At 71.9% G+C, this 57404-nt stretch carries 50 protein-coding genes and 1 pseudogene (1 of these 51 running past the window's edge); 22 read left to right on the top strand and 29 right to left on the bottom strand.

The window, feature by feature from the left end:
* The 3 genes from ETD85_RS09785 to ETD85_RS09775 all read left to right on the top strand — a co-directional run.
* On the top strand, positions 1-879 hold the 3' portion of the coding sequence (locus ETD85_RS09785) for a DJ-1/PfpI family protein (protein ID WP_138689307.1). The gene continues 885 nt to the left of window position 1, outside the view; 879 of the gene's 1764 nt are visible here — the last part of the coding sequence; its start codon lies beyond the left edge, outside the window; it ends in the stop codon at positions 877-879.
* Between the two features lie 274 nt (positions 880-1153).
* Positions 1154-2167: an iron-containing redox enzyme family protein gene (locus ETD85_RS09780; RefSeq protein WP_138689306.1), complete on the top strand. Its 1014-nt coding sequence runs from the start codon at positions 1154-1156 to the stop codon at positions 2165-2167.
* Positions 2167-3132 (top strand): glycosyltransferase family 2 protein, encoded by a 966-nt coding sequence (locus ETD85_RS09775; RefSeq protein WP_138689305.1) that lies wholly within the window; start codon positions 2167-2169, stop codon positions 3130-3132. The genes ETD85_RS09780 and ETD85_RS09775 overlap by 1 nt, the downstream gene beginning before the upstream one ends.
* Here the strand turns inward: ETD85_RS09775 and ETD85_RS65610 are convergent.
* From ETD85_RS65610 to ETD85_RS09755, 3 genes are all read right to left on the bottom strand, one after another.
* The gene (locus ETD85_RS65610; RefSeq protein WP_138689304.1) at positions 3129-3344 is read right to left on the bottom strand and encodes a CDGSH iron-sulfur domain-containing protein; all 216 of its coding nucleotides are present in this window, start codon (positions 3342-3344) and stop codon (positions 3129-3131) included. The genes ETD85_RS09775 and ETD85_RS65610 overlap by 4 nt on opposite strands.
* Before the next feature lie 67 nt (positions 3345-3411).
* Positions 3412-4323, bottom strand: coding sequence for a cation diffusion facilitator family transporter (locus ETD85_RS09765; protein ID WP_138689303.1), 912 nt, complete (start codon positions 4321-4323; stop codon positions 3412-3414).
* Between the two features lie 579 nt (positions 4324-4902).
* Positions 4903-6426, bottom strand: a complete 1524-nt coding sequence (locus ETD85_RS09755) for a serine/threonine protein kinase (RefSeq protein ID WP_138689302.1) — start codon at positions 6424-6426, stop codon at positions 4903-4905.
* A 159-nt stretch (positions 6427-6585) separates the two neighbouring features.
* On the opposite strand from ETD85_RS09755, the gene ETD85_RS09750 reads away from it, so the two are divergent.
* Positions 6586-7245 carry an HNH endonuclease family protein gene (locus ETD85_RS09750; RefSeq protein ID WP_138689301.1) on the top strand — a complete coding sequence of 220 codons (660 nt, stop codon included), beginning with the start codon at positions 6586-6588 and terminating at the stop codon, positions 7243-7245.
* Positions 7246-7316: 71 nt separating this feature from the next.
* Entirely contained in the window at positions 7317-8450 is a 1134-nt protein-coding gene (locus tag ETD85_RS09745; protein WP_138689300.1) for an amidohydrolase family protein, read from the top strand.
* A 191-nt stretch (positions 8451-8641) separates the two neighbouring features.
* Here the strand turns inward: ETD85_RS09745 and ETD85_RS09740 are convergent, their stop codons facing one another.
* The gene (locus tag ETD85_RS09740; RefSeq protein ID WP_170246605.1) at positions 8642-9208 is read right to left on the bottom strand and encodes a TetR/AcrR family transcriptional regulator; all 567 of its coding nucleotides are present in this window, start codon (positions 9206-9208) and stop codon (positions 8642-8644) included.
* 83 nt (positions 9209-9291) lie between these two features.
* Between ETD85_RS09740 and ETD85_RS09735 the strand changes: the two genes are divergently transcribed.
* From ETD85_RS09735 to ETD85_RS09715, 5 genes are all read left to right on the top strand, one after another.
* The gene (locus ETD85_RS09735; protein WP_138689299.1) at positions 9292-9681 is read left to right on the top strand and encodes a pyridoxamine 5'-phosphate oxidase family protein; all 390 of its coding nucleotides are present in this window, start codon (positions 9292-9294) and stop codon (positions 9679-9681) included.
* A gap of 11 nt (positions 9682-9692) precedes the next feature.
* Positions 9693-10550, top strand: coding sequence for a haloalkane dehalogenase (locus ETD85_RS09730; RefSeq protein ID WP_138689298.1), 858 nt, complete (start codon positions 9693-9695; stop codon positions 10548-10550).
* 188 nt (positions 10551-10738) lie between these two features.
* A complete protein-coding gene (locus ETD85_RS09725; protein WP_170246604.1) occupies positions 10739-11128 on the top strand; it encodes an ATP-binding protein in 390 nt (129 codons plus the stop codon).
* 317 nt (positions 11129-11445) lie between these two features.
* Positions 11446-12699 carry a pectate lyase gene (locus ETD85_RS09720; RefSeq protein WP_240779058.1) on the top strand — a complete coding sequence of 418 codons (1254 nt, stop codon included), beginning with the start codon at positions 11446-11448 and terminating at the stop codon, positions 12697-12699.
* A gap of 236 nt (positions 12700-12935) precedes the next feature.
* Positions 12936-14123, top strand: a complete 1188-nt coding sequence (locus tag ETD85_RS09715) for an aminotransferase class I/II-fold pyridoxal phosphate-dependent enzyme (protein WP_138689295.1) — start codon at positions 12936-12938, stop codon at positions 14121-14123.
* Positions 14124-14132: 9 nt separating this feature from the next.
* Here the strand turns inward: ETD85_RS09715 and atpB are convergent, their stop codons facing one another.
* The gene (atpB, locus tag ETD85_RS09710; protein WP_138689294.1) at positions 14133-14912 is read right to left on the bottom strand and encodes a F0F1 ATP synthase subunit A; all 780 of its coding nucleotides are present in this window, start codon (positions 14910-14912) and stop codon (positions 14133-14135) included.
* Between the two features lie 70 nt (positions 14913-14982).
* On the opposite strand from atpB, the gene ETD85_RS09705 reads away from it, so the two are divergent.
* Both ETD85_RS09705 and ETD85_RS66730 read left to right on the top strand, forming a co-directional pair.
* Entirely contained in the window at positions 14983-15711 is a 729-nt protein-coding gene (locus tag ETD85_RS09705; RefSeq protein WP_138689293.1) for a TetR/AcrR family transcriptional regulator, read from the top strand.
* A 91-nt stretch (positions 15712-15802) separates the two neighbouring features.
* A complete protein-coding gene (locus ETD85_RS66730) occupies positions 15803-15934 on the top strand; it encodes a hypothetical protein (protein WP_276617206.1) in 132 nt (43 codons plus the stop codon).
* A 42-nt stretch (positions 15935-15976) separates the two neighbouring features.
* On the opposite strand, the gene ETD85_RS09700 is transcribed toward ETD85_RS66730, so the two are convergent.
* From ETD85_RS09700 to ETD85_RS09690, 3 genes are all read right to left on the bottom strand, one after another.
* Positions 15977-17035, bottom strand: a complete 1059-nt coding sequence (locus tag ETD85_RS09700) for a cobalamin B12-binding domain-containing protein (protein ID WP_240779057.1) — start codon at positions 17033-17035, stop codon at positions 15977-15979.
* Positions 17032-18642: a PP2C family protein-serine/threonine phosphatase gene (locus ETD85_RS09695; RefSeq protein WP_138689291.1), complete on the bottom strand. Its 1611-nt coding sequence runs from the start codon at positions 18640-18642 to the stop codon at positions 17032-17034. Before ETD85_RS09695 ends, ETD85_RS09700 begins: the two co-directional genes overlap by 4 nt.
* Positions 18643-18758: 116 nt before the next feature.
* A complete protein-coding gene (locus ETD85_RS09690) occupies positions 18759-19718 on the bottom strand; it encodes a quinone oxidoreductase family protein (RefSeq protein WP_138689290.1) in 960 nt (319 codons plus the stop codon).
* Positions 19719-19804: 86 nt separating this feature from the next.
* Here ETD85_RS09690 and ETD85_RS09685 point away from each other — a divergent pair, with 86 nt between their 5' ends.
* Positions 19805-20440, top strand: coding sequence for a TetR/AcrR family transcriptional regulator C-terminal domain-containing protein (locus ETD85_RS09685; RefSeq protein WP_138689289.1), 636 nt, complete (start codon positions 19805-19807; stop codon positions 20438-20440).
* Between the two features lie 49 nt (positions 20441-20489).
* Here the strand turns inward: ETD85_RS09685 and ETD85_RS09680 are convergent, their stop codons facing one another.
* From ETD85_RS09680 to ETD85_RS09670, 3 genes are read right to left on the bottom strand one after another with little or no spacing between them, the layout of a single operon-like run.
* Positions 20490-21053 carry a DAK2 domain-containing protein gene (locus ETD85_RS09680; protein WP_138689288.1) on the bottom strand — a complete coding sequence of 188 codons (564 nt, stop codon included), beginning with the start codon at positions 21051-21053 and terminating at the stop codon, positions 20490-20492.
* Positions 21050-22051 (bottom strand): dihydroxyacetone kinase subunit DhaK, encoded by a 1002-nt coding sequence (locus tag ETD85_RS09675; protein ID WP_138689287.1) that lies wholly within the window; start codon positions 22049-22051, stop codon positions 21050-21052. Before ETD85_RS09675 ends, ETD85_RS09680 begins: the two co-directional genes overlap by 4 nt.
* Positions 22048-23364 carry an MFS transporter gene (locus ETD85_RS09670; protein WP_138689286.1) on the bottom strand — a complete coding sequence of 439 codons (1317 nt, stop codon included), beginning with the start codon at positions 23362-23364 and terminating at the stop codon, positions 22048-22050. Before ETD85_RS09670 ends, ETD85_RS09675 begins: the two co-directional genes overlap by 4 nt.
* 76 nt (positions 23365-23440) lie before the next feature.
* On the opposite strand from ETD85_RS09670, the gene ETD85_RS09665 reads away from it, so the two are divergent.
* From ETD85_RS09665 to ETD85_RS09655, 3 genes are all read left to right on the top strand, one after another.
* On the top strand, positions 23441-24322 hold the full coding sequence (locus tag ETD85_RS09665) for a dihydrodipicolinate synthase family protein (RefSeq protein ID WP_138689285.1): 882 nt from the start codon (positions 23441-23443) through the stop codon (positions 24320-24322).
* Positions 24323-24386: 64 nt separating this feature from the next.
* Positions 24387-25037, top strand: coding sequence for a GntR family transcriptional regulator (locus ETD85_RS09660; protein ID WP_138689284.1), 651 nt, complete (start codon positions 24387-24389; stop codon positions 25035-25037).
* A gap of 82 nt (positions 25038-25119) precedes the next feature.
* Entirely contained in the window at positions 25120-28134 is a 3015-nt protein-coding gene (locus ETD85_RS09655; protein WP_170246603.1) for a protein kinase domain-containing protein, read from the top strand.
* Between the two features lie 14 nt (positions 28135-28148).
* Here the strand turns inward: ETD85_RS09655 and ETD85_RS09650 are convergent, their stop codons facing one another.
* Both ETD85_RS09650 and ETD85_RS09645 read right to left on the bottom strand, forming a co-directional pair.
* Positions 28149-29159: an LCP family protein gene (locus tag ETD85_RS09650; RefSeq protein WP_138689282.1), complete on the bottom strand. Its 1011-nt coding sequence runs from the start codon at positions 29157-29159 to the stop codon at positions 28149-28151.
* A gap of 39 nt (positions 29160-29198) precedes the next feature.
* A complete protein-coding gene (locus ETD85_RS09645) occupies positions 29199-30311 on the bottom strand; it encodes a D-glucuronyl C5-epimerase family protein (protein ID WP_138689281.1) in 1113 nt (370 codons plus the stop codon).
* Between the two features lie 130 nt (positions 30312-30441).
* On the opposite strand from ETD85_RS09645, the gene ETD85_RS09640 reads away from it, so the two are divergent.
* Both ETD85_RS09640 and ETD85_RS09635 read left to right on the top strand, forming a co-directional pair.
* Positions 30442-33219 carry a methyltransferase domain-containing protein gene (locus tag ETD85_RS09640; RefSeq protein ID WP_170246602.1) on the top strand — a complete coding sequence of 926 codons (2778 nt, stop codon included), beginning with the start codon at positions 30442-30444 and terminating at the stop codon, positions 33217-33219.
* On the top strand, positions 33216-34256 hold the full coding sequence (locus ETD85_RS09635; RefSeq protein ID WP_170246601.1) for a glycosyltransferase family 4 protein: 1041 nt from the start codon (positions 33216-33218) through the stop codon (positions 34254-34256). The genes ETD85_RS09640 and ETD85_RS09635 overlap by 4 nt, the downstream gene beginning before the upstream one ends.
* A 37-nt stretch (positions 34257-34293) precedes the next feature.
* Here the strand turns inward: ETD85_RS09635 and ETD85_RS09630 are convergent, their stop codons facing one another.
* On the bottom strand, positions 34294-35535 hold the full coding sequence (locus ETD85_RS09630; RefSeq protein ID WP_170246600.1) for a polysaccharide deacetylase family protein: 1242 nt from the start codon (positions 35533-35535) through the stop codon (positions 34294-34296).
* Positions 35536-36063: 528 nt separating this feature from the next.
* Between ETD85_RS09630 and ETD85_RS09625 the strand changes: the two genes are divergently transcribed.
* The gene (locus ETD85_RS09625) at positions 36064-36954 is read left to right on the top strand and encodes an ABC transporter ATP-binding protein (RefSeq protein WP_170246599.1); all 891 of its coding nucleotides are present in this window, start codon (positions 36064-36066) and stop codon (positions 36952-36954) included.
* Between the two features lie 31 nt (positions 36955-36985).
* On the opposite strand, the gene ETD85_RS09620 is transcribed toward ETD85_RS09625, so the two are convergent.
* From ETD85_RS09620 to lxmK, 14 genes are all read right to left on the bottom strand, one after another.
* Entirely contained in the window at positions 36986-39763 is a 2778-nt protein-coding gene (locus tag ETD85_RS09620; RefSeq protein WP_138689276.1) for an AfsR/SARP family transcriptional regulator, read from the bottom strand.
* A 238-nt stretch (positions 39764-40001) separates the two neighbouring features.
* Complete coding sequence (locus tag ETD85_RS09615) at positions 40002-40742, bottom strand: ABC-2 transporter permease (RefSeq protein ID WP_138689275.1); 741 nt, start codon at positions 40740-40742, stop codon at positions 40002-40004.
* Positions 40743-41654 (bottom strand): ABC transporter ATP-binding protein, encoded by a 912-nt coding sequence (locus ETD85_RS09610; protein ID WP_138689274.1) that lies wholly within the window; start codon positions 41652-41654, stop codon positions 40743-40745. It lies immediately after the preceding gene.
* Between the two features lie 61 nt (positions 41655-41715).
* On the bottom strand, positions 41716-43281 hold the full coding sequence (locus ETD85_RS09605; RefSeq protein WP_240779062.1) for a PH domain-containing protein: 1566 nt from the start codon (positions 43279-43281) through the stop codon (positions 41716-41718).
* Positions 43282-43283: 2 nt separating this feature from the next.
* A complete protein-coding gene (locus tag ETD85_RS09600; protein ID WP_240779056.1) occupies positions 43284-43811 on the bottom strand; it encodes a PH domain-containing protein in 528 nt (175 codons plus the stop codon).
* Positions 43808-46372: a M16 family metallopeptidase gene (locus tag ETD85_RS09595; RefSeq protein ID WP_170246597.1), complete on the bottom strand. Its 2565-nt coding sequence runs from the start codon at positions 46370-46372 to the stop codon at positions 43808-43810. The genes ETD85_RS09600 and ETD85_RS09595 overlap by 4 nt, the downstream gene beginning before the upstream one ends.
* Complete coding sequence (locus ETD85_RS09590) at positions 46356-47969, bottom strand: flavoprotein (RefSeq protein WP_138689271.1); 1614 nt, start codon at positions 47967-47969, stop codon at positions 46356-46358. The genes ETD85_RS09595 and ETD85_RS09590 overlap by 17 nt, the downstream gene beginning before the upstream one ends.
* Complete coding sequence (locus ETD85_RS09585) at positions 47966-48901, bottom strand: LLM class flavin-dependent oxidoreductase (RefSeq protein ID WP_240779061.1); 936 nt, start codon at positions 48899-48901, stop codon at positions 47966-47968. Before ETD85_RS09585 ends, ETD85_RS09590 begins: the two co-directional genes overlap by 4 nt.
* A 54-nt stretch (positions 48902-48955) precedes the next feature.
* Complete coding sequence (locus ETD85_RS09580; RefSeq protein WP_206058207.1) at positions 48956-50779, bottom strand: ABC transporter ATP-binding protein; 1824 nt, start codon at positions 50777-50779, stop codon at positions 48956-48958.
* 26 nt (positions 50780-50805) lie between these two features.
* The gene (locus ETD85_RS09575) at positions 50806-51813 is read right to left on the bottom strand and encodes a methyltransferase (RefSeq protein ID WP_138689270.1); all 1008 of its coding nucleotides are present in this window, start codon (positions 51811-51813) and stop codon (positions 50806-50808) included.
* Positions 51814-51904: 91 nt separating this feature from the next.
* On the bottom strand, positions 51905-52126 hold the full coding sequence (locus ETD85_RS09570; RefSeq protein WP_138689269.1) for an LxmA leader domain family RiPP: 222 nt from the start codon (positions 52124-52126) through the stop codon (positions 51905-51907).
* 47 nt (positions 52127-52173) lie between these two features.
* Positions 52174-52386 (bottom strand): hypothetical protein, encoded by a 213-nt coding sequence (locus ETD85_RS63010; protein ID WP_170246596.1) that lies wholly within the window; start codon positions 52384-52386, stop codon positions 52174-52176.
* A gap of 5 nt (positions 52387-52391) precedes the next feature.
* Positions 52392-53423 carry a T3SS effector HopA1 family protein gene (locus tag ETD85_RS09565; RefSeq protein WP_138689268.1) on the bottom strand — a complete coding sequence of 344 codons (1032 nt, stop codon included), beginning with the start codon at positions 53421-53423 and terminating at the stop codon, positions 52392-52394.
* Positions 53420-54556 (bottom strand): class V lanthionine synthetase subunit LxmK, encoded by a 1137-nt coding sequence (gene lxmK, locus ETD85_RS09560; protein WP_138689267.1) that lies wholly within the window; start codon positions 54554-54556, stop codon positions 53420-53422. The genes ETD85_RS09565 and lxmK overlap by 4 nt, the downstream gene beginning before the upstream one ends.
* A gap of 258 nt (positions 54557-54814) precedes the next feature.
* Between lxmK and ETD85_RS09555 the strand changes: the two genes are divergently transcribed.
* Together ETD85_RS09555 and ETD85_RS09550 are read left to right on the top strand one after the other, a co-directional pair.
* Entirely contained in the window at positions 54815-55474 is a 660-nt protein-coding gene (locus ETD85_RS09555; RefSeq protein ID WP_138689266.1) for a GOLPH3/VPS74 family protein, read from the top strand.
* 75 nt (positions 55475-55549) lie between these two features.
* On the top strand, positions 55550-56155 hold the full coding sequence (locus ETD85_RS09550) for a response regulator transcription factor (RefSeq protein WP_138689265.1): 606 nt from the start codon (positions 55550-55552) through the stop codon (positions 56153-56155).
* Positions 56156-56224: 69 nt separating this feature from the next.
* On the opposite strand, the gene ETD85_RS09545 is transcribed toward ETD85_RS09550, so the two are convergent.
* Entirely contained in the window at positions 56225-56602 is a 378-nt protein-coding gene (locus ETD85_RS09545) for a hypothetical protein (protein ID WP_138689264.1), read from the bottom strand.
* A gap of 469 nt (positions 56603-57071) precedes the next feature.
* Here ETD85_RS09545 and ETD85_RS09540 point away from each other — a divergent pair.
* Positions 57072-57404 (top strand): annotated as a pseudogene (locus ETD85_RS09540) (hypothetical protein); the annotation flags it as partial.

The following is a 57404-nucleotide window of genomic DNA, read 5'->3' as shown; positions in this document are numbered from 1 at the left end:
CTGGTCATGAGCGTCTGCAACGGGGCCCGCACGTTCGCGGCGAGCGGGCTGCTGGACGGCAGGACCGCGACCTCCCACTGGCTGCGGCTGTCCGGGCTGCGCGCGGACTTCGGCAAGGTCGGCTGGGTGAGCGGCCGGCGCTACGTCGACGACGGGAACGTGATCACCACCGCCGGCGTGCTGTCCGGAGTCGAGGGCGGCCTGCGGCTCATCGAGCGGCTGATCGGCACGGACGCGGCCCGCGAGGCGGCCGGCCGGGTCCACTGGCGCCACTACGTCCCCGGCGGCTCCACCCGGATCCCCGAGAACTCCCTGGAGCCGGGTGACGCGGTCGTCGCGCTCAACGCCTCCTACCAGCCCGGCCCCTCCGCCATCGGCGTGCAGGTCGGCGATGGCGTCGGCGAGATAGAGCTGGCCTCGGCGTTCATCTCCTACACCGAGCAGGCCATGGTGGGCCGCACCGTCGCGGTCGGCGACGGCCCGGTCCGCTCCAGGAACGGCCTGACGTTCGTGCCCCGCTCCACGCTCGCGGCGGCCGCGGACGACCTCGACCGCCTGCTCGTGCCCGGACTGGAGGCGGCGCGACGGCACAGCCTGGGCACCGGGCCGAGCGCGGCCACCGGAGGGCTGCGGCCCGAGTACCTCCACACCGGTACGGAGTTCGCCTTCGATCCGGTGCTGCGCGACATCGCCCGTACCTACGACGTGCGCACCGCGCAATGGACCGCCAAGACGCTGGAATATCCGGTGTTCGACATCGAGCTGACCGGCAGCGCCTGGCCGTGGCCGGCGACCGCCATCCCCGTGGTGCTGGCGCTGCTGGCCGGCGGCGCGGCCGTCGCCGCCGGCATCGTCTTCCGCCGGCTGCGAACGGCCTAGCCTGCCGGGCTCGCGCGTGCAAGCGGACGGCGTCGCCGCCCGCTTGCACGACTGCAACCAGACGGAAGCGGGCCGTGACCTTTACGCTGCGCCGCGCCCTGGCACCGTTTGGGCGCCTCCCCCACGGGCACCTGATACCGGCGAGCTGGGGGAACGGGGGGCACACGGTGCGCGATTCCAATGCCACGGCCTGCGGTGGGCACATCACCGCGGGTCTCGACGCGACGGCTCACAGCGGATGCGTCACCAGGGCGCGCGATCCCCGGGAGGGCTGATGAGGCTCCCTGCCGCCCGCGGCCCCATCACCGCCGCCCTCTTCGACCGGCTCAGCGGCCCGCCCGCGGACATCCCTCCGCCACCCGTGCCCCTCGGCGGGCTCGCGCTGGCGGACGACGATCTCCAGCTCGCGCTCTTCGCCTGTTACGAGCTGCACTACCGGGGCTTCGACGACGTGGACGACCGCTGGGAGTGGCAGCCCGCGCTGCTGACCGCCCGCGCGACGCTCGAACGCCGCCTGGAGGACGCGCTGGCACGTACGGTGCCCCGGCCGGCCGCCGTGCCGCCGGGGAGAATGCGCGGCGCGCTGGCCGAGCTCGCCGCCGCCGAGGAGGAGACGGGCCCGTCGCTGTCGGCGTACCTGCAGCGTGAGAGCACCCTGGAGCAGTTCCGCGAGTTCGTCGTGCACCGGTCGATCTACCACCTCAAGGAGGCCGACCCGCACACCTGGACGATCCCGCGCCTGCACGGCGGCCCCAAGGCTGCCCTGGTCGAGATCCAGGCCGACGAGTACGGCGGCGGCCGGCCGGAGCGGATCCACGCGGAGCTGTTCCGGGCCACGATGACCGGCCTCGGCCTGGACGACTCCTACGGCGCCTACCTCGGCCGGGTGCCCGCGATCACCCTGGCCATCTCCAACACCATGTCGCTCTTCGGGCTGCACCGCCGCCTGCGCGGCGCATCGGCCGGGCACCTGGCGGCTCTGGAGCTGACCTCGTCCCAGCCCAACCGCCGCTACGCCATGGCGCTACGCCGGCTCGGCGGCGACTCCGCCGCCACGTGCTTCTACGAGGAGCACGTGCAGGCCGACGCCGTGCACGAGCAGATCGCCGCGCACGACCTGTGCGCCGGGCTCGCCGCGCAGGACCCGTCGCTGAGCGGCGACATCCTGTACGGCGCCGCCTGCGCCCTGGCGCTCGAACGGCGCTGGGCCGAGCACGTCATGACCCGCTGGCAGCGCGGCACCACCTCGCTGGAGGACGACCTGGTGGCAGGGATGAGCCCGGCCTGATGGAGCTCGACTACGTGCTGCCGCTGCGCTGGGCGGACGATTCGGGCATCGAGGAGCTGACCTCGTACCTGCGCCGGCTGGCCCGCCACGCCCGCGTCATCGTGGTCGACGGCAGCGACGCCGAGCTGTTCGCCGGGCACGCCCGCCGGTGGCGCGGCCTGGTGACCCACGTACGCCCCGCCGCGGACCTCGGCCACGCCAACGGCAAGGTCGCCGGCGTGACCACCGGGCTGCGGCTGGCCCGCGCCGAACACGTCGTGATCGCCGACGACGACGTCCGCTACGACGCCCGCACACTGGGCGCGGTCCACCGGCTGCTCGACCGCGCCGACCTGGTCAGGCCGCAGAACTACTTCAGCCCGCTGCCCTGGCACGCCCGCTGGGACACCGCCCGCACGCTGCTCAACCGCAGCCTCGGCGCGGACTATCCCGGCACGTTCGGCATCCGCCGCTCCTTCTTCGAGCGGATGGGCGGCTACGACGGCGACGTCCTGTTCGAGAACCTGGAGCTCATCCGCACGGTCCGCGCGCACGGCGGCACCGAGTGCCGTCCGCCCGGCCTCTACGTCCGGCGGCTGCCGCCTGACCCGTCGCGGTTCTGGTCGCAGCGGATCCGGCAGGCCTACGACGATCTGGCTCAGCCTGCCCGGCTGGCGCTCTTCCTGGCGGTGTTGCCCGCCGCGGCCGCCGGGCTGCTGCGCCGCAAGGTGGGCCTGGTGGCGGCCGGAGCCGGGCTGGCGGCGGGCGTGTCGGTCGGGCTGGCCGAGGCCGGCCGGCGCCGGGCGGGAGGCTGCCGGGTGTTCCCGTGGAGCGCGTCCCTGTTCGCACCGGTCTGGGTTCTGGAGCGGGCCGCGTGCAGCTGGCTCGCCGTGGCCGCCGCGCTGCGCGGTGGCGTGCCGTACGCGGGAGCCCGGCTGAGGCTGGCCGCCCACTCGATGCGATGGCTACGGCGGCATTACGGCTAGAGCGGCGGATCGGGGCGGGTGCCGGCGCGGAAGCCGATCGCCTTGTGCGAGCCGTCGCAGAACGGCTTGGACGAGGAGCGGCCGCAGCGGCAGAGCGCCACCGTGGCGCGCCCGGGAGCGATCGTCTGCCCGTCCTGGGTCACCAGCTCGAAGCGGCCCCTGACCAGCAGCGGACCGTCCTCGCAGAGCGTCACCGTCACCGATTCGTCCATCGCCTGCTTCTGCCCCGGGCGCAACAGCGGAAACAACCGCCGGCCGTCCCGGCACGTCGGTTGAGCGTCATTCGGGCGGGGTGGGCTGGAGGTAGACCGACGACGCGATCGGCACCCGCTGCCGGATCTCCCGCTCCGTCCGGGCCAGCGCCTCGGCCGCGTCGCCGTCCGCTGACTGCGCCGCCGGCATCATCACCCGGGCGGCCACCAGCAGGTCCTCCGGCCCGAGATGCAACGTGCGCAGCTGCGTGAACCCGCCGATCGACGGATCTTTGTCCAGGACGTCCCTGATCGCGTCCTGGACGGAGGGCGCGGCGGCCTCTCCGATGATCATGCTCTTGGTCTCCTTGGCCAGCGTCACGGCCACGGCCACCAGCAGCACCCCGATGGCCAGCGACCCGATGCCGTCGAAGGCGGCGTTGCCCGTGAGCACCGCCGCCGTCACACCGGCCAGCGCGAAGCCCAGCCCGGCCAGCGCCGCCGTGTCCTCCAGCAGCACCACGGGCAGCTCAGGCGCCTTGGCCTCGCGGATGTACCTGGCCCACGACCGCCGCCCGCGTACGCGATCGGCGTTGCGCACGGCGGTCCTGAGCGAAAGACCTTCCATGACGATGGCCACCACCAGCACCCCGACCGCCCATGGCCAGCTCTTCAGCGGATGCGGGTGGGCGATCTTCTCGTATCCCTCGTACAACGCGAACAACCCGCCGCCGAAGAACAGCACCACCGACACGAGAAAGCCGTAGAAATACCGCTCGCTCCCGTACCCGAAGGGGTGGTCCTTGCTCGGCTGCTTCCTGGCCCGCCTGCGGCCGAGCATCAGCAGCCCCTGGTTCCCGGAGTCGGCGACCGAGTGGATGCCCTCCGCCAGCATGGCCGAGGACCCGGTGAAGAAGAACGCCACGAACTTGGTCGCGGCGATCCCCACATTCGCGGCCAATGCCGCGAGTGTCGCCTCCTGTGATCCGTCGCCGCTCACGCCGCCTCCCCGCGTACACCGATGAAAGGGTGCCTTTACCCTGCGGAAGCGGAAGTATCAGCTTTTCTGCCGCGCACCCCGGCGATACCGGGTCGTAGCCCCGGCCGGCGAAAAGCCCTGGCGACCGCGCGGCGACTGACGCGAAGATCGGTTCGAGCGCGCGCACTGCCGCATGCGGGGAGGATTTCGCCTTGAGTCACACCATCCGTGAGTACCGGCCTCCGGACGAGATCTCGTGGCTGCGCTGCCGGGTCCTGTCCTTCCTCGGCACCGCGTATTTCGATGACGTCGTGAAGAGCAAGCCCGTGATCCCCTCCCCAGGCGTCGAACTGGTCGCGACCGACGAGGATGGGACCCTCACCGGCATCATCGACGTCACCGTCAAAGGCGAACTGGCCACCATCGACACCATCGCGGTGCATCACCCGGCCGGGCCGTCGGCGCGCGGTGGCCGGGGTTACGGCCGGTGGCGGCCTTCCTGCATGGCGAGGTGCAGGACGAGCTGGAGATGCGCGAACAGTTCGCCCGCGTGCATGTCTGCCGGCGTTTCACGTCGGAGCTCTGAGCCGCGGCCGGCGATCAGGAGTCGCGGGAGAGCTTGCCCGCGTAGGTGACCTCAACCGTGCCCTCACGGGTCACCTCGATGGCGATCTGGTTGGGGTCGGCGGACTGGACGATCCGCAGCGTGCCCGGATAGCACGCCTCTCCCTTGACCTGGTCCAGCGTGAACTCCAGGGCGTGCTTCGCCGGCCCGAGACGCCCCGAGCAGTGCAGGTCGGCGCCCCATCGCATGAGGGACGCACCCTCGGGGTGCAGGCGCAGCTCCACCGGGAAGACCCGCTTGGCCGTGGGGTGCTCGGCCGATCCCGCCCAGGTGCCGTCCATGCTCGGCACCGGTGTCCGCTCCGCAGGCGAAGGCTGAACGGTGGCCTGCCCGGTCGCCGGCAACGCCCGCTCGGGCTGCTGGGCACCGTACGGCCACAGGATGAACGCGGTGACGCCCACGGCGACGGTGGCCAGCGCGACCCCCGCGTGCCAGGACCGCAATCGCCGCACGACGCGAGCCGCCCCGGCAGGCGCGGTCGCGTGCTCGGACCGGCCGATCTCGTTCTCCGTCGGCGAGGTCGGGGCCTCCGCCGCCCCCGCGCCCTGGTCCCTCGTCGGCGCGGTCGCCGCGCGGAGGCCGGCTTCCCTGGCCGCGCGCAGGTCCGTGGTCGGCGGCAGGTCGGGCTGCGGGCTCCCCTTCGCCGCCCGTACCCCGGTGCTCAGCACGTCGTCCGCCCCGGCGCCCGGATCCAGACCGGGGTCCTGGCCGAGCAGCCGGCGCAGGACCTCCTCGGCGTCCGGCCGGTCGCCCGGCTCGTGGGCCAGGCAGGCGTCCACGATCTCCCGCAGCCGCCCCGACAGCCCGCTCAGGTCCGGCTTGCCGTACAGGATCCTGGCCAGGATCTCCTGGTAGGTGTCCCCTATGTACGCGTGCCTGCCGGTGGCCGTGTACGCGACGGTCAGCGCCCAGGCCCACAGGTCGGAGGGCGCCCCGGCGGACTCTCCATGGATGCGCTCGGGCGCGAGGTAGGCCGGGGTGCCGATGGGGAAGCGGGTGGTGGTGGCCGCGGCGTCCATCAGGCGCGACACCCCGAAGTCGATCACCCGGGGCCCGTCGAGGCTGAGCAGGACGTTGCCCGGCTTGAAGTCGCGGTGGATGACGCCGGCCCGGTGGATCGCGCCCAGGGCGGTGGCGGTGCCGATGGCGAGCCGGTCGAGCGACCCGCCGAGGCGCGGCCCCTTGGCGATCACGTGCTCGCCGAGCGAGGGGCCGTCGACGTACTCGCTGACCAGGTATGGACGGTCACCGTCGAGGTCGGCGTCGAGGAGCTGAGCGGTGCAGAAGGCCGCCACCCTGCGCACGGCGTCGGCCTCGCCCAGGAACCTGCGCCGCACGTCGGGATCGCCGGAGAGGCTGGCGTGCAGCAGCTTGACGGCCACCTGCGCCCCGCCTGGCGAGGAGGCGAGGAAGACCACGCCCTGACCGCCCTGGCCGAGCCTGCGCGAGAGCCGGTACTCCCCCAGCGTCACGGGGTCATCAGCGCGAAGCTCCGACATGGGTCGCCATTATTCCAGTGAAGCGCTGACGCCCCACATAACCATCGAATACCGACCGTCCCGAAAAACACCCCGGCGACCAGGGGACAGTCTTGCCTCACCCTCCCGTCCACCGAGTATTCCTGCCGCCGACCGTCAATCGCTGGTAAGGGTGGAGCCATGATCCTCCTGAGGCGGACGGTCCACGCCGCGACGCTGGCGCTACTGGTCATCCCGATCACCGCGGCCATCACCCCGCACGCGGCGGCCGACGTACGCAAGCGGCCGAAGGCCGACTCCGGCACGTCGGCCCGTCGCATGCTGGCCCAGCTCGAAGTAGCCAAGCCGCTGTCCATCCGCGGCTACAGCCATCGGCGCTTCCAGCCGCGCTGGGCCCACCACCGGGGCACCTGCGACGCCCGCGAGGTGGTCCTGGCCCGCGACGGGCACCGGGTCCGCAAGAACGCGGCCTGCCACCCGGTCAAGGGGACCTGGTACAGCCCGTACGACGGCAAACGGCTGAAGAGCGAGCGGCTGGTCGACGTGGACCACGTGGTGCCGCTCGCCTACGCCTGGCGTTCGGGGGCCAGCAGGTGGAGCCAGGCGCGACGGCGCGCGTTCGCCAACGACCTGACCAGGCCCGAGCTGATCACGGTCAGCCACTCGGCCAACCTCGCCAAGGGTGGCCAGGGCCCGCAGAGCTGGCGTCCGCAGCGCCGCGGCCACTGGTGCCGGTACGCGGCCTCCTGGATCACCGTCAAACACCACTACCGGCTCTTCGTGACCAAGAGCGAGAAACGGGCGCTGCTCAACATGCTCCGCACCTGCGGGGGCCGCTGACCGCCGCCGGCGACGACACTTGAGTAGGCCATACTCAGGCGGATCCGGCACAACGCCGTCATCGTGGCCACATGCTCGCCATCCGCGCTCGCCGCCTCTTCGACGGCCGGGAGCTCCAGCACGACCGCGTGGTGCTCGTCGAGGGCGGCCGGGTCTCCGCCGTCGTCCCCGCCTCCGGCGGCGACCGGCCCGGCACCGTCGACCTGGGCGACGCCACGCTGCTGCCCGGCCTGATCGACTGCCACGTACACCTGGCCTTCGACGCGAGCCCCGACGCGGTGGCCGGGCTGGAGCCCCCGGGGCTGGTCGACAGGATGCGCGCCGCCGCCAGGCAGCACCTCGCCGCCGGTGTGACCACGGTCCGCGACCTGGGCGACCGCGACTACCTGGCGCTCCGGCTCGGGCTGGGGCACGACGGGCCTGAGGTGCTGGCCTCCGGGCCGCCGATCACCACGCCCAAGGGCCACTGCTGGTTCCTCGGCGGCGAGGCGGCCGGCGAGGAGGCGGTGCGCGCGGCCGTACGCGAGCGGGCCAGGCGCGGCGCCCACGTGGTCAAGATGATGGTGACGGGCGGCGAGCTGACCCCGGGCACGCACGCGCACCTGCTCCAGTACGGTCCGGGCGAGCTGGCGGCGGCCGCCGATGAGGCCCACGCCCACGGGCTGCCCATCGCCGGGCACGCCCACAGCGCTGAGGGGATCAGGCACGCGCTGGAGGCCGGGTTCGACTCGATCGAGCACTGCACGTTCTTCACCGAGGATTCGGTGGCGGTGGACCACGGGCTGGTCGAGCGCCTGGCGGCGGCCGGCGTCGTCGTCTCGCTCACCGCCGGGATCAGGCCGGCTCCCGGGCCCCTGCCGCCGGCGATCGCCCGCCGCCTGCCCCTCATGCGCGAGACGCTGCGCACCCTGCGCGCCGCGGGAGTGACGTACGTGATCGGCAGCGACGCGGGGATCGGGCCGCCCAAGCCGCACGGCGTGCTTCCCTACGGCATGGAGATGCTGGTGGAGGCCGGGTACGCCCCCATCGACGTGCTGCGCGCCGTCACCTCGGTCGCGGCCCGCGCCTGCCGGCTGGACGGGCGCAAGGGCTCGGTCGCGCCCGGGTTCGACGCCGACCTGGTGGCGGTGGAGGGCGACCCGCTGGCGGACATGAGCGCCGTGCGGCGGCCGGTGGCGGTCTACCGCATGGGCGAGCGCGTCTGAGCGCTCACCAGAGCCAGTTCACGAGGACGGTCAGCAGGATCGACAGCACGACCGAGATCACGATCATCATCAGGCACCCGGCCCAGCCACCGAGCGGCCGGACCTCCCAGTCACCGAAGCGCATGACCTGCGGATACCCGCCGCCGCACCGCACAAGCGTGAGCGGCCTCTCCCGGGTGCCCCGCGCGCGCTCAGGCCAGCGAGTCGATCCAGCGTTCGAGCCTGCGCCCTTCCGTCTCCATGAGGGCGGGGTCGCGGAACGTGTTCGTCAGCAGGGAGATGCCCTGGTAGGCGGCCATCAGGGCGACCGCGAGCTCGCGCGCGTCCGCGCGCCCCATGGCCTGGAACTGCCGCTCCACCCAGTCGATCAGCGCGCCCATGACCTTGGCGACCGCCCGGTCCAGGCCGTCGTCGCGCTTGTCGAGCTCGGAGGCCAGGGTCCCGGTGGGGCAGCCGTACTGGGCGGTCAGGTCGCGTTGCCCGATCCAGCCGTGCAGCAGGGCCTTGAGCCGCTCCTGCGGGGTGCCGAGCTGCTCCAAGGCGCCGATCATGGACTCCAGCTCCCGGCCGTGGGCGTCGATGGCCGCCTCGATGAGCTGGTCCTTGGTCTTGAAGTAGTAATAGACGTTGCCCACGGGAACGTCGGCCGCCCGCGCGATGTCCGCGAGCGTGGTCTTCTCGACGCCCTGCTCGTGGAGCACCCGCACGGCGGCGCCGGTCAGCCGCTCCCGCTTTCCCAGCCGCGTTGAGTCAGTCACCTGACTAACTATAGACAGATCCCTCCGGTGGCCGCTATCGTCCTTCAAGTCAGTCAGCTAACTAACTAACTCGGGGAGGCCACATGACCACCGGCCGAGCAGGCACGGCGCGGGCCTTTCTGGCCGAGCCGCGCGTGGCCACGCTGACCACGTTGCGGCGCGACGGCTCGCCGCACGTCGTGGCCGTGCGCTTCACCTGGGACGAAGCCGCGGGGCTGGCGCGCGTACTGACCGTCGGCACGTCCCGCAAGGCGCGCAACCTGGCGGCCGGCGGCGGTCGCGCGGCCCTCTGCCAGGTCGACGGATTCCGCTGGGTCACCCTCGAAGGCGCCGCCACGGTGTCCGGCGACCCCAGGCGCGTGGCCGAGGCCGCCCGCCGCTACGCCAAGCGTTACGCGTCCCCGCCGCCCGATCCGCCCGGCCGGGTCGTGATCGAGATCGCGGTGGACCACATCATGCAACTCAACGTCTGAACGGAACCGACATGCCCATCCAGCACGTACTCGACTCCACGATGTCCTACCGGGAGGCCGGCGCGGGCGCGCCGATCGTCTTCCTGCACGGCAATCCGACCTCCTCCTACCTGTGGCGGAACGTCATGCCCGCCGCCGGGCCCGGCCGCCACCTGGCTCCCGACCTGATCGGCATGGGCGAGTCGGGCAAGCCCGCGATCGGCTACACCTTCGACGACCACGCCCGCTATCTGGACGCCTGGTTCGACGCGCTCGGCCTCGACGACGTGGTGCTCGTCGGCCACGACTGGGGCGGCGCGCTCGCCTTCGACTGGGCCGCCCGCCATCCCGGCCGGGTGCGGGGCGTCGCCTTCACCGAGGCCATCGTCAAGCCGATGAGCTGGGAGGAGTTCCCGGAAGGCGGCCGGGAGCTGTTCCAGGCGATCAAGACGGATGGGGTCGGGGAGTCCATGATCCTCGACGACAACGTCTTCCTCCACCAGGGCCTGCCCAGCACCGTCGCCACCCCGCTCACCGAGGAGGACATGGCGGCGTATCTGCGGCCGTATCCGACAAGGGAGAGCCGGCTGCCGCTGCTGCGCTGGCCGCGCTCGATGCCGCTGGGCGGCGAGCCCGCCGACGTCGTGGCCAGGATCGAGGCGTTCGGCGAGTGGGCGGCCACCAGCGTGGAGGTGCCGAAGCTGCTGATCGGCTTCCAGCCGGGCCCCGGCTCGATGTGGCGGCCGGAGACCGTCGCCTGGTGCGCGGCGAACATGGCGTCCCTGGAGATCGCGCAGCACGACGCGGCGGCCGGGCACCACACGCCCGAGGATCAGCCGCTGGCCATCGCCGGCTCCGTCCGGGACTGGATCGCGAAGCACCGCGGCTAGTACTTCAGGGGGGCCTGCGTCGCAGGCTCCCCTGGCGTCCCTTCGGTCACAGCAGCACCCGCGGGGACACGCAAGAGCAACAATCTTCTCCGTGCCGGATTCCCAAGAGTGAACGCGAGAGATTATCGTGTGATTGGGAGCGCTCCCAATCGAGAGATGAGATGCACATGCCCCTCCATCCGGCCCCCTTGACCACTGCGCCGATCCGTACGGTGGAGTGCCTGCTGCCCTCGGTGCCGGCTGTTGTCGGCGAGGCGCGTTCCCTGGTCCGCGCGAAGCTGATCGACTGGGGTCTCGACCGGAGCCTCGACGACTGCCTGCTCATCGTCAGCGAGCTGGTCACCAACGCCGTCCGGCACGGCGGCTCCGCCTACGCGCTGCGCCTGGAGCACCGCGAGGACCGGCTGTACGGCGAGGTCTTCGACCCGGGCGACGGCCGGCCGCGCGCATGCCTGCCGGACCTCGACGCGCTGTCGGGACGCGGGCTGCAGATCGTGGCGGCGATCGCCGACGACTGGGGAGTGGCTGCGGCGGACGGCGGCAAGATCGTGTGGTTCTCGGTAAGGGTCGATCAATAGGCCCCGGTGCCCCGGCATGAAACTTTCATCACTCGAAGCGCTTCTCACCGCGATTCCCCGCTCGGCATGACCTCGGGATATCCAGGAACCCCTGCAACACGCAACGCGGATGCGCACTCCGTTTGCAGCGGATGACCATCGAGACTTCACTCGCGAATCTGGCTGTGCTTGACTCACCCCATCCGGGAAAGCGCTTACCCAACAAGTCGGTCCAGCTCTTTGTGCGGCTCTCGAAAGGGGCCCGGCTTTCCCCGGCCCGCGCCAGGACGGGCCCGGCTCGGCACTCACCTGACTCACCTGCGAATTGGAGTTTCGACGTGCGCGAAAAGGAACGTTTCGGCCGGAGGCTGGCAATCGTGCTGGCCGCGGGCCTCATCACGACCGGAGGGCTGGTGGCCGTGCTCAACACGCCCGCGTCGGCCGCCCCATCCAACGGGAACTACACGCTGGTCAACGCCGGCAGCGGGCTGTGCGCGGCCGTACCGGGACAGAGCACCAGTGACGGCGTGCAGCTCGTGCAGAACGCGTGCGCCGGCCAGGTCTTCACGCTCACCGCCTCCGGGAGCAACTTCCAGCTCAAGGCCCAGCACAGCGGCAAGTGCCTGGGCGTGCGCGACGCCTCCACCTCGGCGGGCAAAGCGGTCCAGCAGGAGACCTGCACCGGAGCGGCCTCGCAGACCTGGCAGCTGACCGTCTCCGGCTCCAACTACCGGGTGGTCAACGCCAACGGCGGCAAGTGCCTCAACGTCAAGGACAACTCCACCGCGTCCGGCGCGCTCCTGCAGCAGAACTCGTGCGACTCGGCGGCCACCAAGCAGTGGACGCTGCGGCCCGCCGACGGTTCCACGCCCAGCCCCGACCCCACCCCGACGGTCACCCCGACCAGCGGGGGCGGCGACGGCAGCGGCTCGTGGCCGAGCGCCACCGGCAGCGTCCACATCACCTCGACCCAGGTGCTCGGGAGCTTCTTCGACGGCGGCCTGAAGAGCTACTACGGCATCGGCGACGGCGGCCAGAGCGAGAGCCAGGACCCGATGTTCGAGGTGCCGAACGGCGGCACGATCCAGAACGTCATCATCGACGCTCCGGCCGGCGACGGCATCCACTGCCTGGGCTCGTGCACCATCCGCAACGTGTGGTGGAACGACGTCGGCGAGGACGCCGCCACGTTCATGAGCTCCAGCTCCTCGGCCACCTACCTGGTCGACGGCGGCGGCGCCAAGTCCGGCTCCGACAAGGTCTTCCAGCACAACGGCGCCGGCACGGTGACCATCAAGAACTTCCAGGTGCACAGCTCCGGCAAGCTCTACCGCGCCTGCGGCAACTGCTCCAGCTCCTACCAGCGCCACGTCGTGATGAACGGCGTGACCGCCCGCTCCACCAAGGTGCTGGCCGGGATCAACACCAACTGGGGCGACACCGCCCGCTTCAGCCGGATCACCATCTACGGCAGCGCCACCGTCTGCGAGAAGTACAAGGGCGTGCCCAAGGGCAGCGAGCCCACCAAGATCGGTGAAGGCGCCGACGGCGTGAACTGCATCTACTCCTCCTCCGACATCACCTACAAGTAGCGGACCGGCACGGCCCGGCTCCGGGACCGGGCCGTGCCCCGCTCCGGACCCGGTGGCGCGGCAGCACCCGCTGCCGCGCCACCCGCGTCCCACCCGGCCGGTGTGATCCACTCGCCGGGCGGGCCGGTCGCGCGGGCGAGCTCGCGCTCGACGCCGGGTCGCTCCCCAGCGCGGCAGACTCTCTGGCAAGGGGGCCCCGCAGCGCCCTCCCACGAGTCAGAGAGGGCAGTGACGCGATGCTCGACGTGTTCGACAGGTGCCGGCTCCACGACGACTTCCAGCCCGTCGCCGACCTGGGTGCCTATCCCTATTACCGGGCGGTCCAGGACCGGCTCCCGACGGGTGAGGTGATCATCGACGGGCGGGTGCTCGTCACCGCCGGATCCAACGACTACCTCGGCCTCTCCGCCGACCCCCGGCTGAAGGAGGCGGCCTGCCGGGCCACGCTCCGGCTGGGCACCGGCACCGCCGGCTCGCGCCTGGTCAACGGGTCCTTATCGCTGCACGAGGAGCTGGAGACCCGGCTCGCGGCGTTTCTCGGGCAGGAGGCGGCCATGGTCACCTCGACCGGCTTCCTGGCCAACATGGCCCTCGGCGCGCTGGCCGGCCCGCGCGACACCGTGCTCGCCGACCTCCTCATCCACGCCTCCCTCATCGACTCCGTCCGGGCCGGTGGCGCCCGCCTGCGCCGCTACCGGCACAACGACATGGACCACCTGGGACGGCTGCTGGACGCCTGCGATCCCGCCGCCGCCGGGCTGATCGTCAGCGAGGGCATGTTCTCCACCACCGGTACGCTCTGCGACCTGCCCGGGATCGCCAAGCTGGCCCGGCGGCACGGCGTACGCGTGGTGCTGGACGGCGCCCACGACGTCGGGCTGCTGGGCGCGGGCGGGCGCGGGGCGGCCGAGCACTATGGCCTGGAGTCCGCGGTGGACCTGCACACCGTGGCGTTCTCCAAGTGCTTCGGCACCACCGGCGGCGCCGTGGCCGGGCCCGAGCAGATCATCCTCTACCTGCGGCACCACGCGCGCTCGATGGTCTTCTCCGCCGCGCTGTCCCCGGCCTGCACCGCCGCCGCGCTGGCGGCGCTCGACGTCATCGAGACCGAGCCTGAGCGCCGTCACCGCGCGCTGGCCGCCGCCGCGCGCCTGCGCGCCGACCTGAGCGGCCTGGGTTTTCAGACGGGTACGTCGGAGACCCCGATCATCCCCGTCCACGCCGGCGACATAGTGCTGTGCTGCCGCCTGTGGGCCGAGCTGTTCCACGAGGGCGTCTTCACCACGGCGATGGTGCCGCCGAGCGTCCCCGAAGGCCGGGCCCTGATCCGCGTCAGCACCACGGCCCTGCACACCGACGCCCAGCTGGACCGGATCGCCACCGCCTTCGCCGCCGCCGGCCGCCGGCTCGGGCTGATCCCCTGACCGGCCGCCTCAGTGCTCGGGGTGCACGGACTGGCCGATGTACATCGCGGCGAGCATGGTGAACAGGTATGCCTGCAGGAACATGATGAACATCTCGAAGGCCGTCATCAGGATCGTCATCAGCACCCCGAGCACCCCCACCCCGAACCCGGGGACCGTGGGCTGCTCGATCATGAACCAGTAGCCGACCGCGCTGAAGAACGCGAGCAGCATGTGACCGGCGAACATGTTCGCGAACAGCCGGACCCCGTGCGTGAACGGCGCGGTGACGAAGATGTAGAGCAGCTCCAGCGGCGCGTACACGGTGATGGCCAGCGCCCTCGGCAGGCCGGGCGGGAACATCGCGCGCCGGAAGAAGCCGGCGAAGCCCTGGTGCTTGAAGCCCTGGTGGAGCTTCACCACGTAGACGACGCCCGCGAGCACCCAGGGGAAGTCGCTGTGGGAGTTCACCGGGAACTGCAGGAGTGGGACGACCCCCATGAAGTTCCACACCAGGATCAGCAGGAAGAGGCTGAACAGCAGCGGCATCCAGCGGTCGGCGTCCTTGCCCAGGAAGGGCCGGGCGACCTGGTCGCGGACGAAGACGTAGCCGTACTCGACGGCGTTCTGCAGCCCGCGCGGCACGAGCCGGGGGCGGGCGAAGGCGCGCCACACCACCGCGCACACCAGCAGCGCGCCCCCGACGGCCAGGAGCGCCGGCTTGTTCAGCCACTCCGGTGCGCCGTCCCACAGCGGCGGTAAATCGAACAGCTCCGTTCCGGGAGCCTTGAACCTTTCCTCCGGCGCCATCCCTTACCTCCTCGAAGAAAAACTGAGTACAGCGTACTTGGTTTTTCGGCGGCCGGTACGGTGGGGTTTCATGGCGCCGAAATCCACCGAGAGCATCTGGACGCGGCCCGAGCAGCCCGCCCGCGGTCCCCGGCCGAGCTTCAGCCGGGCGCAGCTCACCGAGGCCGCCATCCGGGTCGCCGACGCCGAGGGGCTGGACGCCATCTCGATGCGCCGGATGGCCGCCGAGATCGGCTCGGGGACCATGTCGCTCTATCGCTACGTCTCCAGCAAGGACGACCTGATCGACCTGATGTCCGACGCCGTCGCGCCCGAATACTTCCCGCCCGATGTCACCGTGACCGGCGACTGGCGGGCCGACGTCCGCGCGCTGGCCGTACGCACCAGGCAGACGATGCACCGGCACCCGTGGCTGGCCGTGCTGTCGGTGACGAGGCAGTCGGCCGGGCCCAACCGCGTCAGGCTGATGGAGTCCTCACTGAGCCTGGTGGCGGACATCGGGCTGAGCATCGACGGCATGCTCAACGTGGTCGGGTCGGTCGCCGCCTACATCAACGGCTTCGTCTCGGCGGAGCTGGCCGAGGCGGAGGCGCTCCGGCGTACCGGGCTCGACCTGGGCCAGTGGATGGCCAGGCAGGGGCCGTTCCTCCAGTCGCTGCTGCAGAGCGGGGACTATCCGCTGTTCACCCGGATGACCGTGGAGGGCGGTCGCGAGCTGACCGACCCGGACGAGCGGTTCGCGTTCGGGCTCGACCGGCTGCTCGACGGCATCGCCGCGGCCCTGCCCCCGGCGCCCTGACCGCGCGGCCCGGCCCCGGCCGGGCCATCCAGTGCCCGCGCCACGTCGAAGAGAGGGTAGAACCCGCCGATCGTCGCCGAAGGGAATCCACATGCGTGCCGCCATCAGGGTCGTCATCATGCTCGCCGTCGCACTGATCGCCGTCGTGGCCGTGCAGGCCGCGGCCTCCGCCGCCACCGCCATCGAGTACGGGCTCATCGCCGGGCTCATCGCCGTGGCCTGAACCCCGCCTGAACCCCGCCAGAACCCCGGGAAGATCCTGGACTCAGCGCCAGGGCCCGCCCGATCGCAGCACGTCCTGCGCCTGCGCCAGCGCGCTGAGCGCCTTGGGCATGCCCGTGAGACGGCGGGCCAGGGCGTCCAGGGCGGAGAGCAGCACGCGTTCAGGGACGTCCCGCGCGGCGAGGATGTTCGCCAGCCAGCCGGTGAAGGAGGCGAAGAGCTCGGGGTCGTCCACGTACACGGCCGCCCGCAGGAAGTCGACGAGGTAGGCGACGTTCTCGACGTAGGGCCTTCTCGCTTCCTCCCCGCCGCCGCTCTCCGGGAAGCCGCCCGTCTCCGGCCGGTCCTCCTGGCCCAGCTCGCCCATGACGCCTCTCACCAGGTCCGCGGCCGAGCGGGTCAGCGACGTGTACTCGTGGCAGGCCACGTACGGCGCGCGCCCGGCGGGCTGACGCGGCACCGGCCCGGCCGCCAGCAGGCCGGCGGCGGAACGCGCGTCCGGGGCCCAGGCGTCGGCGCCGAGCAGGCGGGCGTACCGGCCGTCAGGGCCGAAGGCGGCGCCGCCGGCCAGCACCGGCGTGCCCGCCGCCTGGCAGGCGGTGATCGCCGCGTGCGCGGCGGGCAGCCGGATGCCGAGCGAGCTGGACAGGGCCACCGCGTGCGGGTTCGTCCGGTGCAGGTGCGCGACCAGGTGGGGGGTGGGCACCTGCGCGCCCAGGAAGTCGATCTGCCAGCCGCGCACCCGCAGCACCTCGGCCAGCAGCCGCGCGGGGAAGGCGTGCCACTCGCCGTCGATGCACGCCACCGTGATCCGTCCCCTGCCCGGCGCCGGGTGCTCCTGCCAGGACGGGTGGTGGGCCAGGGCGGCCAGCACGCGCTCGTTGACGGCGGTCGCGGTGTGCTCCTGGGCGACCGAGATGCGGTTGGCCGCCCACTCGCGGCCGACGCGCGCCTGCACGGGGGCGACGACGTCCAGCAGCAGGGTCTCCATGGGGACGCCGTCGTCGATGGCGGCCATCGCCGCGGCGGCCGCGGCGTACTCGTCGCCGGCCGTGGCCGCCGCCCACAGCGCCTCGATGCGCTCCTCGATGTCGTCCGTCACCTGAGCCAATCTCCCTCTGCGACGTGCGGGAGATTGCGCGGGGCCGTGATGGCGACCACCGCCATGTCGTCGTGATCGCCGTCGCCCACCCATTGGGAGGCCAGCATCTGGACGCGCTCGGCGAGTGCCTCCGGCGGCATGCCCGCGCACTCCTTGAGCTGCTCGGCCAGCCGCTCCTCGCCGAAGAACTCATCGCCGAGCGGACCGCCTCTGGCCTCGATGATGCCGTCGCTGTAGAGCAGGCACGTCTCGCCGGACTCCAGCACCACGTCCTCGGTGACGCTGGTGATGTCCTCCAGCACGCCGATCAGCGTGCCGGCGGACCCGGCCTCCTCGACTCGGCCGTCATTGCGCATGATCAGCGGGGGCGGGTGCCCGGCGCTGGTCAGCCGCAACGCGACCCGCGTGCCGTGCCGCTGGAACGAGGCCAGCACGAGGGTGACGTACCGCGTCGCGCCCGCGTCGGTGAGCAGCACGCCGTTCAGCAGCTCCAGCACGCGATGGTGGTCGTCGGCCATGGGCAGCAGGGCCCGCAGGGTGTTGCGGATCCGCCCGGTGAGGACGGCGGCCTCCAGCCCCTTGCCCGACACGTCGCCGAGCACCACCAGCGACTCCCGGCCCGAGCCGGCCGCGGGATGCACGTCGTAGAAGTCGCCGCCGACCTGCTCGCTGGGGCCGGCCGGGCGGTAGAGCGCCGCGATCTCCACGCCGTCCAGCCGCGGGGTGGCGGGCGGCAGCAGCTCCGCCATCAGGGTCTCGGTGATGACGGCCTGCTCGGCGTACAGGCGGGCGGCGGAGATCGCCGCACCGGCCCACACGGCGAAGAGCCGGACGAACACCTCCTCGGCCTCGGGGAAGCCGGGCCTGCGGGCGCGGCGCAGCAGCACCAGCGCGCCCGCGGGCAGGCCGTGGCCGGGCAGCGCGGTCACCTCCACGGACCCGACCTCGCCGAACTCGTCGCGGAGCACCCAGGCAGGGGCATCCACCGGGTCGATCCAGCGGGCCGGCACCGGCGGGAAGCCCTGCAACGCCTCGTCGAGGCCGGGCAGCGCGCGCGGGTCGACGGTCGCGTGCTCGCAGGACACCCTGCCCCGCGGGTCGCAGGAGGCGATCGTGTACCGGCGGCCGGCCATCGGCAGGACGACGAGCGCCGCGTCGGCCAGCCGCCGGGCGGCCAGGCGCGCGGTCGCCTCCAGGCAGCGGTCGGGGTTCAGGGACGACAGCAGCTCGTTGGACGCCTCGGCCAGGAACCCGGTCCACTCCCGGTGGGCGCGCAGCGCCTCGACGGCCTGCTCGTGCCCGGTGACGTCGATCAGCCACCACAGGACGCTGTCGCCGCTCCGCGCGGGGTACGCCTGGAACACCCGCTCGCCGATCGAGCCGCTCGCCGGTTCGTACCCGGCGACGCCCCCGCCGGCGCCGGCCGGGGACGGGAGCCCGATGGGCAGCAGGTGGTGCGCGTGCGACAACCACTGCGGAACCGCGCGGGCCAGCGGCACGCCCGCGACCGCGTCGGGGATCAGCGTGCGCGCCGCCCTGTTCGCCTCTTCTATGACGCCGGCGGCGTTGACCGCCAGCATCGGGTACGGCGCGTCTTCCCACACCATCCCGATCGTGCCCCGTCCAGACGACTCTCCAGACTCGTCACACTACCGACAGTGGCCGCGGCCTTCTTCACGCCATATCACTCCTTTGCAGTAACTTTCGTCAGCAGGAGTGACCGTCACGGCAGCACGACGAGCCGCCGGCCCTTGAGATCGGTCCGCCGCCAGGCGGTCTCGATGTCGCTCAGCGGGACCCGCTCCAGGTCGAACGTGAGCTCGCCGGACTGCGCCCACTTCACGATCTGCCCGTACGCCTCGCCCATGACCTCGGGGCCGAGCCCCTTGGCCGCGCCGTAGATCTCGACCCCGGAGGTACGCAGGCTCCCCGCGGCGAGGCCGAGCTCCGCCCCGGCCGACTCGCCGATCTGGATCACCCTGGTCGGCTTCGGGAACGCGAACGACTCCGGGACCAGCGAGCGCAGCAGGATCTCGGTGGGCCGGCCCCAGAGGAAGTCCACGACGACGTCGTAGCCGTCGCCCTTGGCCTCGGCGAACGCCCCCGCCAGCGCCTCGTCGGGGACCACGGTGTTGATCACCGTGTCGGCGCCGAGGGCGAGCACCTCGCGAAGCTGCTCGTCGTCACGGCCGGTCGCGACGATCCGCCCCGCGCCGAGCAGCCTGGCCACCTTGACCGCGAGCCGCCCGGCGACCCCGGTGGCACCCTGCACCAGCACCGTCTCGCCGGGCACGAAACCCGCGGCGGTCTTGATGGACATGCCGGTGATGGCCGTGCCGAGCACGGTCGCGACGGCCGGATCGACGCCCTCGGGGATCGGGACGAACGCGCCGGCGGGCACCACGGTCCTCTCGGCGAGCGCGCCGTAGGGCAGGCGCGGGTTGCCGAACCCGACGAGCGTGCCGTCAGGCAGCGCGCCGATGCCGTCGAAGGCGGGGATCACCGGCAAATGGGCGATGAACTCGCCGCTCGCGTAGTGGGTGCCGGCCGCGAACGCCTTGTCGACGTTCTCGACGGCGACCGCCCGCACGTCGATGAGCACCTCCCCCTCCCCCGCCACCGGGTCGGGATAGTCCTCATAGCGCGGAACGCCGCCGACCTCGTGTAAGACCGCTGCTTTCATTGTGGCTCCCTGCCCTCTCGACGATCTTCTCTATCACCGATAGAGAGACTCTAACACTGATAGAGTACGCAGGGAGGTAGCGGAAATTGACCCTCGACAGACAGCGAATCGTCACCGAGGCCGTGGCCCTGCTGGACGCCGAGGGCCTCAACGGCGTGACCCTGCGGAAGCTGGCCACCAGGCTCGGCGTGCGATCGCCGACCCTCTACTGGCATCTGCCGAACAAAGCGGCCCTGGTCACCGCCATCGCCGAGGCGATCCTTGAGCAGGAGTTCCCCGAGCTGGCGGGCCCCGAGCCCGGGGAGCGCTGGCAGGACTGGCTGATGGGCCTCGCCGAGCGGCTGCGCCGGGCGCTGCTCGCGCACCCTGACGGCGCCCGCGTCATCTCGGCCTCCCAGCTCTCGCTCAAGATGGCCGCGATCTCCGAGCTGGCGATGAGCGCCCTGGTGGCGCGCGGCATCGCGTTGCGGGAGGCCCGCCTGATCGTCCTGACGGTCGAGCGCTTCACCGTCGGCCACGTCCTGGAGGAGCAGGCCCCCCGGCCGGGCGAGGAGGAGCTGGAGGGCTTCGACATGGCCGCCTTCGCCGCGGCCCACCCCACCGTGATGGCGGGGGTGAGCGAATACTTCGCGCCCGGCCGCACCGTGGACGACCTGTTCCGCGAGTGCCTGGAGCTGATCGTCGAAGGCGCCGCGGCGAAGATCCGCCCTCCCACGCAGTGACGGCGGGGCCAGTGGCGCACCGCGAGCGCCGCACGTCGTGACGGCGGGGTCAGGAGCTCTCCGCGAGCGCCTGGAACAGCAGGGCCACCCCCACCGCCCCCGGGTCGGGCACGCCGCGCGCCCGGTCCCCGACGTAGCTGGCCCGGCCCCGGCGGGCGACCAGCTCCGCCGTGCCGCGCGCCCCCTCCGCGGCGGCGCGGGCGGCCTGCTCGAACGTGCCGCCCCGCACCAGCTCGGCCACCGCCGGCGCGAGCGCGTCCACCAGGGTACGGTCGCCGACCTCGGCCTCGCCCACCCGCTGGATCGCGGCCAGCCCGGCCTGCGCCCCCGCCGCCCAGCCGGCGCGCGGATCCTCCTCCAGAGCCCGGCCGAGCTCGCTGAACAGCAGCCCGAACAGCGGCCCGCTGGTCCCCCCGACCTCGTCGAGGAAGATCCGGCCCGCCACGTCGAACCCGTGCTCCTCCCCCGGCTCGGCCAGCACCCGTTCCAGCCCGGACCGCAGGTTGTCGCCGAAGTCGCCATCGCCGCTGACCTGGTCCAGCCTGGTCAGCTCGGCGTGGGCGTCCGCCACGGCGGCGGCGTAGCGGCGCAGCACCTCTGAGCCGGTCATCATGCCTCCTGAACGGGGAACGCGGGCGTCGACACGGGTGCCCGCCACCAGCGGCGCCACCCCTCGTCGAGCCGGGTCAAGGTGATGGAGAAGCCCGCCATGTCCAGCGCGGGCACGAACGTGCCGACGAGCGACTCGGCGACGCCGAGCCCGCGCCCGCCGAGGTCCTCCGCCACGTGCTCGAAGATCCCGTACAGCTCCAGCTGGGTGGTCGCGCCCAGCCCGTTGACCAGGACCAGCAGGTCGTCGGAGCCGGCCGGGAGCCCGGCGAGCAGCTCGTCCAGCATGCGCGCGAGCAGTCGCGGCAGCGGGGGCCGCTCGATCGTCCTGGCCGCCCGCTCGCCGTGGATGCCGACGCCGTACTCCAGCTCGCCCGTACCCAGCTCGAAGGCCGGGGCGGCGGTGTGCGGCGAGGTCTGCGCCCGGGAGGCGACGGCGAGGCTGCGCGAGGCCGCCGCGACGGCGGCGCCCAGCCCGGCCAGCTCCTCCAGCCCGCGCCCCTCGTCGGCGGCGGCGCCGAGCAGCTTCTCCACCACGACGGTGGCGCCGGTGCCGCGCCGGCCGGTCGCCGTCTGCGCGCTGTCGGTGGCCAGGTCGTCGTCGACCAGCACCCGGCGGACCTCGATGCCTTCGAGCCGCAGGCGCTCGGCGGCGATGCCGAAGTTGATCCGGTCGCCGGTGTAGTTCTTGACGATGTGCAGGACGCCGCCCGGACCGGCGGCGGCCCGGCTGGCGTACAGCACCTGCCGGTTGTGCGGGGAGGCGAACACCTGCCCGGGCGCAACCGCGTCGAGCATGCCGCGGCCCAGGAAGCCCGCGTGCAGCGGCTCGTGTCCCGAGCCGCCGCCGGAGACCAGGCCGACGGCGCGGCGCGGGTCACGGTCGCGGGCGCGCAGGAAGGCCGGGTCCTCGCTCAGCTCCACCAGGCCCGCGTGGGCGCGGGCGAAACCGCGCAGCGCCGGGGTGACCGCGTCGTCCTCAGGAAGGAACAGGCCGCTCACGGGCGCACCTCCCCGCTGCCGAGCCGGCCGGCCGCCACGCTGGACACCAGGGCGATCCCGATCATGTACGCGACCAGCCAGGTCCAGTGCCCGCCCCCGGCCGCCAGCAGCGCGGTGCCCGCCAGCGGCGCGAGCCCGCCGCCCAGGGTCGCGCCCACCTGCTGGGTGACCGACAGCCCCGTGTAGCGGACCTGCACCGGGTAGAGGTTGGCGAACAGGGCCGCCTGCGCCCCGTACATCGAGCCGTGCCCCACCGCCAGCCCGAGCACCATGGCGATCGTGGTCAGCGCGAAGTCGCCGGTCTGCACGAGCAGGAAGAACGGCACCGCCAGCACGGCCTGGAACACCGCGCCCGCGATGTAGACCGGACGCCGTCCCACCCGGTCCGACAGTGCGCCGAACAGCGGCAGCGTGAAGCACTCCGCGAGGCAGGCGATGAGCACCGCGAGCAGCACGGGCCCGCGCGGCAGGCCCAGCTCGGTGGTGACGAACGCGATGGCGACGACGTAGTAGACGTTGAACAGCCCGCTCTCGGCGATCTTGGCCAGGATGGACAGCGCCACGTTGCCGACGTGCCGGCCGAACAGCTCCTTGACCGGCACCGTCCGCACCTCGCGCTCGGCGCGCATCTTGACGAACTCGGGGCTCTCGCTCAGGTGCAGCCTGATGTAGAAGCCGACCGCGATCAGGACGATGCTCAGCAGGAACGGCAGCCGCCAGGCCCACGACTCGTACGCGCCGTCGGGCAGCGCGACGTCGAGCAGCGTCACCAGGCCGACCGGCAGCAGCACTCCGGCCGGGGTGCCGATGTGCACCAGGGACGTGGACAGGCCCTGCCGCTCGCGCGGGCTGTACTCCAGCGCCATCAGCACGCCGCCGCCGTACTCGCCGCCCATGCCGAGCCCCTGGACCAGCCGGATCAGCACCAGCAGCAGCGGCGCGACGACGCCGATGGAGTCGTAGGACGGGATGAGGCCGATGGCGAACGTGCCCGCGCCCATCATCAGCATCGTGATGATCAGCACGTTCTTGCGGCCCAGCTTGTCGCCGAAGTGCCCGAAGATCAGGCCGCCGAGCGGCCGGGCGAGATAGCCGACGAAGAACGTGGCGAACGCGGCCAGCGTCCCGACCAGCGGCGTCTCGGCCGGGAAGAAGACGTCGTTGAAGACGAGGGCCGCGGTGGTGGCGTAGAGGGTGAAGTCGTAGTACTCCACCGTCGTGCCCAGCGCGCTGGCCCACACGACGCGCCTCAACGGCGTCTGACCGGCAGCGGGCCTGGGTGGTGCGGTGGCGCTGTCTATCGAGCTGTCCATCGGCATCCCTTCTGGTAGTCTGATATATCAGACACTAGATTTAACGAGACCGCAACATCCGGGACGAGGAGTCTTAATGCTGGATCTGCACGGGATGATCTCCACCGTCGTCACGCCCTTCGACGACAACGACGAAGTGGACCTCGAGCTGCTTCGCGCGGAGGTCAAATATCTGCTCGACGCGGGAGTGACCGCCATCTGCGCGTGCGGCAGCACCGGCGAGGGCCAGACCCTGTCGCTGGAGGAGAGCACGGCGATCTGCCGCGTGGTCGTCGAGGAGGTGGCCGGTCGTGTGCCCGTGATCGCCGGCGTGATCCAGAACTCCACGGCCCAGGTGATCCGCTACTCCCTCGCGCTGAAGGAGGTGGGCGTGGACGCGTTGCAGATCACCCCCGTCCACTACGTCTTCGCCCCGTCGGCGGAGGAGACCGTCGCGTACTACCGCGAGATCGGCCAGGCCGTGGACCTGCCGATCGTGCTCTACAACGTGGTCCCGTGGGCGCTCGTGCCGGTGGACGTGATCGAGCGGCTCGCCGAGGTGCCGCAGCTCGTCGCCGTCAAGCAGAGCGGTGGCGACATGCACCTGCTCGTCGATCTGCTCGCCCGGGTGCGCGACCGGTTCACCATCCTGGCCGCGCTCGACGACCTGCACTACCCGGCCTTCATGCTCGGCGCGCACGGCGCCCTGGCCGCCATCCCCACCGTCACCCCGCGGCTCAGCGTCGAGCTCTGGGACGCCGTACAGGCCGGCGACCACGCCCTTGCCCGCGAGCTGCACGAGCGTATCCTCACGGTGTGGCGGGCGATCGACGGCCCCAACCTCCCCGCGACCCTCAAGGCCGCGCTCCAGCTGCAGGGCCGCGACGGCGGGCTGCCCCGCAAGCCGTTCGCCCCCGCGAGCCCGGCCGAGCGCGAGCGCATCGCCACGGCGCTCCGCGCGGCTAATCTGATCGCCTAGCCGCCCCACACTCGCATAAAGGGAGACATAAGTGCCGCCTCTGGCGAAGGGCTCATCCCTAGTCGTGGACTCGATCGCGGACCAGCTCTACGGGATACTCAGCGACCGGATCACCACCGGGGCCTACGCGCCCGGAGCACGGCTCGACCCGCAGGCGGTCGCGGCAGAGTTCGGCGTCTCCAGGACCCCCGTCCGCGAGGCGCTGGCCCGTCTCGAACACGACCAGCTCATCGTCACGCGACCCCGGTCGGGCACCTTCGTCGCCCGGCCGGGCGTCGCCGACGTCCACGAGGTCTGCCAGCTCCGCAAGGGCATCGAGTGGGTCGCCACCGGGATCGCCGCCGCCGCCATGCCCCTGGAGCAGATCGCCGACCTGCGCGCGGAGGCCGTCGAGGCGCTCCAGCGGGCCGAGCGCGGCGACTACGAGCCGTTCTTCGCCAGCGACAGCCGCCTGCACAACGAGATCGTCGCCGCCACCGGCAACGCCCGGCTCATCAAGGCCCGCACCTCCACCGAGCCCTTCGTCCAGTGGCTGCGCGTGCTCGGCGCCACCGGCCCGCACCGCATCGCCGGCTCCACCCGCCGCCACCTGGAGATCCTCGACGCCATGGCGGCCAGAGACGCCACCACGGCCCAGCAGGCCGCCGCCGTCCATCTGGACGAGGTGGAGGAGTGGACGATCGCCGACATGGAGTCCGAGGCCATCACCACCTGAGCACGCGCTGCGCCATCTCTGCCGGGTGGACCTTGTGGCCCCTATGATCGGATTAGCCATATTCCCCCCCGCCAGGAGTCTCGTGCCGGACATCCAGCCTCTCAAGCCTGGAGATCCCAGGTCCGTGGACCGGTACCGGATCACGGGCCGTATCGGCGAGGGCGGCCAGGGGACGGTGCTGCTCGGAGTCGACGACGACGGCGGCCAGGTGGCGATCAAGATCATGACGTCCGTCAACGCCGACGACGTGGAGTCCAGGCTCCGCTTCCAGCGCGAGATCGAGGTCGCGTCCAAGGTCGCCTCGTTCTGCACGGTCCGCGTGCTGGGTCACGGGATCTGCGACGACCGCCTCTACATGGTGAGCGAATACATCCCTGGAGAGTCGCTCCAGCAGCACGTGCTGGCCCGGGGGCCGCTGGACGCCTCCGCGCTCACCCGGCTCGCCGTCAACACCTCCACCGCGCTGCTGTCCATCCACAACACGGGGATCGTCCACCGGGACTTCAAGCCCAGCAACGTCCTGCTCGGCCCGGACGGGCCCTACGTGATCGACTTCGGCGTGGCCCGCGGGTTCGACGACAAGACCGTGACCATCACGGGCGTCCTGGGCACGCCGGCGTACATGTCTCCTGAGCAGCTCGCCGGTGACCGGGTCACCCCGGCCTCCGACCTGTTCAGCTGGGGCCTGACGATGATCTTCGCGGCGCTGGGCCGGCCGCTCTTCAGCGGCAACACCATCGCCGCGATGGCGATCACGCTGCGCCAGGATGAGATCGACCTCAGCGGGATCACCGAGCCGCTGCGCTCGATCATCGCCTCCTGCCTGGTGCGCACGCCCGAACGGCGGCCGACCGCGCGCCAGGTGCTCAACTCCCTGATCGGCCCGCCGTCCGTGCCCGACCCCGCCGATCTGCCGCGTCCTGGGCCGCGCCCGGCGCCGTTCACGCCCTCCGTCGTGCAGTTCGTGCCGCCGGACTCCCCGATCGTGCCCTTCGCGCCGCCCGACTCGGTTCCGGTCTCGATCCCCGTCACCGTCCCGCCGGCGGACCCCGTGACGCCCGACCCGCTCTCGCAGCCCACCGGCGCGACGCCCCTCTCGCCGCCCCCGGGCCGCCGGGCGCGGCGGCTCGCGGCCGCGGCGGCGGTGCTGGTGGCGCTGGGCGGGGCGGGCGCGGTGGTGGTGCCGCAGCTGGTCTCGGCGCCGGCGATCTCCCCGGCCTCCGCGCCGGTCACCGGTTTCGGCGCCCCCATCGGCTGGCGGCCCGCGGGCCACTTCGCGGCGGTCACCGCCGTCGCCACCGCCACGGTCGCCGGGCGCCCGGTGATGGTGACCGGCAGCGAGGACGGCACGCTCCGGCAGTGGGACGCGCGTACGGCCAAGCCCGTCGGAGGGCCGATGACGGGCCACGGCGACTGGGTGCGGGCCGTGGCGACCACCACGGTGAACGGCAAGCCCGTCGCGGTCACCGGCAGCGACGACAAGACCGTACGCCTGTGGGACCTCACCACCGGCCATCCCGTCGGCGCCCCGCTCACCGGCCACACCGGCGCCGTCCTCGCCGTCGCCACCACCACGCTGGACGGCAAGCCCGTCGCGATCACCGGCAGCGACGACAAGACCGTACGCCTGTGGGACCTCACCACCGGCCGCCCCGTCGGCGCCCCGCTCACCGGCCACACCGGCGCCGTCCTCGCCGTCGCCACCACCACGCTGAAGGGCAAGCCCGTCGTGGTGAGCGCCGGCAAGGAGCGGGTGCTGCGGCTCTGGGACCCGCAGACCGGCCGGCCCGCGGCCCCGGCCAGGGCCGGGCACACCGACTGGGTGCGGGCGCTGGCCGCCATGCCGGACACGGTCGTCTCCGCCTCCGACGACAAGACGGTCCGGGTGTGGGATCTCGCCTCCGACCGGGTCAGCACGATCAAGCACCTGCCCGACGTCGTGATCTCGCTCGCGGTGATCAAATCGGGGACGGGCTGGACGCTGCTGGGCGCGGGCCGTGACGGCGTAATCCGCGGCTGGGACACGACCGGCAAGCCGGTGGGCACCCCGCTCACCGGGCACACCGGTTTCGTCATGGCCGTCACCGCGGCCGTGGTCAACGGGGCGCCGTTCGCGTTCTCCGGCGGCGCGGACAAATCCGTGCGTGCGTGGGACCTCGGCAGGTGGACCGCGTCCGCCACGGCCGCGGGCCAGCCGGGTCATTCCGGCGGGGTCAAGGCGGTCGCGCTGGCGAGCGTGGGCGGAAAGCCGGTCGCCGTCTCGGGCGGGGCGGACAAGACCGTCAGGATGTCCGACCCCTCGACGGGCGCGGCCATCGGCACGCCGCTGCTCGGGCACACCGACCAGGTCATGTCGATGACCGCCGGCACCGTGGCGGGCAAGCCGGTCGCCGTCAGCGGTGACGCCGGGGGCGTCCTGCGGATGTGGCGGCTGGACACGGGGGCCGCGCTGGGCAAGCCGCTGGCCGGCCACCGCGGCAGCGTCAACGCCGTCACGATGATCAAAGACGTCATCGTCTCCGGCGGCGCGGACGGCAGCCTGCACAGGTGGAACGCGGTCACGGGAGCGCCGCTCGGCGCGCCGATCCCCGGGCACCGCAAGCCGATCAGGGCGCTGGCCTCCGCGCTCGTCGACGGCCGCCCCGTGGCGATCTCCGCGAGCGAGGACCACGAGCTGCGGCTCTGGGACGTCACCGCGGGCAAGCAGATCGGCGCCCCGCTCACCGGCCACGACGGCGTCGTCCTCGCGGTGGCCACCACCGTGGTCGGCGGCCGTCCCGTCGCGGTGTCGGCGGGCGAGGACCGCACGCTGCGCCGCTGGGACCTGATCACCGGTACGGCCATCGGCGCCCCGCTCGCCGGTCACACCGACTGGGTGCGGGCGCTGGCGGCGGACGGCGAGCGGGTGGTCTCGGCCGGCGACGACCGGTCGCTGCGCGTCTGGAACCTGGCCACGGGCGCGGCCGTCGGCAAGCCGATCGCCGGTCACGCCGGCCCCGTGTACGCGCTGGCCGCCGGTCCCGCCGGCGGGACCACGATCGCGGTCTCCGCCGGCACGGACTGGACCGTACGCGCCTGGAACATCGGCGGCGAGTGACCGCCTGACCGCGGTTATCTGACCTCGTCCACCGAGTTGCCGGGGCCGGTCTGTTTGACGTATTCGCGCGCCCGGTCGGTCTTGATCGCCTCGCTCAGCGCCCGGGTCTTGCGCTCGTCCAGGTAGACGACGCTCTGCCGGCCCTCCATGCCGGTGCCGCGGGTGGGCATCGTGAAGAAGCCGGACTCGCCCAGCCCGGCCAGGTCGATGAGGCGGCTCCTGAGCATCGCCAGGGTCACCCCGTCGTCCACGGTGACCGACTTGGTGATCGCGCGCAGCAGCCCGTCGACCTTCGCCGGGTTGGTCAGGGTGCCGGCGCTCAGCACCCGGTCCGACAGGGCCTTCAGCAGCGCCTGCTGGCGCTTGATCCGGTCGAAGTCGCCGCCCGGCAGGTTGTAGCGCTGCCGGACGAACAGCAGCGCCTGCTCGCCGTTGAGATGGTGGCGTCCCGCCGTCCAGGTGGTGCCGGTGTTGGTGTCGCGCACGGTCTTGGCGACCTCGACGTCCACCCCGTCCACCGCGTCCACCGCCGTGGCGAACCCCTTGAAGTCGATCGCGGCGTAGTGGTCGACGCGGATGCCGGTGAGCGACTCGATGGTCTTGATCAGCAGCGCGGGCCCGCCCCAGGAGAAGGCCGCGTTGATCTTGGCTCGGCCCCGGCCGGGGATGGACACCCAGGAGTCACGCGGGATCGACACGACGGTGGCGTGCTCGCTGTCCTCGGAGAGGTGCGCCAGCATGATCGTGTCGGTTCGCTGCGAGCCGGGCTGCCAGAGCGCCGCCTTGGCGTCGTCGCCGGTGGTGGTGCCGTCGGCCCTGCGGTCGGTGCCCACGAGGAGCCAGGTCTCGCCGAGCCCCGGCTTCGGCTGCGGGCGCTGCTTCTCCTCCTCCTTGGAGGTGGGCAGAGCCGCGGGCAGCCGGACGATGTCGCTGTCGAGGCTGGCCTGATAGACGAAGAACCCGCCGGTCGCGAGCGCACCCAGCAGCGCCAGGGAGGCCAGGGACACCCACAGGAACCGACGCATCCCTCGTTACCTCCCAAGAGCTGTTAGTGGACTTTATAGCTAATTGCCGGGAAGCGCCTTGCCGTCGAGGTATCCGAGCCAGCGCTTCTCGATCGCGCTGTAGCGTCCGCCGGTGATCGCGTCCAGTGCCGAGAGCTGGGTGACGTGCAGGGAGTGATAGCTCCAGCGGGCGGGGTTGGGCGCCGTCGCCGGCGTCCGCGTGTAGTGGAGAAGGTCGTAGGTGGTCCGGTACGACAGGTCATAGAGAGGCAGGACCCGGTCCAGGGTCCGCAGCCCGCGCTGGAACATCTCCTTGGCCGTCGCGTCACCCAGGAGCTCGCCGACGTCGTACACGCCGATCAGGGCGAACAGGTAGCCGTTGAGCACGTGGGTCGCGGTCGGCGTGGGGTACTCCTCGTACCAGTCCAGGCGGTCCTCGAAGCGGCGCAGCACGCCGCCCTGCTCCACCTTGGTGCGCAGGGGCACGAGCGCGCGCAGCGCGGCGGCGCCGTAGCGCGACTCGCCCGTCTTGTCGCGCATCTTGGCCAGGAACGCGGCCCCGATCCCCTGGGCCATCCCCGAGTACCAGCCGGCGCGCAGCTCGCCCGCCAGCCCTTCCCGGTAGGAGTAGTCGAAAGGCACCGGCCAGCCGCCCTTGGCGTCCTGGTGTTCCAGCAGCCAGCGGGCCACCGTCTCCGCCTTGGCACGGTATTTCTGGTCGCCCGTGACGACCCACTTGCTGTAGTTCTCCATCCCGTATTGGACGACTTCAACGGGATATTGGAACGTGCCGAAATCGTAGGTGCTCACCGGGATTCCGTCCGAGCCGATCGAGATGCGCCGCCAGGTGGTCACGTCCACGCCGGCGAAGTGCAGCCAGGGCCCGCGCGGATCGTGCTTCGCGATCAACGGGGTCTCGTCCTCGAAGTACTCGGCCCGTACGACGCCGTCGGAGCCCGTGGACACCACTAGGCCCAGGCGCTTCTCCAGCGCGTCGAGCGGCACGTAGAGCTCGTCGTCGACGCGCAGACCCGGCACCGTCTCGCGCAGGAGGCTGACGGGGGCCTGCACCGCCGGGACCGAGGACGGCTTGCGCGGGCCCGCGGGCTCCGCCGAGGTGCAACCGCCCAGGAGACACAGGGCGATCCCGTGGATGAGGAACTTACGAAACACCAGCACCTTGCCTACCGCCCTTAACGGCTTTTTCAAGAAATGGTAATGTCGGGCCCTCACTGATCATTCCCCAGGGGTTCCTGCCCATATGAACCATGATCGCGTCCATTGTGCCTATAACGGGATAGATGTGGATCCCGAGACTCAGGCGCTGACCAGGAACAGGCTGCACTGGCTGCTGGATCACCTCCCGTCGGGACGGATCCTCGACTTGGGCTGCTCGCAGGGAACCCTGTCCATCCTCGCCGCTCGCCGCGGCGAGCGGGTGACGGGCGTCGACGTCGAGGAGGAGGCCATCGCCTTCGCCGCGGGCCTGGCCGCCGAGCTGCCCGCCGACGTGGCCGCGCGGCTCGCCTTCGTCCGGGGCGACGGCGGCCGGCTGGCCTTCGCCGACGGCTGCTTCGACGCGGCGGTCGCCGGGGAGCTGCTGGAGCACGTGGCGGACCCCGGGGCGGTCCTGACCGAGCTCCATCGGGTCCTGGCACCGGGCGGGACGCTCCTGGTCTCCGTGCCGCACGGGCTGATGCCGCACCACGACCACCGGCGTACGTTCTACCGCGCCGGCTTCCGCCGGCTGATCGAGCCTCTCTTCGAGATCCGCGAGCTGACCGCGCTGGACCGGCACATCGCCGCGGTGGTCGTCCGCAGGGAGACGCCGCTCGGCGCCCCGGCGTTCCTGCTCAGCCAGGAGGAGGCGGATTTCCTCGAACGCGAGGAACGCCTGGAGCAGCAGCTGCAAGGGCTGCGCGAGAAGCTGACGCGGGCCAACCGCCTCTACCGGGACGTCACCGAGTCCAACGCCGAGCTGAAGGCGCAGCTCGGCGAGAGCAGGGCCGGACAGCACGTGCTCGACCAGCTCTCGGCGCTCCAGGACACCGTCGGGCGGCTGTCCACCAGCATCGCGGACGGCGCGGTCACGGAGCGGAACGACCTGCAGGAGCGGTTCGGCGCGCTGAGCGAGGACCGCGACCGGCTGCGGGCGGACCTCCGCGCGGCGGAGGTCGAGATCGGCCTGCTCCGCGACTCTGCCGGCGCCGCGGAGGCGGAGCGGAGCAGGCTCCTCGAGTCGGTTCACGGGCTGACCGCCGGCCTGGAGACGATCCGCGAGACGGCCGACGCCGTGACGGCACAGCGGGACGAGCTGCGTGCGCTCCTCCGGGCCCAGACCGAGGAGCTGCGTACCGCGGAGGCCGCCCACGCCGAGGAGCTGCGTACCGCGGCGGCCGCCCACGCCGAGGAGCTGAGCACCGCGGCGGCCGCGCACGACGAAGAGCTGCGCGCCGGGGCCGCGGCCCACGGCGAGGCCCTGAGCAGGACCGAGGCCGCGCACGCTGAGGCGCTGCGCGGCCTGCGCGATCGGATCGCCGAGCTGGGCGACGAGCTGCGGAACCAGCAGGCCGCCCTGGACCGCCTCCGTACGGTCTACAACGGCGAGCGTCACCGGCACGCGCTCACCCAGCAGCGGCTGGACAAGCTCGTCGCGCTCGAACCCAAGCTCAGGCAGGAGAACGACCGGCTGCGGGCCAAGCTGGAGACGGTGACCGGCCGGCTGGCCGACTACCGCGACCAGGTCACCAGGATCCGCTCCTCGCGGGCCTGGCGCATGCTGTCGGTCTACCGTCAGTTACGCCGCCCTGGCCGCCCGGAGCCGGCGCAACAGCGCCTGGAGATCAGGCCCGCGACCTCCTCCCCCGGCGCCCCGGCCCGCACGGTCGTCCTGCGCCCGTCGACGCCGCCCGCGCCCGCGCCGCAGCCCGTGCCGGCCGCGCCGGTGCCGCTGGAGGAGTTCAGGATCGGCCTGCACGAGTGGATCGAACGGGCCAAGGCGGCCGAGGGTGACGAGGTCGTGCTGATGTTCTCCGGCACCACCTTCGTGCAGGAGGCCAGGGGCAACAGGCCCATCCGCCTCACGCGCGTCTACCTCGGCCGCGACTGCCCGGTCTTCTTCAACTACTACCGCTGGCGCGACACGGACCCGCGGCCGTCGCACCCCGACCCGCTGCTGTTCCAGAGCCCGATCGACATGACGCCACGGCTGCTCGACGAGGTGCTGAGCGCCGACTTCGGCGGCAAGCGGAAGCTGCTGTTCGCCTCCTTCCCGCACGAGACGATGGTGCGGACGCTCACCCACGCCGCCTCGCTCGGCTGGGTGACGATCTACGACGCGCGCGACGACTGGGAGGAGTTCGCCAAGATCGGGATGGCGAAGTGGTACCACCCCGGCTACGAGCGCTACGTCGTCGCGCACGCCGACGCGGTCACCGCGGTCTCCGCGCCGCTGGCCAGGAAGATGGAGCTGCTGGGCGGCCGCAAGGTGAGCGTCAACGCCAACGCGCTCGACCCGGCCTTCCCCGCCCCCACGACCCCGCGCGCTCCCGACGCCACCAGGATCGGCTACTTCGGGCACCTGACCGACAAGTGGTTCGACTGGGACCTGGTGATCCGCGCGGCCAAGACCTATCCGCACTACATCTTCGAGCTGGCCGGTCACCAGAACCCGGACCTGCGGCTGCCGGAGAACGTGCACCTGCTCGGGCTGCTCGGCCATCGAGAGCTGGCCGAGCTCAGCGCCGGATGGGCGCTGGCGCTGATCCCGTTCAAGAACGGCGCGCTGGCCGACGCCGTGGACCCGATCAAGGTCTACGAGTACCTCCATCTCGGCCTGCCGGTGCTGACCACGTACTTCCCGCAGTGCGCCGACTATCCGGGGGTGCGCGTCACCGAGTCCGCGGCCGAGTTCGTCGCCGCCATACCCGAGCTCATGGACTCCGCCCTGGACGTGGACGAGGTCCGTTCCTGGCTCGCGCGCAACACCTGGGAGTGCCGGGTGGACGCGTACTCCGAGATGGCCGAGCAGGTCGTGCGCAAGGGCCGGGAAGGTCTGCTGACGCTGCTGGAGTGCCGATGAAGGTGCTGTTCTGCTACCGCTACGGTGTGATCGGCGGGGTGTCCACCCAGCTGCTCAACCGCTACACCCATTTCTCGGCCGAGTTCGAGGTCGGCGTGCTCTACGAGTCCGACCACGGCATGGTGGCCCACTTCCCGCCGGGCGTGGCCAGGGTGGCGGCCACCGACGACGCCCGCGAGGCCGCCATCCGCGAGGCCGAGCCGGACGTCCTCGTCGTGATCGACAGCCCCAGCTTCCTGTCGGCGTGGCAGCGCGCGGGCTCGCCCGGGTCCTTGATCCTGGAAGTGCACACGACCACGGCCAACCTGTCGTATCTGGGCGACCTCGCGGTCCGGCCCGACCACATCGTGACCGTCAGCGAGTACATGCGCGGCAAACTGGGCGCGCTCGGGCTCTCCCCGATCAGCGTGGTGCCCAACTGCCTGGACGAGCGCTGGTACGCCGAGACCGTCCCGCCCGCGCTCGGCTCCTCCCCGGTGGCCTGGATCGGCAAGCTGGACGGGCACAAGCGCTGGCGGGCCGCCGCCGACCTGCTCGACCGGATCGCGGCGGCGCGCCCAGGCGTCACGCCGCTGCTCGTCGGCGGGTACACCGCCCCGGCAAGCGAGGTGTCCGCGCTGACCACCAAGCTCGCCACCTCGCCCGCGCTCGGCTCGGCGCGCTGGCTGCCGCGCGTCGACTACGACATGATGCCCGCCCTCTACTCCGCCATCGGGACGAACGGCGGGCTGACCGTCTCGACCACGACCGACGAGTCGTTCGGCATGTCGGTCGCCGAGGCGCTGGTGCGCGGGTGCCCCGTGATCGCGCCCGCGGTGGGCGCGCTGCCCGAGATCCTCCCCGAGGAGGCGCTCTACCCGCCGGGCGCCTACGCGGAGGCGGCGGACAAGGCGCTCAGGGCGCTGTCGGACGCCGGCTTCCGCGCCGCCCTGCTGAGCACCGCGCAGCTCGTCAGGGAGCGCACGCACACCGAGTACGCGCTGGCCGCCTTCCGCAACGTGCTCCAGCGCAGCGCGAAGTCGGCGAAGGTCGCCTGACCCCGGGCGGCTTCGGCCCAACGCGAAGCCGGCGGCTTCAGCGCAGCGCGAAGTCGTCGAAAGTGGCCTGGCCCGGCGCGGTCAGGACCAGGCCGAAGCTGACCCCCGCGGCCCGCGCCGCCGGGGGCTTCCAGGTGGCCTGCCGCCAGGACGTCGTGGCGGGGAAGACGGGGCCGTCCGCCCAGGGCGTCCACACCCCGTCGCCCGTCCGCCTGCTGACGGTGAACCGCACCGGCGCGGTCGAGGTGTACCAGACCGACAGGGCGCCCGCCCGGGGCGCGCAGTCGCCGTCGTCCTGCTTGATCGCGAGCCTGAGCTGCTTCGGATCGCCGCCGGTCACCTGGATCCGGCCGGCCCAGCGCCCGGTGTGCGCGCCCGCCACCCGGCCGAACGTCGCCGTCTTGGACCGCCCGTCGAGCTGCCAGCAGTCGGGGATGCCCTCCTTGCCGAAGTAGTTCTCGAGCGAGGCGTTCAGCACGATCGACGGGGCCTTGATCTGCGGCACGGGCCGCACGTCGCCGCCGATGACGTCACCGACGGTCCGAACGGGGATCTCGCGCCCCTTCAGCCAGTCGAGGAACCCGGTGAAGACCGCCGGCTTGACCCCCAGCGGCCCGCAGTCGTCGCAGTAGTCGTGGAAGACGAGGATCGCCCAGGTCTTGCGCTGCTCGGCCGCGATCACGTACTGCTGGATCTCGGCGGGCGTGGTGCTCGCGCCGACCGCGAGCGGCGTGTTGAGGTTGTACGGGTCCCGCGGCTTGATCCGCTCCGCGGCGGCCCCGGCCCGGCCCCTGCCGCTGTTGTAACCGCACTCCCGCACCACGGACTCGGCCGCCGCGCTGACCGCGTGGAAGGGATAGGCGAAGGACCTCGGGGTGAAGCCCATGGCCTCCAGCCCCGACCGGTCGGCGCACACCTCCCGGCGCTGCTCGTCGGGATGGAGCTCCGGCAGCCTGGCATGGGTACGGGTGTGCCCGCCGATCTCGTGCCCCGCCTGCGCCAGCCGCGCCAGCTTGGGCTGGTCGAGATAGCCGGAAGCCTTGGTCCTGGTGCTGTGGACGTAGAACGTGCCGGTCAGCCCGCGTTCGGTCAGCTCCTGCGCCATCTGCTCCTGTCGGGCCAGCCCGTCGTCGAAGGTGAGGGAGACCACGCCCCCGTCACCCGGCACAGCAGTCGGTACCGTGGTCCGCGCGGCGGTCGGGGCCGGGGACGGGCTCAGCCCGCCGCAGCCGGTCGCCAGCACGGCGATCGCCACTCCCACCGTCACCACATGACGCACTGGTCTCTCCTCCCGCACCTCGGCGGCGGACATCTTCCCATGTACGCCAGATCCGCGAAATGGGGAATCTGTCCTGACACGTCAACAGCAGCGAGCTAAATGAGCAAAAGTCAGATGTTCGGGCACACAAAGATACGATCGATCCACAAGTGGGTAATGCTCACCGCTCAACGCACGTGACCGACCGTACTGGCTGGCCTCGTCTCCATCACGACATCTGGGCCAGATCCCGTGTACACCCCACGTGAGGAGGCCTCGCCCATGTCGAGATCCACGCTGGCGACCCGCGAGTCCCGATCCCCCGCCGTCGAGCCCCCTGCCGTCCGGGCCGTGGACCAGGACGTTCGCCCGCCCGCCGCTCGTCGCATTCCTACAGTATTGACACGCTGTGTAGCCCGGTGTTTACATTTGGCCCCAATGGCAAGATCTACCACACAGCTACTGCGAAAACGGGTGAATCGTGCGCATGTTACCCCGGCGTTCAGCACGCGGGCTCAGCGAGCGAGAGCTGCGCTGAGCATGCGGCCGATGCTGGAGGCAGTGAGCCTGACGAAGCGATTCGGCTCGGTCGCGGCGATCAACGATGCCAGCTTCGCGATCAGGCCGGGCGCCATCACCGGCTTCCTCGGACCGAACGGCGCCGGCAAGTCGACCATGCTGCGACTTTTCCTCGGCCTCACGCACCCCACCTCGGGCGCCGCGCTCATCGACGGCAAGCCGCTGCGCGAGTGGCCCGTCCCCAGCCGCAAGGTCGGCGCCGTCCTCGACACCCAGTGCGTGCATCCCTCCCGCCGGGCGATCGACAGCGTGCGGTGGGCGGCCTGGCTGGCGGGGGTGCCCGCGTACCACGCCGAGGAGCTCCTCGACCGGGTCGGGCTCGGCGCGGTGGCGGGCCAGCGTACCGGGAAGTTCTCCGTCGGCATGCGGCAGCGCCTCGCGCTGGCGATCGCGCTGGTCGGCGACCCCGAGATCGTGGTGCTCGACGAGCCGATGAACGGGCTCGATCCCGAGGGCATCGCGTGGCTGAAGGAGCTGCTGCGCGGCTTCCGTGACCAGGGCCGTACGGTGCTCATCTCCAGCCACCTGCTGGCCGAGCTGGAGGACCTGGTGGACGACCTGGTGGTGATCGCCCGCGGCAAGATCATCGGGAGCGGGTCCGCCACGGCGTTCATCGACCGCTTCCAGACGCAGACGATCAGCGTCCTGTCGGACAAGCCCGAGCCGCTGTGCGCCGCGGTGATCGACGCGGGCGGCGAGGTCATGGAGATGCAGGGCCAGCGCATGGAGATCAGCGGGCTGACCTCCATCCAGCTCGGCGAGATCGCGCGTGACGCCGGGATCGCGCTCCTGGGGCTCACGGAGGAGCGCAGCCTGAAGCGGGCCTTCTCCGAGGCGACCGCCAACATGACCGACCTCTGACGATCTCCCCCAGGGCCGCCGGCCGGCCGCTCTAGTGGTTGCGCGCCACCGCGTGCCGGGTGGCCTCGCCGTTGCCGTTGAGGAAGGCCCGGGCCCTGCGCGCCCTGAGCGCGGTCCGCTTCACGCCGGCGACCTTCGCGATCTCCTCGGCGGTGACCAGGCTGTCGTAAGCCGCCCTCGGGTCGCCGAGCAGGATCCGCGTGGTGCCGAGGTCGAGCAGAATGTCCGACAGCACGACCCGGTCGCCGATGAACGTGGCGATCTCCAGCGCCTGCAACAGCTCGGGATAGGCCTCCTCCGGCGTGCCCGCCCTGGCGGCGTACATGGCCACGCCCCGCCGGATCTGGGCCTCGCTGCGCAGGCTGCCGCCCTCGCGGCACAGGGCCAGCGCCCGCTCCAGGCACTCCTGGGACGCCTGCCCCTCCCCCGTGCTGTGCAGCACCATCGCCAGCCCGCCCAGCGCGTCGGCCTCGCCCACCGGGTCGCCGCTCCTGCGTAAGACCTCGGCGGCCTCCTCGTACGTCTTGCGCGCCTTGCCCAGGTCCTGACGGATCCGGTCGAGATCGGCGAGCAGGCGCAGCGCCAGCCCGCGGCCGTGGTCGTCGGCCAGGCGCTGGAAGAGCTCCAGCGCCTCCTCCAGCCGGCGGGCCGCGCCCGCGTAGTCGCCGACCAGCATCGAGCGGTGACCGAGCGAGTAGAGCAGGGCGGCCTGGCCACGGATGTTCCCCGCGCCGCGCACGCTGGACAGCGCCAGCTCGTGGGAGTCGAGCCACACGTCGAAGCGCGAGCCCGCCTCGTAGAGGGCGAGCGGCGCGATGGCCAGCTCCCAGCACGTCTCGGGGAAGGAGACCGCCCGGCGCACGGCCGTCAGGATCGCGTCCAGGTTGGCGTCGAACCACTCCGTGCCCTGGCCCGACCAGGCCGCCGCGCCCTGGGGGCGGTAGCGGGGAGCCGTGCCTCGGGGGATGGAGTTGCCCAGCCCGCGCATCGAGGCGTGCGCGTCGTCCGTCAGGGCCAGCCAGCCGCCCAGCGCGCGCTGCGCGGCCATGCGCAGGTCCTGCTCCCGGTCCTCGGCGAGCGCCCGTACGCCGCCGAAGCTGAGCAGCAGCTCGTGGCAGCGGAAGCGCTCGCCGTCCCGCAGGGTGACCATGAAATGGGTCTCGGCCAGCTCTTCCAGCAGGTTCTCCGCCACGTCCATGGGGACGTCGGCGAGCGCCGCGGTGGTCCTGGCGGTGACCTCCGCGCTGCCGTAGAAGCCGATCCGGCGGATCAGCGAGCGCGGGCCCGCGGGCAGCGTCTCGTAGCCGTGCATCAACGTCGGCAGGACGCTCTCGCCGTCGTGGCGCAGCTCGCCGAGGATCTTCGCCGGGTCGGCGAGGCGGTCGGCCAGGCGCGCGAGGCTCCAGTGCGGCCGGGTGGCGAGCCTGGCCGCGGCGATGCGCAGGGCCACCGGCAACCGGGCGCACAGGTCGATGATCCGGTCGGCCGCCGCCGGCTCGGCCGCCATGCGCTCCTCGCCCGCGCCCGTGGCCAGCAGCGCCAGCGCGTCGGCCCGGTCCAGGGCGGAGACGCGTACCCGCACGGCCGCGTGCAGCAGGGCCAGGGGCGAGCGGCTGGTCACGATGACGGCGCAGCCCGGATGCCCGAGCAGGAAGGGGTCGAGCTGGCCGGCGCCGATCACGTCGTCCAGCACGATCAGGACGCGGCGGCCGGCCAGCAGGCTGCGCAGCAGCCCGGAGCGCGCGCCCAGACCTTCGGGGACCTCCTCGGCGGCGACCCCGAGCGCGGCCAGGAACCCGGCCAGCACGTCGGCGGGCCTGCTCAGGTCGTCGGCGTAGAGCTGGCCGTCGGGGAAGCGGCCGGCCACGCGGTGGGCGACCTCCAGGCACAGCGCGGTCTTGCCGGCGCCGCCGGGACCGGTGACCACCACCACGGGGCACGGGTCGTGCTCCTCGATCGCCTCGCTGATCCGGCGCAGCTCGGCGTCCCTGCCGACGAGCGCGGACCGCGCGGGCAGCTGCCGCGGCACGGGGGCCTGCGGGTGAGCCGGTTCGAGGGCGGGAGCCGGCGGGCGGGCGGGTTCGAGCACGGCGTCCTGGCGCAGGATCTGCGTCCTGAGGTCGCGCAGCGCGGGGCTGGGATCGGTGCCGAGCTCGTCCCTGAGCCGCTCCTCCAGGTCCGCGAACACCTGGAGCGCCTCGCTGCCCCGCTGCGAGCGGTAGAGCGCGAGCATGAGCTGGCCGCAGAAGGCCTCGCGCAGCGGGTGCTGGTCGGCGAGCTGCTGGATCTCGGCGATCACCTCCCGGTGCCGGCCGAGCTCGAGGTCGGCGTCGATGCGGGCCTCGATGGCGGTGAGCCTGCGCTCGTCCCAGACCGCGGCCTCGGCGAGGAAGGCCTCGCCGTCGAGGCCGGACAGGGCCGAGCCGCGCCACAGGGCCAGGGCCTCGCTCAGGGTCCTGGCGGCCCCGGCGTGATCGCCGTCGTCGGCCAGGGCGCGCGCCTCGTCGCACAGGCGCAGGAAGACGAAGGCGTCGACGCTGTCCTCCGCGGCCTCCAGCCGGTAGACGTTGTCGTGCACGTCGATGGTGACGCCGTACTTCCGCAGCTCGCCGACCCCGCGGTGCACCTGGTTGCGGGCGCTCTTCGTGGGCGTGTCACCGTAGATCGCGTAGATGAGGCTCTCGACCGAGGCGGAGCGGGCCGCGCTCAGCAGCAGGTGTGCCAGGACTCCGCGCGAACGCTTAGTGGCGAGCCTGATCTCCTCGCCCTGCTGCCAGATTGCGGGTAAGCCCAGGATTCCAAAGCGCATCAGCGGCACGATCCCCCTAGCGTTCCCAGTAATTATCCCCTACTTGAACCGCTTTGTCCTGGCGCACGCGCGATGGTTCACGGCGACCGCCATCGCGTGCAACCACAGATGCTCGACTGCCGCCCTCCGGGCGGAGGTTGAGCGACTAGGGGGAATTATCCTGGGTAGGGTTGATTTCTACTTTCATCTCACTTACTAGCGCAATCTCCTTTCTGTTACCGGCGTCGGGAGCCGGCCTCTAGGCGATGTCCCGCCGCTCGGTCAGGAAGAAGGTCACGGCGATCACGATGGCGACGTACACCGCGAAGATCCCCAGACCCAGCACCGGCCCCGGCCCCTCCGGCAGGATGCCGGGGCCCGCGCCGACCATCATGAACGGCAGGTAGGGGTCGATGTTGTCCGGCAGGACCACCGCCAGGATCCCCTCACCGGCGAACGCCCACACCAGCAGGATGGACAGCGCCCCCGCGGTGCTCTTCACCAGCACCCCGACCGCCACCCCGAGCGCGGTGACCAGCGGCACGCTGCCCAGGAACGCCAGGATGGTGGCGGCTCCCCCGTTGGACAGCGGCGCGTACGCGGTGCCGCTCGCGGTGATCAGCGACGTCCCGTACGCGATCAGCAGGCCGACGATCGTGACGGCCAGGGCGATCGCGGCCAGCGTGACCATCTTGCCGGTGAGGACCCGCGTCCTCCACGGCGCGATGGACAGGGTGATCCGGAAAGTGCCGTTCCTGATCTCGCTCGTCGCGGAGAGCACGCCGAGGATCATCATCGAGAACATCACGAACTGCATCGGCGAGGCGACGGCCTGCGAGCCCGGCGCGCCCTGGACAAGATGCCCGTTGGGGCCGATGTTGGAGCCCATCAGCAGCCCGACGGCCGCCACGCCCACGAGGGCGCAGGCTAACGTGATCTTGTTGCTCAGGAGCGTACGGAACTTGAGCAGCTCCGCGGCACAGACGTTGGCGAAAGTCACCTAGCCCACCTCACCCTTGATGCTCGATCTGTCCTGCGTGGCCTGCGCGAAGGCGTGGTGCAGGCTGCGCTCCTCCTTGAGCTCGTAGAGCGCCACCATGGTGTCCCGCGCGATGGTCCCGACCTGCCCGGAGGCCAGCCCGAGCACCTGCATGCCGCGTTTGCCGTTCGCCTGCACCCGGCCGCCGGCCTTGACCAGCGCGGGCGCCAGCAGCTTCGGGTTCTCGCACACCACGGTGACCTTCTTCACCTGGAATCGCTGCATGAAAGCCGACGCCGACCCGCTGCCCACGATCCGGCTCTGGGCGATGACCACGAGGTCGTCCACGAGGTCCTCCATCTCGGCCAGGAGGTGGCTGGAGACGAACACCGTGCGGCCCTGGTCGCGGAACTGCCGCAGCAGGTCCTTCATCCACGAGATGCCGTCGGGGTCCAGCCCGTTCATCGGCTCGTCCAGCACGACGATCTCGGGGTTGCCGATCAACGCGATGGCCAGCGCGAGCCGCTGCCGCATCCCCAGCGAGAACCTGCCGACCTTCTGCGCGGCCACCTCCGTCAGGCCCACCCGTTCGAGCATCACCTCGCTCTGTTTGGGATCCACCCCGATCATCTTGGCGACCCAGCGCAGGGTGTCGATGGCCCGGCGGCTGGGGTGGGCGCACTGCGTGTCGAGGGCCGCCCCGATCTTGCGGGCGGGTACCGGCCACTCGTCGAGGCGCTTGCCATCGATGAGCGCCGACCCGCTCGTGGGGTGGTCAAGGCCCAGGAACATCCGCAAGGTCGTCGACTTTCCGGCGCCGTTCGGGCCCAGGAAGCCCGTTATCGCACCGGCGCGAACGGAGAAACTGGCGTTGCTGACCGCCAAAACGGGCCCATATCTCTTGGTAAGCCCTACTGCCTGCAGAACCGTCATTTATCTCGCCACTCCCATGTTGCCCATGAGATGAATATTCACCTTTACTCTGAGCAATTCGTTATTCTTCGGTCACCTCGATGAATTGCGCCAGCAACCCGGGGACCGCTTCGCCGGCCACCACGAGACCGTCGCCGTAGTCCACGTCCCGCATGGTGTAGGCGCCCAGCGTCCCCGCCGCCGTCGTCGCCGCGACGTTGGCCAGGCCCGCCCGCCGCTGCAACGGCGAGCGGGTGACGGTCCAGCCGATGATGCCGCCGCGCTGCAACGCCACGGTACGGCGCACCAGCGCGCCGGACCGGACCACGAGGTACGCCCCGGAGATCGCGTGCCCGAGCGACCGGTAGGAGTCGGCGGCGAGCAGGAACGACACCGGCACCACGACCACGGCCGCGATCGCCATCGACCAGCCGGCGGACCAGCCGGTCAGGGCGGCGAGCACGGCCGCCGCGGTGACGGCCGCCACGCTGGCCACCGCCGCGCGGGTCAGCCGGCGGCGCAGCGCGGCCCGGGGGTGGGCCCGCAGGCGCGCGGGCAGCAGCGGGCTCTCCCGCTCCCCCAGCACGGACGCGGCCGTCAGGTGCGCCAGCCGCCGGGGGGCGGGGGGAAGCAGCGCGCCCGAGCCGCCGCGCGGGCCGTCCAGGGTCTGGCGCAGCCCGCTCGCGATCGCCTTGAGCCGGGCGCCCCTGCCCCAGCGCAGCATGAACGGCTCGATCAGCTCGGCGCCGCGCAGCCGCCGCTCCTCCAGCGTGAAGGAACGGGTCGTGAGCAGCCCGCGGCTCACGCGCAGGGTGGCGCTGCCCGGCTCGCGCACGAGGCGGAATTTCCACCACGCCTCGGTGAACAGCAGCATGGTGCCGATCGCGCCGGCGATCAGCATCATGAGGAAGAACACGATGTACAGCCAGCCGGGCATCTTCTCCAGGAACTCGATGGCCCCCAGCACCGCGCCGCCGATGTCCACGGGGATGCCGAGCCGCTCGGCCAGGTTGTAGGCCTGGGTCAGCGGGGCCAGGCCGATCACGAAGACGAGCGGGCTGAGCGGCGCGTACCGTACCCAGGCCGGATCGCCCCGGGCGATCTCCACCGCCGCCGGCGGCGGCGCCACGGGCTTCGGGGCCGCGTCGTGTTGCGGGCCGGGCACGGGAGGCGCGTCCTGCGCGCGGGGCAGGAGGTCGGCGCGCAGCGTCGCCGCGTCGGCCGTGGAGACGGCGTCGAGCTTGACCTGATCCCGCCGGTCGGTCCTGAGCGCCTGGCCGGTGCCCATCGTGACGATCGACAGGCCAAAGATCCGGTGCACCGGGCCGGACGTCACGTCCACGGTGCGCAGGCGGTCGCGCGGGATCGCGACGTGGCGGCGCCAGAACAGCCCGGAGGTGACCTCGACCTGCTCTTCGGTCACCCGGAAACGCGTCGTCCGCCAGCGGATCATCTCGCTGCAGGTGAGGTAGACGAACAGCAGGGCGGAGACGATCTGCAGCTTGTGATCTTCCCAGGTCACCCCGCCCGAGGCCAGCGCGGTCAGCGCGATGATGCCCAGGGGCGGAGCCAGCCAGCGCAGGTTGACCAGGAGCATGCGAGGGTCGAGCCGGCGCCAGCCGACCGACTCCACCGTCATGTCCTTCATCGTCACGTCGCGTCCCCGGGGGTCGTCTGGGTCACCCTGTTGAGCTTTTCGACCAGGTCCCTGGCGAACTCCTCGTCCAGGCCGTCGATCCGCAGCGGGCCCATCGCCGACGCCGTGGTGACGGTCACCGCCGACAGCTTGAAGAGCTGGTAGAACGGGCCTCGCATGGTGTCCACCGTCTGGATGCGCGACATCGGCGCCACCCGGTACTGATGCCACAGCCAGCCGGAGCTGGTGTAGACGGCATCCTCGGTCACCTCCCAGCGGTGCACGCCGTAGCGCCAGCGCGGCACCACGATCGCGTAGCAGGCGCCGGCCAGCACCGTCAGGAACGCCAGCACCGCGAAAACGGTGCCCGCTCCGTCGACGAACACCGCCAGGGCCACGAACACCAGTGCCACCAGCCCGTACCCCACGGCGGACCTGGTGGTCCACATCGTGATCGCCCGGCGGTGCACGGCGTTCCTGGGCGGCCTCAGGCGTACCGCCCCGGCCGCTCCGGCCGGCCCGGCCTTCTGCGCCACGCTCACACTCCCTCCATCTCGGTGACCTCGCGCTCGATCTCGTCCGACAGCCAGTCCGCCTCGATGTCGCCGACGACCATGCTCGGCAGGGGCATCCGGCCGTACGTGCTGACCGCCGCCTCCACGACCTCGTCGGCGGTGATCTCGCCGAGGCGGTCGTACAGCCGGGTGAGCAGGCCGGCGCCCTGGCCGAAGGAGAAGCCGACGCGTACGAGATCGGCGATCTTCGCGGGCGAGTCCAGTCCCCACAGCATCTCCAGGACGCAGTACTCCCTGGTCAGGTCGAGCTCGGCGGGGTCGGGCGGCGCGGCCGTGAGCTCGGGCAGCCGGTCGAGCACCTCGGTGAACACCTCCGGCACCTGCTCCTTCGGCCGCATCAGCTGGATGTAGGCCCGCGGGAAGCCGGTGAAGAGGTCCCGGCCGAGGAACGCCTCGTAGCCGCTGGGCCCCAGGCCGGTGGTGCCGGGCGCGTCGCGGATCGAGCGGTTGCGGCGGTAGCGGCCGAGCACGCCGGTGGCGAGATAGCGGGCCACGTCGTTCGGGCCGTCGGGCGGCTCGGGAGCGCTGAAGGTCACCAGGATGTTCGACAGGTCTTCCCTGGGGACGAGCAGGACCCCGCCCTCGGCGGCGGTGACGGCGGGCACCGGCTGCGCCGGCCCCTGCCACCGTTCCAGCGCGCCCTCCAGCCGGGCGAGCAGTTGTACGGGGTCGGCGTCGCCCACGGCGACGAGCGAGGCGCCGCCGGGCACGATCACGGTCCTGTGCACGTCGGCGAGCCCGGCCGGCTCCGCCGTCGCGGGCCCCAGCAGGTACGCGCGCAGCCCGTCGTCGGCGATCCGCCCCGGCGTCCGGCCGCGCAGCAGCGAGCGGCCCAGCGACAGGGGCTCGGTCATCGCGAACGGCGTGAGGACCTCCGACAGGACGGCGAGCCACGCGTCCAGCCCGTCCGTCCTGGCGTACCCGGAGAAGTCGAGCCACTGGCCGTCCGTCCTGACGGTCAGCTCGCCGCCCGCGCCGTGGCCGTGCAGGCCCACGCGGGCACGGCGGCCGAGGACGTGTGCCAGGAGCTCCATGTGGTCCGGACGACGCCAGCCCGCGGGACCGGCGGGCAGGCGGAGGCGGAGCTCCACCACGGGCGCGCTGCCCGCGCGGACGGCGATGGCCCGCAGGCCGTTGCCGAACACGGTCTCCACGTGCTCGCCCAGCACGGGGCGGGGCTGCTCGGCACGCGGCGGCACGCTTCGCGGCCCGTCCACCGGCTCAGGGATCGTGAAGGTCTCGGCGGGCTCTCGTCCGGCCCGTGCGGTGTGGCCCGGCTTGGGCCGCGTCCGCCTGCGGCCCGGCTCGATCGTCATGACCGCGCAGGCCGCGCCGTGCAGCCGCGCCGCCGCCCTGGCGACCTGCGCCGGGGTCACCTCGGCGTACCGCTCGGGCAGCTCGTCGAGCAGCTCGGCCCGGTCGAAGAGGATCTCCAGGCGGCCGAGGGCGCGGCAGCGCGTCTCGATGTCGTCGTGGTCGCGGTGGTGCTCGGACACGAGCTCGTTGACGGCCGCGGACACCTCCTCGGAGATGTCGCCCTTCGACCACATGCCCCACTGCGTACGGATGGCTCCGACCATCTGCACGGACGGCGTGGACGGCGGCACGAGGACGGTCAGCAGCAGCGCGTCCGGGGCGCGGGCGTCGAGCGGGCCGAAGAACCCGCAGCTCGTGCTGACCGCGGACGTCCCGTCCGGGGTGATCTGCCGGGCCATCACCCGGGCCAGGACGGCGTGGGCCAGGTAGCCGCTCAGATCGGTGGCCGGGTCGGGCAGCCACTGCCCCATGGTGATCGCGGTGGCCGGGATCCCCGGCTCGGTGAAGGAGGCGGTCTGGTCCATGAAGAACCCGGGCTCGGTCAGGTCGGGCTGCGGGGCGGCCGCGCGGGCCGGGATGTCGCCGAAGTGGCGCTCCACGTACGCCGCCACCTCGTCGGGATCGACGTCGCCGGTCACGGTGACCACCGCGTTGCCCGGCGTGTAGTAGCGGGCGAAGAACTCGGCGCAGTCCTCCAGCGTCGCCTGCTTCAGCTGGTCGGGGTCACCGTAGCCGTCGTGCGCGTTGGCGAACGACGTGTAGAGCAGGCCCGCCATGTGGGGCCATGGCATGCCGCCGTAGGGCCGTTCGACGATCATCTCGCGGATCTCGGCGGCGACGCCGGCGAGCTGCCCGGTCAGCGCCTCCTGCGTGAATCTCGGGGCGCGCATCCGGTCGGCCTCGCTGAACAGCGCCTGCTCCAGCGCCGAGCGCGGCACCACCTGGTAGAACTCCGTGTAGTCCTGGTGCGTGCGCCCGCTCGCCGCGCCGGCGGTGTCACTCACGTGGTTGAAGAACGCGCCGTCGGGCAGGCTCTGGCTGCCCACGAACATCAGGTGCTCGAAGAGGTGGGCGAAGCCCTCCATGCCCGGCGGCTCGACCCGGAAGCCCACGCGGTAGTGGACGGCGACGGCTGCCCGCGAGGTGCCGGCGACCGGCGCCACCAGCAGCTTCAGCCCGTTCGCCAGCGTCCGCCTATGAATTCCGGGCATGCGGCGATCCTCCATCGAGATTGACCAGAAAATCAAGGAATCCTGCGTACGTGGCCAGGAGTGAGGCATCCAGCCCAACGTAAGCGGATATGTCGTGCAGGTGCAGGACGATGCGCAGGGCCACCAGCCTGTTCGCGTCCTTGCCCAGGTCCCGGCCGTAGCCCTCGAAGAGCGCGTCGAGCAGACGCTGCCACTGCCGCGGGTCGCCGTCGTTGAGCCAGCGCAGCTCCACGAGCTCGCCGGCGATCCAGGCCAGGTCGTGATACCAGGGCGCGGCGCACAGGTCCTCGCCGATCAGCAGCTCGCCGACGGCGCTCCCGCCCGGGTCCGCGTCCGGCGACCCCGGGGCGGGCATCTCCTCGGAATCCAGGCCCGCCGGGTGCACGGCCAGCGAGCCCAGGCCCGGCGCGCCATGGGAGAGGACGACGCCGGGGTCCGCGATCTGCTCGGCGCACCAGTCGCGCAGCAGGTCCCAGGACTTCGCTCCGAGCCGGTCGGCCAGCACCGCCCCCGCCGCGGCGGCCGGCGCGCTGCGCGAGTCCCCCGCCAGCCACTCCGCGAGCCTGCGCAGCGCGCGCGGCGGCCCGGTGACGTCGCCGGGCGCGACGGTGTGCACCTCCCTCAGCGCCCGGCCGAGCCCCCGCATCAGCCGGGCGAGCTGTTCGGTCGGGCCGTCGCGGAGCAGGATCCGCGCCGCGGACTCCGCCCCGGCCACGCGGTAGGCGCGGAACGCGCCGTCCGGCTCCCCCGGCGCCAGCCGTACGTCCGCGCCGTCCAGCAGCCCGGCGAGCCTGGCGTTCAGCGCGGGGTCCACGGGCGCGAACCCGCTGTGCGAGAGCCGCCCCGGCCGGCGCCGCCACACGAACCCGCCGGCCTCGGCGGCCACCTCCATCAGCAAATGCCCTGTGCCGTCCTCGGCCGGGGCGTCCCGGCGGGCGCGGTGCGCCGCCCAGTGCGCGTCGACCGTCTCGATCGCCTGCGCCAGCGTCGACAGCCACGAGTCCGGCCGCCCGGTCGCGGTGCTGATCCCGGGACGCGGCGGTACGAGCACCACGTTCGGGCGCTCGCGCAGGGCGCTCCAGTGCGACTGGTAGGCGGCGCTCTCCACCCCTCCGGGCGGCAGGGCCGGCGCCAGCACGACGAGCGCGCTCGTGCACTGGGCGGCCAGCAGCGCCGGGGTGTCGGCGAGGCCGAGTGCCAGCCGGCCCATGAAGTGCAGGGTCATCGGGTAGACGACGACGGCCTGCGCCCACTCCGCCCACTCGACGTGCCGGGCCTGCGCGGCGTCGTCCGGCCACTCGTCCGCCATGACCTCGTCCACCTCGGGCGCCAGCGCCGCACGCGTGACGAACCGCTCCGCGCTGCGCGTCACGACCACCCTGATGCTCAGGCCGGGCCGGGACTCGCGCAGCAGCGTCAGCGCGAACGGCAGGTTGCGCGCCGCCAGGGATCCCGTCACGACGAGCAGCAGCCGCGACAACCCGGCATCCGGTCCGGGCATGGCGGGCAGCCGGGACGCCTCGGCATCCGGTCCAGGCATGGCGGACGGCCGGGACGCCTCGGCGCCCGGCCGCGGGGAGGTGGACGGATCGGTCACGGTGCGCCCTGGCTCAGGATGGTCTCGGCCTCGGTCAGCGCGGCCTGCGGCCCGTAGGAGTTGGCCACGCCGGTCAGGTTGATGACCAGCTCGTCCACCCCGGCGGCGTGGAACTCGCCGATCTGGCCGCCGAGCTCCTCCGGGGTCCCGGTCAGGAACGCCCCGCCGCTGATCAGCCGCTTCACGGTCTCGACCGGCTGCTGCGGGTCGATCTCGATGCCCGACCGCTCCAGCATGTCGACGTAGTGAGGCAGCATGAGGTGCCCGGCGTTGGACTGCAGGACGAGGCGGGTCTGGTCCCGGTCGGGCTGGGCCACGAACATCGGCACGATCGCCACCAGGCGGGGCACGGGACGCCCGGCCTTCTTGGCGCCCTCCTCCAGCGCCGGGACGATCACGTCGCGCAGGTAGGAGGCGGGCGTGAGCCAGGTGATCGCGACGTCGGCGACCTCGCCGGCCAGCCGGGCCATCCCGGGCCGCAGCACGCCGACGCCGATCTCCACCGGCGGGGTCGGCATGGGCGGCAGCACGTCGTGGGCGGTGAAATGCGTCCCGTCCAGGTCCACCTCCTCGCCGTCCAGGAGGCCGCGCATGACGGTGACGTACTCCCTGACCGCCTGGAGCTGGCTGGCGTACGGGCGGCCCGCGATGTTGCGCTGGAAGTCGATCCCGCCGGGACCGATCCCCGCGACGAACGGGTGCCCGGAGGCCACCGCCACGGAGCGGGCGTGCACGGCGGCGTCGTGCGGGTGCCGCAGCGGCATGAGCGAGACGCCCGTGCCCATCGGGACCTTGAAGCCGGCGCCCGCGGCGAAGACGAAGCTGTGGTGCGCGTCGAGCGACAGCGCCTGCCCCTGCCACAGGCGCAGCGCGTCCGTCCACTGCACCAGGGCGGCGAAGGACAGGATCTGCTCGTGCCGCGCGGGCATCATCGGCAACAAGACAGAGAGGCTGGGCATCATCACTCCTGTTCGAGAAACCGGACTTCAGGAAAGCCGGACGGAATCGACGGGGCGCAGCATCTGGCCGCGCACGAGTTCGGCGTAGGGCTCGCACTCGCTCATCAGCCGCTCGTGCGTCCCCTGCGCCTGCACCTTCCCCCGGTCCAGGAGGATGACGTGGCGCGCGTGCTGGACGGTGGACAGCCGGTGCGCGACCACCAGGACCGCCCGGTCCTCGGCCAGGCGGTCGACGACCTCGCGGAGCCGGCCCTCGTTGAGGCTGTCGAGCTGCGAGGACGGCTCGTCGAGCAGCACGAGCCTGGCGTCGCTGAGCAGCACGCCGGCCAGGGCCAGGCGCTGCCGCTGCCCGCCCGACAGGTCGCTCTCGCCGCCGATGCGCGTGTCCAGCCCCTGGGGCAGGGCGGCGATCTCGTCGCGCAGGCCGACCTGCTCCAGCACGTCGAGCAGCACGTCGTCCGGCACGGTCCGGTCGAGGCCGAGCAGCAGGTTGTTGCGGATGGTGTCGCGCAGCAGCGTGAAGGACTGGTCCACGTAGGCGATCCGGCCGCGCAGGTCCGACAGCGGCCACTCGGGCAGCTCGCGCCCGAAGACCGAGATCCGGCCGGAGTCGAGCTCCATGAACCGCTCGATCAGGCCGAGCACGGTGGTCTTGCCGGCCCCCGACCTGCCGACCATGGCGGTCAGCCCGCTCGACGGCACGGTGAAGCCGACGTCCTCCAGCACCGGCTGACCCTCCTCGTACGCGAAGCCGACCTCGTGCAGCACGACCGCGGGGGCGGCGGGGTCCACCGCCACCGGCTCGCGGTCCTCCGCGCCGTCGTCCACCTGCTCGTACGGGAGCGAGAACACGGACTCGAAGCGCTGCTTGGCCACGAGACCGGCCTGGATGGCGCCGGTCGCCTGGATGGCCATGATCAGCGGCGCCGCGAGCTGGAGGAGGAGCAGCAGGAACGAGACGAGGTTCGGCAGCGAGATGTCGCCGGAGACGTAGCGGACGCCACCACCCATGATCACGATGACCAGGGCGACCTGCTGGGCCAGGGTCATCACCGGCACCACCATGGCCTCGAGCCGGGCGGCGGCGCTCTCGAGCCCGCCCAGGTTCTGCGCCCGCTCGGAGAAGCTCTTCGCCAGCCTGCTCTCGGCACGGTGGGCCTTGACGACGGTGAGCGCCTCCAGGGTCGCGACGAAGTCGTCGGACAGCTTGCCGACTCCCGTCTGCAGCGCCTCGAACTTCTGCCTGATCGCCTTGATGACGAACACGACCCCGATGATCGCGATCAGGAACGACCCGACCGTCATCAGCAGCAGGATCCAGTCCAGCACGCCCATGATGATGAGCGTCGCGACGACCTGCAGCGCGGCCATGGGCAGTTGCAGCGGCCCGACCTCGGTCAGACCCCGGATCTGGGAGGAGTCCGAGGTGAGCCGGGCGGCCAGATCGCCCGTCCCCTCGCGCCTGGCGATCTTCAGCGGCAGGCCGAGCGCGTGCCGCAAGGTGCGTACGCGCAGCTTGGTGACCAGGTCGATGCCGAGCCGGGCCAGCAGGTAGCCGGACAGGGTGCCGGTGATCGCCGCGGCCAGGCCGACGGCGACCATCCAGAGCGCGGCCGTGGTCACCGCGCCGCCACCCTTCTCCAGCTCGGCGACGAAGCCGCCGCCGATCAGCGGCAGGGCGAGCGTGGTGATGGTGGACAGCAGGGCGAGCAGCACGATCGCGGCCACCTGGTTCGCCTTGCCGGCCGTCATCTCGCGTGACAGCAGGAGCTTCTGCGCGGGGGCCTGCTCGTCCGCGGCCTGCGCGGGAGCCTCGTCGTCAACGGCCTGTGTCGGCGGCTGCTCTTCCACTTCTCACCTGTCCAAGAGAGTGCGGGTCAATGAGCGCGGAACTCCAGGAGTGCCCGTCTCCTCGTGGCCGGGCCTTCCCACGTAAGCTCGAGTCCCGCCGCCGCGCCGAGCCGCTTGAGCTGCTTGAGCGTGCGTACGGGCGCCGGCACGGTGCCGGTCAGGAGCAGGTTCATCCGCGCGGCGTGCGCGTCGTCGTCATCGTGGATGAGATTGCGGTCGGCCACGAGCACGCGGCCGTCCGCCCCCGCCGCCTCGCCGCAGCGGCGCAGGATCTTGATGGCGTCGCCGTCCGACCAGTCGCACAGGATCGCCGACAGCACATAGACGTCGAACCCCGGCGGGATCGGATCGAGGAAGCTGCCCACGATCGCCTCGCACCGGTCGGCCACGGCGGCCTCCTCGATGCGCTTGGCCGCGGCCCGCGCCATCCCGGGCAGGTCGAGCACGGCGCCGCGCAGGCGCGGGTTGGCGCGGGCGAGCTCGATGAGCAGCGTCCCGTTGCCGCCCCCGACGTCCATCACCCGGCTCACGCCCGACCAGTCGTAGCTGTGCACGATCAGCGCACCGTCCGCCTCCAGGCCGCTGACGACCTCCTCCGCCAGCACGTTCGCGTCGTCGGGGACGTCGCTCACGTCCTGCCAGAAGTCCCGGCCGAAGGCCGCCTTGTATCCGGGCTCGCCGGTGCGCACGGTGTGCAGCAACCCGGTCAGGCCCAGCTCGGCCAGGCCCAGCAGCCCGTCCATGCTCAGCCGCCGGCGTACGCTGTCAGGCGCGCCGTCCCGCAGCGGGGCGCCGAGCTCGGTCACCTCGTAGCCGCGCTCCTCGCTCCACCGGAAGATCCCGCGCGAGACGAGGAAGCGCAGCAGCTTCTTCAGCGTCGCGGGGTGGGCGCCCGTCCGCTCGGCGAGGCCCGCCCCCGTCGTCACCCCCGCGGCCATGTGGTCCGCCAGGCGTAGCGTGGCCGCGACCCGGATGGCGAGCGGCGTGAGCAGGTCCGCCATCGCGGTCAGGTCGTCGGCGTTCGAATCTCGCATGCATTTCCTTGAGACGTGCCGAACTGGACCGGACGGGCGTGGGCAGGCGCCCTGCATATATCGCCTGCCCACTCTTTTATTCCTCGGTTTTTCAGCAGCCGAAGATGAAGGTTCTGTCCCAGGCCTTACGGGCGATCCCGCTGACCACATAACTGGTGGCGAATCCGCCCAGTACGAGAATCGTCAGCGGCGTGGCCGCCGGCGCTTCGGATTCGGCCGACAGACTGAATTCGGAAGCATCGGCGTAGGCGTCATAGCCCGCCGTGAGTTCCATAATCGCCGACGACTTCGACGGCCGCACGACATCGTGCATTCTTTCCCTCCCTTCGTTTCGTCGCAGGGATGGCTCCATCCCGGTCCTTAACGGCCCAGAATCCAGCCGGAAACGGCGCCGGAGGCGGCCGAGGCCCAAATGGCGCACCTGCCGGAGCTCACGCGTACGCCATAGCTGATGGCCCAAATCGTGAACCACAGCTCAGGGGCGTCGGAAATCGCGGAGACCTGCAACTCGCTCGGCTGTGCGTAGGAGTCGTAGCCCGCGACCAGCTCCATGATGGCCGTGCTCTTCGTCATGCTGTTCACCTCCTTCCCAGCTGAGTGTCCGGATCCGATATCGGGGGGCACGTGCAGACGCCCCCCGTCATCGCCTGAGGCGACGTCCCGTTCCGTGCGAGGTCGCACGGGTCGATGTTGGCTTCTGCGAACCGGGCGGCGACCACCGCGGCGGCGGGGGCCTGGTCCACGGCCGCCTCCACGAGCGCCTGCCCGAGCACGCCGGCGCGGTGCTGGCCGAAGCTCATGCCCTTCATGACCAGCCGGCGGTCGTCGGGCTCCCACGCGACGGCCACTCCCGGGCCCAGGGCGTGCGCGAACGCGGACGTGTCCTTTCCCACCCCCGGCACGCCGTTCACCAGGGCGGCCAGGCCGGCGGCGAGGCCGCGCGAGCGCTTGCCGAGATAGACCACGAGCGCGTCGCGCCGCGGGTAGAGCAGCGGCGAGGACAGCACCTTCGCGCGGTACTCCGCCTGCCGCTCCTCCAGGTGGGACAGGACCAGGTGCCATACGGCCGGGGCCTGCTCCGGGTCCGCCAGGTTCACGTAGACGCGCAGGGTGTCGCCGCGCATGTCGCTCGGCACCGAGCCGTGCACGAAGAAGAAGCCCGGCGAGAGCGCCGGCCGCAGCGGGGACAGCGCGACGTTGACCCGCTGGCCCGGCGTGAGCGGGGGCTGCTCCCGGATCCGGTCGCGCGGCACCCAGACCCGCGGGCCGGCGCACACGACCAGGACCTTCGCGTCCTCCGCCGCGTCAGCGGGGAACGCCTCGGCGATCACGCCTTCCGCGACCGTGAAGTCATGGGGCACCTGCTCGGCCAGGGCCCGCTCGAACTCCCGCTCCCGCAGGTGGAACGGCAGCCCGCCGCCGCCTTCCGTACGCCGCCCGGTGTGCAGGACCTCGTACAGGGCCTGGGAGAGCTTCACCGCGAGCTCGGCGGAGCTGTCGGCCTCGACCGTCACGTCGGCGACGCTCGCGCGCAGCCGGTCGATGTCGACGCTCACCGCGTCCAGCACCGGGGCGATCCCGTCCGGGACCGCCACGTCAGTGACGCTCATTCATCCTCCAAACCCAGGGCGATCGTGAAGCGGGCGGGCCTGAGCAGCGCGGTGCGGCCGATGCCGGCGGCGGCGCGCTGGATGCCGGAGAGCTTGCCCGAGCGCGCCCCCGAGGCCAGCAGGCGGTCCATCATGTGCCAGCCGGCGAACGCCGTGGCGCGCACCGCGAAGTCGTCGTCGAGCCCCGTCCTGACGGCCCGGTAGCCCTGCCAGAAGGCGTGGATGCGAGGCTGCAGCCGCTCGATCTTCTCGGCGCCGCGCTGGAGGACCATCTCGTGCGTGAACTCGGCCGCCTCGAAGACCACCTCGTCGCCGCGCGCGCTGACGATGTCCAGGATCGAGCGGAAGAGCCATTCGCCGGCGAAGGCGCCGACGTCGCGGGCCGGGTCGCCGAGCCGGAAGTCCTCCCAGTCGGTGATCTGGAAGCCGCCGGAGTCCGGCAGCAGCAGCTGGTCGACCCGGAAGTCGCCGTGGACGGGGACCCTGGGCGCCCGGCTCTCCCGCTCGCACAGCGCGTGGATGCCGCGCATGAGCTCGGGGTCGCCGTGCAGGATGCTCCAGCTCTCCATCTCGCCGTAGCTCAGGTTCTGCCACACCTCCAGCGGCAACCCGCGCAGGAGCTGCAGGTCAGGCAGCGGGAAGGGGCCGTCGTCCAGCTCGTCGCCGTCCTGTGGCACGGCGTTGTGGAGATGGCCGATCGCCTCGCCCACGTGCCCGGCCAGCTCGTCGCCGAACGACTCCTCGATCATGGCTTCGGCGCCGTTCCTGGCCTCGTCCATGAACTCGAAGGCCACGAGCCCGGCGGCTTCGTCCTCGCCCAGGAAGAGCGGGGTGCTGAGCCGCTCGGCCAGCGGCGGCCTGGCCGCCTTGAACCGCTCGAAGGCGAGGATGCGCCTCAGCCTCGGCTTCGCGTCGTCTCCCCCGATCAGACGCTTGACGAAGACCTTCCGGCCACTGTCCGTCCGGCCCGCCCACACTTCGTTGCGGCCGATGGGCGCCACCAGGGTCTCCCGGTCGAAGCGGCCGAGGCCGAGCCGGCCGAGGAACTCCTCGACGCCGGGCACCCGATCCAGATCGATCGGGGCCATCCACCCCTTGGCCGTGTCCGTTGCCTCGTTCTTCAGCGCCGTCATCGTTCCCCCGTCTGTCGGCGACCGTGGCGCGGAGCTGCTCGGACCGAGCAACTCGGAGGTGCTGCGGGCAAAGGTAACAACAGCGGCTTCCTCCCGGCTTCCTCGAAGCTTCCAGGGCGGGAACCGCACGTGAAGCGGGGTGCGCGGCCCCGGACCTGTCACTTCCTGACCCGTGACGGGCGCCGCATGACAGATGTCACATCGCCCCGATGACATCAACGTCTACGCGGTTCGCCGGGCCGGAGTGACACTCACGGTATGTCCACTGAACAGCTGGCATTCGCGGAAGAGCTCATCCTGCTCGCTCACCGGGAGACCGACGGCAAGCAGCTGATCCCCAACAATGTGCTGAACATCAGTCTCACGGCCGCCGAGCTGGCCGAGCTGGCCGCGCTCGGGAAGGTGCAGCTGCGCGGCACCGGGCTGGCCGTGGTGGACAGGCGGCCGGTCGGCGACCCCGAGCTGGACGCCGTGCTGGCCAGGCTGGTCAAGGTGGGCAAGACGCTGCCGCCCAGCCGGTGGCTGATCATGATCAATCCCGTCCGCAAAAGGCGGCACTACCTGCAGCGGCTCTCGGAAAGAGGCGCGTTCAAGGCCCGGAAGTCCCGGATGCTGGGCCTGATCCCGGTCGAGCGGCACGGCCACGACGACCCCGAGCCGGTCCGCCGGCTCAAGGAGCGGCTCGGCAGGGCGATCCGCGGCGGGAAGCCCGACGCCCGCACGGTCACCCTGCTCGCCCTGGCCTACCACAGCGGCGTGCTCGGCCACCTGTTCCCCGGCGGGAAGGACCGGCGGGTCGAGGAGCTCGTCCGGGACGACTGGGCCGGGCAGGCCGTCCGGGCCTACGTGGACAAAACCACGCCGAAGAGCGACGACTCGGGGGACAGCGTGACCATACTGGCCTCGGGTGGGTCGTAGTATCTGCTCAGTACGGCTGGCGCCGGATTCCTGCATAGTCCGGCGCCGGCCGTACGCATGTCGTGGGAGCCGTAGATGGCGGACGTCATCCGAGTGCTGCTCGCCGACGGTGAGCACCTGATCCGAGCGGCCCTGGCCGCGCTGCTCAATCTCGAAGAGGGCATCGAGGTCGCCGCACAGGTCGGCAGCGCCGACGAGCTCGCCCCGGCGGTGGAGGGGCATCGGCCCGACGTCGCCGTCATCGACATCGCCCTGCCCGGCATGGACGTGCTCGCCGCCACCCGGCAGATCGCCGGGCGGTGCGGGATCGTCATCCTGGCGAGCCTGCCCAGGCCCGGCTACCTGCGCGGGGCGATGGCCGCGGGCGTGGGCGGCTTCCTGGGCAAGGACACCTCGGCGGAGGAGCTGGCGGCGGCGATCCGCAAGGTCGCCGCCGGTGGTCGTTACCTCGACACCGAGCTGGCCGCCGCCGCGATGGCGGCCAGCGACAGCCCGCTCACCGAGCACGAGCGGGCCGCGCTCCGGCTCGTCCGCGGCGGTGCCGCGCTGGCCAGGATCGCCACCGAGCTGCACCTCACCGAGGGGATCGTGCGCGACCACCTGCGCAGCGCGATGGCCAAGCTCGACGCCGCCAGCAGCCCGGAGGCCATCAGGAACGCGCAGCGGCTCGGGTGGCTGTAACCGGGCGGAAACGGCAGAGGGCCTTCGCCACCCGGAACGGCGGCGAAGGCCCTCTGCCGGGCCCGGCGGTCAGCCGGCGAAGTAGCGCTTGGCGTCCGCGGTCATGAGCAGGCCGATGAGCAGGAGGGAGATCAGCAGGGAGATCACGTTGGACACGTAATCGGTGGTCAGCACGGCGGCGGCGATGTTGACGACGGCGGAGATCGCGAACAGCCAGACGATGGCGTTGCGCGTGGCTGCCTGGCGGCGCGGGATCCTGATCACCAGGACGAGCTGCGCCACCACCAGGACGGCGGAGATCAGCATCAGGACCCACATCACCCCCATCGACGGCAGGCCCTCGGAGGCCGCGTCGATCTCCGGGTCGCCCGCGAGGGCGCTGACGGCGACCAGGCTCAGGGCGCCGACCACCAGCAGGATGAGACCGAGCACCACACTGATCCACATGAAAACCTGGACGGCTCGGACAGTCCCCGGCATACCCGGGACTAACTCGTTGTTATGAGCCATTAACCTTTCCTCTCTGAGACAGACGAAAGCGTAAGGGAGCCACTGAGTCTCGCTCCAGGGGCCGAACATCTCAAGACAATTGCGAAAGTATCCCAGTGGCGAATTCTGGACTCCCCGCGGAGCGGATTTCCCAAACCAAGATCTCTGGCTCGGAGCCAATCTTTTCACACAAGTGAAGAATACGGACAAAGCGGACATCTGTCACTTTAGTCTCTAAATCCGACTAATATTGAATCAGATCTTCAACCTTGACATGTCGGCATGTACGTTGTTATTCGTGGAATGTCCTGCGGGCAGTTGATGCGCATGGAGTGCGGACGGGTGAGGCATGCACGGCGGGCCGGATGAACAGTCTCAGGGGAATGCGGACGACCAGCACAAGGGCGTGGTAAACGGGGAACAAACCGTGGATCCGGATCTGACGCGTACCATCCGGTTCCCGCCGCCCAACAGGTCGACCGGGGCCAAGGCCGTCGAGAAGCCGCCGCCCCCGCCGCCCTCCGGGTTGTGGTGGCAGCAGGACAAGAGCGGGTCCGAGCCTCCTGCCTCGGCTCCGGCTCGGGGGCACTTCGAGATGTGGAACCCCCCTTCCGGCAACCCGTGGTCGAGCCCCGGGGAAGCGCCGGAGGAGGACGACCCGGGGGTGTGGCACGACGGCGAGCCGGAGGCGGAGACCGAGGCCGAGCAGGGGCCGGTGCTCCCCGACCCGGCCACGGCCGCGGCGTCCCCGCCCCAGCCG

The sequence above is a fragment of the Nonomuraea zeae genome (genome assembly GCF_005889725.1).
GTDB classification, from domain to species: domain Bacteria; phylum Actinomycetota; class Actinomycetes; order Streptosporangiales; family Streptosporangiaceae; genus Nonomuraea; species Nonomuraea zeae.
Note: the sequence above shows the minus strand (reverse complement) of the source record. Positions and strands in the feature narration are given on the sequence as shown.

Excerpts from the sequence above, each read along its gene's own strand:
- ETD85_RS09755 (WP_138689302.1), bottom strand. The coding sequence starts at position 6,426 with ATGTCGGAGCTTCGCGCTGATGACCCCGTGACGCTGGGGGAGTACCGG.
- ETD85_RS66730 (WP_276617206.1), top strand. The coding sequence starts at position 15,803 with ATGCGTGCCGCCATCAGGGTCGTCATCATGCTCGCCGTCGCACTGATC.
- ETD85_RS09595 (WP_170246597.1), bottom strand. The coding sequence starts at position 46,372 with ATGCCCGGAATTCATAGGCGGACGCTGGCGAACGGGCTGAAGCTGCTG.
- ETD85_RS09680 (WP_138689288.1), bottom strand. The coding sequence starts at position 21,053 with ATGATGACCGGCTCAGAGGTGCTGCGCCGCTACGCCGCCGCCGTGGCG.
- ETD85_RS09730 (WP_138689298.1), top strand. The coding sequence starts at position 9,693 with ATGCCCATCCAGCACGTACTCGACTCCACGATGTCCTACCGGGAGGCC.
- ETD85_RS09565 (WP_138689268.1), bottom strand. The coding sequence starts at position 53,423 with ATGAGCGTCACTGACGTGGCGGTCCCGGACGGGATCGCCCCGGTGCTG.
- ETD85_RS09575 (WP_138689270.1), bottom strand. The coding sequence starts at position 51,813 with ATGCGAGATTCGAACGCCGACGACCTGACCGCGATGGCGGACCTGCTC.
- ETD85_RS09610 (WP_138689274.1), bottom strand. The coding sequence starts at position 41,654 with ATGACGGTTCTGCAGGCAGTAGGGCTTACCAAGAGATATGGGCCCGTT.
- ETD85_RS09715 (WP_138689295.1), top strand. The coding sequence starts at position 12,936 with ATGCTCGACGTGTTCGACAGGTGCCGGCTCCACGACGACTTCCAGCCC.
- ETD85_RS63010 (WP_170246596.1), bottom strand. The coding sequence starts at position 52,386 with ATGACGAAGAGCACGGCCATCATGGAGCTGGTCGCGGGCTACGACTCC.
- ETD85_RS09665 (WP_138689285.1), top strand. The coding sequence starts at position 23,441 with ATGCTGGATCTGCACGGGATGATCTCCACCGTCGTCACGCCCTTCGAC.
- ETD85_RS09750 (WP_138689301.1), top strand. The coding sequence starts at position 6,586 with ATGATCCTCCTGAGGCGGACGGTCCACGCCGCGACGCTGGCGCTACTG.
- ETD85_RS09695 (WP_138689291.1), bottom strand. The coding sequence starts at position 18,642 with ATGGTGTGGGAAGACGCGCCGTACCCGATGCTGGCGGTCAACGCCGCC.
- ETD85_RS09780 (WP_138689306.1), top strand. The coding sequence starts at position 1,154 with ATGAGGCTCCCTGCCGCCCGCGGCCCCATCACCGCCGCCCTCTTCGAC.
- lxmK (WP_138689267.1), bottom strand. The coding sequence starts at position 54,556 with ATGACGGCGCTGAAGAACGAGGCAACGGACACGGCCAAGGGGTGGATG.
- ETD85_RS09635 (WP_170246601.1), top strand. The coding sequence starts at position 33,216 with ATGAAGGTGCTGTTCTGCTACCGCTACGGTGTGATCGGCGGGGTGTCC.
- ETD85_RS09625 (WP_170246599.1), top strand. The coding sequence starts at position 36,064 with ATGCTGGAGGCAGTGAGCCTGACGAAGCGATTCGGCTCGGTCGCGGCG.
- atpB (WP_138689294.1), bottom strand. The coding sequence starts at position 14,912 with ATGGCGCCGGAGGAAAGGTTCAAGGCTCCCGGAACGGAGCTGTTCGAT.
- ETD85_RS09585 (WP_240779061.1), bottom strand. The coding sequence starts at position 48,901 with ATGATGCCCGCGCGGCACGAGCAGATCCTGTCCTTCGCCGCCCTGGTG.
- ETD85_RS09605 (WP_240779062.1), bottom strand. The coding sequence starts at position 43,281 with ATGAAGGACATGACGGTGGAGTCGGTCGGCTGGCGCCGGCTCGACCCT.
- ETD85_RS09670 (WP_138689286.1), bottom strand. The coding sequence starts at position 23,364 with ATGGACAGCTCGATAGACAGCGCCACCGCACCACCCAGGCCCGCTGCC.
- ETD85_RS09620 (WP_138689276.1), bottom strand. The coding sequence starts at position 39,763 with ATGCGCTTTGGAATCCTGGGCTTACCCGCAATCTGGCAGCAGGGCGAG.
- ETD85_RS09690 (WP_138689290.1), bottom strand. The coding sequence starts at position 19,718 with ATGAAAGCAGCGGTCTTACACGAGGTCGGCGGCGTTCCGCGCTATGAG.
- ETD85_RS65610 (WP_138689304.1), bottom strand. The coding sequence starts at position 3,344 with ATGGACGAATCGGTGACGGTGACGCTCTGCGAGGACGGTCCGCTGCTG.
- ETD85_RS09555 (WP_138689266.1), top strand. The coding sequence starts at position 54,815 with ATGTCCACTGAACAGCTGGCATTCGCGGAAGAGCTCATCCTGCTCGCT.
- ETD85_RS09745 (WP_138689300.1), top strand. The coding sequence starts at position 7,317 with ATGCTCGCCATCCGCGCTCGCCGCCTCTTCGACGGCCGGGAGCTCCAG.
- ETD85_RS09570 (WP_138689269.1), bottom strand. The coding sequence starts at position 52,126 with ATGCACGATGTCGTGCGGCCGTCGAAGTCGTCGGCGATTATGGAACTC.
- ETD85_RS09735 (WP_138689299.1), top strand. The coding sequence starts at position 9,292 with ATGACCACCGGCCGAGCAGGCACGGCGCGGGCCTTTCTGGCCGAGCCG.
- ETD85_RS09705 (WP_138689293.1), top strand. The coding sequence starts at position 14,983 with ATGGCGCCGAAATCCACCGAGAGCATCTGGACGCGGCCCGAGCAGCCC.
- ETD85_RS09650 (WP_138689282.1), bottom strand. The coding sequence starts at position 29,159 with ATGCGTCGGTTCCTGTGGGTGTCCCTGGCCTCCCTGGCGCTGCTGGGT.
- ETD85_RS09550 (WP_138689265.1), top strand. The coding sequence starts at position 55,550 with ATGGCGGACGTCATCCGAGTGCTGCTCGCCGACGGTGAGCACCTGATC.
- ETD85_RS09775 (WP_138689305.1), top strand. The coding sequence starts at position 2,167 with ATGGAGCTCGACTACGTGCTGCCGCTGCGCTGGGCGGACGATTCGGGC.
- ETD85_RS09545 (WP_138689264.1), bottom strand. The coding sequence starts at position 56,602 with ATGTGGATCAGTGTGGTGCTCGGTCTCATCCTGCTGGTGGTCGGCGCC.